Origin of the sequence: Amycolatopsis sp. NPDC051716, assembly GCF_040681595.1 — a bacterium.
GTDB lineage: Bacteria > Actinomycetota > Actinomycetes > Mycobacteriales > Pseudonocardiaceae > Amycolatopsis.
The window spans coordinates 74,130-130,309 of the sequence record NZ_JBFAZA010000029.1 but is presented as its reverse complement, the minus strand read 5'-3'; the positions used below and the strand labels follow the sequence as shown (position 1 = coordinate 130,309).

53 protein-coding genes (1 of these 53 only partly in view) are annotated in these 56,180 nt (G+C 71.7%); 33 read left to right on the top strand and 20 right to left on the bottom strand.

Translation table 11 applies throughout. The annotated features are described in order from the left end of the window. From AB0M30_RS33190 to recN, 3 genes are all read left to right on the top strand, one after another. Nucleotides 1-545: the 3' portion of a TlyA family RNA methyltransferase gene (locus tag AB0M30_RS33190; RefSeq protein WP_364591979.1), read on the top strand. 283 nt of this gene lie to the left of the window's left edge; 545 of the gene's 828 nt are visible here — the last part of the coding sequence; the start codon falls outside the window, past its left edge; the stop codon is at nt 543-545. Next, nucleotides 542-1,468, top strand: a complete 927-nt coding sequence (locus AB0M30_RS33185; protein ID WP_360179843.1) for an NAD kinase — start codon at nt 542-544, stop codon at nt 1,466-1,468. Before AB0M30_RS33190 ends, AB0M30_RS33185 begins: the two co-directional genes overlap by 4 nt. A 90-nt stretch (nt 1,469-1,558) precedes the next feature. Next, a complete protein-coding gene (gene recN, locus AB0M30_RS33180; RefSeq protein WP_364592009.1) occupies nt 1,559-3,340 on the top strand; it encodes a DNA repair protein RecN in 1,782 nt (593 codons plus the stop codon). Between the two features lie 31 nt (nt 3,341-3,371). Here the strand turns inward: recN and AB0M30_RS33175 are convergent, their stop codons facing one another. Next, nucleotides 3,372-3,815 carry a MarR family transcriptional regulator gene (locus AB0M30_RS33175; protein WP_364591975.1) on the bottom strand — a complete coding sequence of 148 codons (444 nt, stop codon included), beginning with the start codon at nt 3,813-3,815 and terminating at the stop codon, nt 3,372-3,374. Nucleotides 3,816-3,881: 66 nt separating this feature from the next. On the opposite strand from AB0M30_RS33175, the gene AB0M30_RS33170 reads away from it, so the two are divergent. The 4 genes from AB0M30_RS33170 (at nt 3,882) to AB0M30_RS33155 (ending at nt 8,260) form a co-directional block, all read left to right on the top strand. After that, nucleotides 3,882-4,868 (top strand): zinc-binding alcohol dehydrogenase family protein, encoded by a 987-nt coding sequence (locus AB0M30_RS33170; protein WP_364591972.1) that lies wholly within the window; start codon nt 3,882-3,884, stop codon nt 4,866-4,868. Next, nucleotides 4,865-6,040, top strand: coding sequence for a DUF1266 domain-containing protein (locus tag AB0M30_RS33165; RefSeq protein WP_364591969.1), 1,176 nt, complete (start codon nt 4,865-4,867; stop codon nt 6,038-6,040). The genes AB0M30_RS33170 and AB0M30_RS33165 overlap by 4 nt, the downstream gene beginning before the upstream one ends. Nucleotides 6,041-6,128: 88 nt before the next feature. Beyond that, nucleotides 6,129-7,313 (top strand): putative cytokinetic ring protein SteA, encoded by a 1,185-nt coding sequence (gene steA, locus AB0M30_RS33160; protein WP_364591966.1) that lies wholly within the window; start codon nt 6,129-6,131, stop codon nt 7,311-7,313. Then, nucleotides 7,310-8,260 carry a copper transporter gene (locus AB0M30_RS33155; RefSeq protein ID WP_364591963.1) on the top strand — a complete coding sequence of 317 codons (951 nt, stop codon included), beginning with the start codon at nt 7,310-7,312 and terminating at the stop codon, nt 8,258-8,260. Before steA ends, AB0M30_RS33155 begins: the two co-directional genes overlap by 4 nt. A 16-nt stretch (nt 8,261-8,276) precedes the next feature. On the opposite strand, the gene AB0M30_RS33150 is transcribed toward AB0M30_RS33155, so the two are convergent. The 4 genes from AB0M30_RS33150 to AB0M30_RS33135 form a co-directional block, all read right to left on the bottom strand. After that, entirely contained in the window at nt 8,277-8,450 is a 174-nt protein-coding gene (locus AB0M30_RS33150) for a hypothetical protein (RefSeq protein ID WP_364591960.1), read from the bottom strand. 137 nt (nt 8,451-8,587) lie between these two features. Then, on the bottom strand, nt 8,588-9,853 hold the full coding sequence (locus tag AB0M30_RS33145) for an alginate lyase family protein (RefSeq protein WP_364591957.1): 1,266 nt from the start codon (nt 9,851-9,853) through the stop codon (nt 8,588-8,590). Between the two features lie 91 nt (nt 9,854-9,944). Next, nucleotides 9,945-10,652, bottom strand: a complete 708-nt coding sequence (locus AB0M30_RS33140) for an aspartate/glutamate racemase family protein (RefSeq protein WP_103338594.1) — start codon at nt 10,650-10,652, stop codon at nt 9,945-9,947. Continuing rightward, nucleotides 10,649-12,070 carry an NCS1 family nucleobase:cation symporter-1 gene (locus tag AB0M30_RS33135; protein WP_364591954.1) on the bottom strand — a complete coding sequence of 474 codons (1,422 nt, stop codon included), beginning with the start codon at nt 12,068-12,070 and terminating at the stop codon, nt 10,649-10,651. Before AB0M30_RS33135 ends, AB0M30_RS33140 begins: the two co-directional genes overlap by 4 nt. Nucleotides 12,071-12,219: 149 nt before the next feature. On the opposite strand from AB0M30_RS33135, the gene AB0M30_RS33130 reads away from it, so the two are divergent. The 4 genes from AB0M30_RS33130 to AB0M30_RS33115 all read left to right on the top strand — a co-directional run bounded on the left by AB0M30_RS33130 (nt 12,220) and on the right by AB0M30_RS33115 (nt 16,655). Then, complete coding sequence (locus tag AB0M30_RS33130; protein ID WP_364591951.1) at nt 12,220-12,873, top strand: GntR family transcriptional regulator; 654 nt, start codon at nt 12,220-12,222, stop codon at nt 12,871-12,873. 205 nt (nt 12,874-13,078) lie between these two features. Continuing rightward, on the top strand, nt 13,079-14,239 hold the full coding sequence (locus AB0M30_RS33125) for an acyltransferase (protein WP_364591948.1): 1,161 nt from the start codon (nt 13,079-13,081) through the stop codon (nt 14,237-14,239). Between the two features lie 89 nt (nt 14,240-14,328). Further along, nucleotides 14,329-16,029 (top strand): CTP synthase, encoded by a 1,701-nt coding sequence (locus AB0M30_RS33120; protein WP_364591946.1) that lies wholly within the window; start codon nt 14,329-14,331, stop codon nt 16,027-16,029. Beyond that, complete coding sequence (locus AB0M30_RS33115; protein WP_364591943.1) at nt 16,026-16,655, top strand: NUDIX hydrolase; 630 nt, start codon at nt 16,026-16,028, stop codon at nt 16,653-16,655. Before AB0M30_RS33120 ends, AB0M30_RS33115 begins: the two co-directional genes overlap by 4 nt. Before the next feature lie 95 nt (nt 16,656-16,750). On the opposite strand, the gene AB0M30_RS33110 is transcribed toward AB0M30_RS33115, so the two are convergent. Further along, a complete protein-coding gene (locus tag AB0M30_RS33110; RefSeq protein WP_364591941.1) occupies nt 16,751-17,272 on the bottom strand; it encodes a DUF1707 domain-containing protein in 522 nt (173 codons plus the stop codon). 104 nt (nt 17,273-17,376) lie between these two features. Between AB0M30_RS33110 and xerD the strand changes: the two genes are divergently transcribed. The 6 genes from xerD to AB0M30_RS33080 all read left to right on the top strand — a co-directional run bounded on the left by xerD (nt 17,377) and on the right by AB0M30_RS33080 (nt 22,500). After that, nucleotides 17,377-18,279, top strand: coding sequence for a site-specific tyrosine recombinase XerD (xerD, locus tag AB0M30_RS33105; RefSeq protein WP_103338639.1), 903 nt, complete (start codon nt 17,377-17,379; stop codon nt 18,277-18,279). Nucleotides 18,280-18,479: 200 nt separating this feature from the next. After that, nucleotides 18,480-19,451: an AAA family ATPase gene (locus AB0M30_RS33100; protein ID WP_364591938.1), complete on the top strand. Its 972-nt coding sequence runs from the start codon at nt 18,480-18,482 to the stop codon at nt 19,449-19,451. Beyond that, complete coding sequence (locus AB0M30_RS33095) at nt 19,448-19,867, top strand: cobyrinic acid a,c-diamide synthase (protein WP_103338602.1); 420 nt, start codon at nt 19,448-19,450, stop codon at nt 19,865-19,867. Before AB0M30_RS33100 ends, AB0M30_RS33095 begins: the two co-directional genes overlap by 4 nt. After that, nucleotides 19,867-20,763: a segregation/condensation protein A gene (locus AB0M30_RS33090; RefSeq protein WP_364591935.1), complete on the top strand. Its 897-nt coding sequence runs from the start codon at nt 19,867-19,869 to the stop codon at nt 20,761-20,763. The genes AB0M30_RS33095 and AB0M30_RS33090 overlap by 1 nt, the downstream gene beginning before the upstream one ends. Next, nucleotides 20,760-21,761: an SMC-Scp complex subunit ScpB gene (scpB, locus tag AB0M30_RS33085; RefSeq protein ID WP_364591932.1), complete on the top strand. Its 1,002-nt coding sequence runs from the start codon at nt 20,760-20,762 to the stop codon at nt 21,759-21,761. Before AB0M30_RS33090 ends, scpB begins: the two co-directional genes overlap by 4 nt. Then, nucleotides 21,748-22,500, top strand: a complete 753-nt coding sequence (locus AB0M30_RS33080; RefSeq protein ID WP_103338605.1) for a pseudouridine synthase — start codon at nt 21,748-21,750, stop codon at nt 22,498-22,500. The genes scpB and AB0M30_RS33080 overlap by 14 nt, the downstream gene beginning before the upstream one ends. Before the next feature lie 20 nt (nt 22,501-22,520). Here AB0M30_RS33080 and AB0M30_RS33075 read toward each other — a convergent pair whose 3' ends face one another. Then, complete coding sequence (locus AB0M30_RS33075) at nt 22,521-23,333, bottom strand: SAM-dependent methyltransferase (RefSeq protein WP_364591929.1); 813 nt, start codon at nt 23,331-23,333, stop codon at nt 22,521-22,523. 67 nt (nt 23,334-23,400) lie between these two features. Between AB0M30_RS33075 and AB0M30_RS33070 the strand changes: the two genes are divergently transcribed. Together AB0M30_RS33070 and AB0M30_RS33065 are read left to right on the top strand one after the other, a co-directional pair. Then, nucleotides 23,401-25,248, top strand: coding sequence for a Xaa-Pro dipeptidyl-peptidase (locus AB0M30_RS33070; protein ID WP_364591926.1), 1,848 nt, complete (start codon nt 23,401-23,403; stop codon nt 25,246-25,248). An 82-nt stretch (nt 25,249-25,330) separates the two neighbouring features. Beyond that, a complete protein-coding gene (locus AB0M30_RS33065) occupies nt 25,331-25,690 on the top strand; it encodes a hypothetical protein (RefSeq protein WP_364591923.1) in 360 nt (119 codons plus the stop codon). Between the two features lie 11 nt (nt 25,691-25,701). Here AB0M30_RS33065 and AB0M30_RS33060 read toward each other — a convergent pair whose 3' ends face one another. Genes AB0M30_RS33060 through AB0M30_RS33050 form a run of 3 tightly spaced genes read right to left on the bottom strand, consistent with a single transcriptional unit; the run spans nt 25,702 to nt 27,792 of the window. Continuing rightward, a complete protein-coding gene (locus tag AB0M30_RS33060) occupies nt 25,702-26,895 on the bottom strand; it encodes a cation:proton antiporter (RefSeq protein WP_364591921.1) in 1,194 nt (397 codons plus the stop codon). Between the two features lie 8 nt (nt 26,896-26,903). After that, entirely contained in the window at nt 26,904-27,386 is a 483-nt protein-coding gene (locus AB0M30_RS33055) for a cation:proton antiporter regulatory subunit (protein ID WP_364591918.1), read from the bottom strand. 37 nt (nt 27,387-27,423) lie between these two features. After that, the gene (locus tag AB0M30_RS33050) at nt 27,424-27,792 is read right to left on the bottom strand and encodes a DUF4267 domain-containing protein (protein WP_364591915.1); all 369 of its coding nucleotides are present in this window, start codon (nt 27,790-27,792) and stop codon (nt 27,424-27,426) included. Nucleotides 27,793-27,883: 91 nt separating this feature from the next. Between AB0M30_RS33050 and AB0M30_RS33045 the strand changes: the two genes are divergently transcribed. The 9 genes from AB0M30_RS33045 (at nt 27,884) to AB0M30_RS33005 (ending at nt 42,810) form a co-directional block, all read left to right on the top strand. Further along, nucleotides 27,884-28,450 carry a TetR-like C-terminal domain-containing protein gene (locus tag AB0M30_RS33045; protein ID WP_364591912.1) on the top strand — a complete coding sequence of 189 codons (567 nt, stop codon included), beginning with the start codon at nt 27,884-27,886 and terminating at the stop codon, nt 28,448-28,450. 90 nt (nt 28,451-28,540) lie between these two features. Next, nucleotides 28,541-29,245, top strand: coding sequence for a (d)CMP kinase (gene cmk / locus AB0M30_RS33040; protein WP_364592006.1), 705 nt, complete (start codon nt 28,541-28,543; stop codon nt 29,243-29,245). Then, nucleotides 29,242-29,901, top strand: coding sequence for a lysophospholipid acyltransferase family protein (locus AB0M30_RS33035; RefSeq protein WP_364591909.1), 660 nt, complete (start codon nt 29,242-29,244; stop codon nt 29,899-29,901). Before cmk ends, AB0M30_RS33035 begins: the two co-directional genes overlap by 4 nt. Before the next feature lie 17 nt (nt 29,902-29,918). Continuing rightward, nucleotides 29,919-31,379, top strand: coding sequence for a ribosome biogenesis GTPase Der (gene der, locus AB0M30_RS33030; protein ID WP_364592003.1), 1,461 nt, complete (start codon nt 29,919-29,921; stop codon nt 31,377-31,379). A 335-nt stretch (nt 31,380-31,714) separates the two neighbouring features. Next, nucleotides 31,715-35,599 carry a Pls/PosA family non-ribosomal peptide synthetase gene (locus AB0M30_RS33025; protein WP_364591906.1) on the top strand — a complete coding sequence of 1,295 codons (3,885 nt, stop codon included), beginning with the start codon at nt 31,715-31,717 and terminating at the stop codon, nt 35,597-35,599. A gap of 88 nt (nt 35,600-35,687) precedes the next feature. After that, the gene (locus tag AB0M30_RS33020) at nt 35,688-37,103 is read left to right on the top strand and encodes a M1 family metallopeptidase (protein ID WP_364591903.1); all 1,416 of its coding nucleotides are present in this window, start codon (nt 35,688-35,690) and stop codon (nt 37,101-37,103) included. 125 nt (nt 37,104-37,228) lie between these two features. After that, nucleotides 37,229-39,520, top strand: a complete 2,292-nt coding sequence (locus AB0M30_RS33015) for a glycoside hydrolase family 95-like protein (RefSeq protein WP_364591900.1) — start codon at nt 37,229-37,231, stop codon at nt 39,518-39,520. 26 nt (nt 39,521-39,546) lie between these two features. Further along, nucleotides 39,547-41,829, top strand: coding sequence for a Tat pathway signal sequence domain protein (locus AB0M30_RS33010; RefSeq protein WP_364591897.1), 2,283 nt, complete (start codon nt 39,547-39,549; stop codon nt 41,827-41,829). A 66-nt stretch (nt 41,830-41,895) separates the two neighbouring features. Beyond that, nucleotides 41,896-42,810, top strand: a complete 915-nt coding sequence (locus AB0M30_RS33005) for a peptidylprolyl isomerase (protein ID WP_364591894.1) — start codon at nt 41,896-41,898, stop codon at nt 42,808-42,810. Nucleotides 42,811-42,942: 132 nt separating this feature from the next. On the opposite strand, the gene AB0M30_RS33000 is transcribed toward AB0M30_RS33005, so the two are convergent. From AB0M30_RS33000 to AB0M30_RS32990, 3 genes are all read right to left on the bottom strand, one after another. Then, nucleotides 42,943-44,688 carry an FAD-dependent monooxygenase gene (locus tag AB0M30_RS33000; protein ID WP_364591891.1) on the bottom strand — a complete coding sequence of 582 codons (1,746 nt, stop codon included), beginning with the start codon at nt 44,686-44,688 and terminating at the stop codon, nt 42,943-42,945. Then, nucleotides 44,685-46,436: a maleylacetate reductase and hydroxyquinol 1,2-dioxygenase domain-containing protein gene (locus tag AB0M30_RS32995; RefSeq protein WP_364591888.1), complete on the bottom strand. Its 1,752-nt coding sequence runs from the start codon at nt 46,434-46,436 to the stop codon at nt 44,685-44,687. Before AB0M30_RS32995 ends, AB0M30_RS33000 begins: the two co-directional genes overlap by 4 nt. Nucleotides 46,437-46,518: 82 nt before the next feature. Further along, on the bottom strand, nt 46,519-47,394 hold the full coding sequence (locus tag AB0M30_RS32990; protein ID WP_364591885.1) for an AraC family transcriptional regulator: 876 nt from the start codon (nt 47,392-47,394) through the stop codon (nt 46,519-46,521). 84 nt (nt 47,395-47,478) lie between these two features. Here AB0M30_RS32990 and AB0M30_RS32985 point away from each other — a divergent pair, with 84 nt between their 5' ends. Next, nucleotides 47,479-48,228, top strand: coding sequence for a DUF4184 family protein (locus AB0M30_RS32985; protein ID WP_364591882.1), 750 nt, complete (start codon nt 47,479-47,481; stop codon nt 48,226-48,228). On the opposite strand, the gene AB0M30_RS32980 is transcribed toward AB0M30_RS32985, so the two are convergent. Beyond that, nucleotides 48,202-49,074: a PDR/VanB family oxidoreductase gene (locus AB0M30_RS32980; RefSeq protein WP_364592000.1), complete on the bottom strand. Its 873-nt coding sequence runs from the start codon at nt 49,072-49,074 to the stop codon at nt 48,202-48,204. The two genes, AB0M30_RS32985 and AB0M30_RS32980, sit on opposite strands and share 27 nt — an antisense overlap. Nucleotides 49,075-49,143: 69 nt before the next feature. Further along, a complete protein-coding gene (locus AB0M30_RS32975) occupies nt 49,144-49,704 on the bottom strand; it encodes an MSMEG_1061 family FMN-dependent PPOX-type flavoprotein (RefSeq protein WP_364591879.1) in 561 nt (186 codons plus the stop codon). A gap of 56 nt (nt 49,705-49,760) precedes the next feature. On the opposite strand from AB0M30_RS32975, the gene AB0M30_RS32970 reads away from it, so the two are divergent. Next, a complete protein-coding gene (locus AB0M30_RS32970) occupies nt 49,761-50,378 on the top strand; it encodes a TetR/AcrR family transcriptional regulator (protein WP_364591876.1) in 618 nt (205 codons plus the stop codon). Here the strand turns inward: AB0M30_RS32970 and AB0M30_RS32965 are convergent. From AB0M30_RS32965 to AB0M30_RS32950, 4 genes are read right to left on the bottom strand one after another with little or no spacing between them, the layout of a single operon-like run. Then, nucleotides 50,368-51,639, bottom strand: a complete 1,272-nt coding sequence (locus tag AB0M30_RS32965; protein ID WP_364591873.1) for a right-handed parallel beta-helix repeat-containing protein — start codon at nt 51,637-51,639, stop codon at nt 50,368-50,370. The genes AB0M30_RS32970 and AB0M30_RS32965 overlap by 11 nt on opposite strands. A gap of 55 nt (nt 51,640-51,694) precedes the next feature. Next, nucleotides 51,695-51,856 carry a hypothetical protein gene (locus AB0M30_RS32960; protein WP_364592012.1) on the bottom strand — a complete coding sequence of 54 codons (162 nt, stop codon included), beginning with the start codon at nt 51,854-51,856 and terminating at the stop codon, nt 51,695-51,697. Between the two features lie 25 nt (nt 51,857-51,881). Then, nucleotides 51,882-52,784, bottom strand: coding sequence for a phosphotransferase (locus AB0M30_RS32955; protein WP_364591870.1), 903 nt, complete (start codon nt 52,782-52,784; stop codon nt 51,882-51,884). Then, nucleotides 52,781-53,359: a response regulator transcription factor gene (locus AB0M30_RS32950; protein WP_364591867.1), complete on the bottom strand. Its 579-nt coding sequence runs from the start codon at nt 53,357-53,359 to the stop codon at nt 52,781-52,783. The genes AB0M30_RS32955 and AB0M30_RS32950 overlap by 4 nt, the downstream gene beginning before the upstream one ends. Nucleotides 53,360-53,381: 22 nt before the next feature. On the opposite strand from AB0M30_RS32950, the gene AB0M30_RS32945 reads away from it, so the two are divergent. Continuing rightward, the gene (locus tag AB0M30_RS32945) at nt 53,382-54,371 is read left to right on the top strand and encodes a histidine kinase (protein WP_364591864.1); all 990 of its coding nucleotides are present in this window, start codon (nt 53,382-53,384) and stop codon (nt 54,369-54,371) included. Here AB0M30_RS32945 and AB0M30_RS32940 read toward each other — a convergent pair. Beyond that, nucleotides 54,313-55,044: a polysaccharide deacetylase family protein gene (locus tag AB0M30_RS32940; RefSeq protein WP_364591861.1), complete on the bottom strand. Its 732-nt coding sequence runs from the start codon at nt 55,042-55,044 to the stop codon at nt 54,313-54,315. The genes AB0M30_RS32945 and AB0M30_RS32940 overlap by 59 nt on opposite strands. Before the next feature lie 112 nt (nt 55,045-55,156). Between AB0M30_RS32940 and AB0M30_RS32935 the strand changes: the two genes are divergently transcribed. Next, the gene (locus AB0M30_RS32935; RefSeq protein WP_199191314.1) at nt 55,157-55,363 is read left to right on the top strand and encodes a helix-turn-helix domain-containing protein; all 207 of its coding nucleotides are present in this window, start codon (nt 55,157-55,159) and stop codon (nt 55,361-55,363) included. Beyond that, nucleotides 55,363-56,025, top strand: a complete 663-nt coding sequence (locus AB0M30_RS32930; protein ID WP_364591858.1) for a Clp protease N-terminal domain-containing protein — start codon at nt 55,363-55,365, stop codon at nt 56,023-56,025. Before AB0M30_RS32935 ends, AB0M30_RS32930 begins: the two co-directional genes overlap by 1 nt. Nucleotides 56,026-56,180 lie beyond the last annotated feature (155 nt).

The following is a 56,180-nucleotide window of genomic DNA, read 5'->3' as shown; positions in this document are numbered from 1 at the left end:
GCGGCTTCACCGACGTCCTGCTCCGCCACGGTGCCGCGACCGTGATCGCCGCCGACGTCGGCCGGGGGCTGCTCGACTGGCGGATCCGCACCGACGAACGGGTCGTGGTCATGGACCGCACGAACGTCCGCAACCTCACCCCCGAAGATCTCGGGGGCCAGGTGGACCTGATCGTCGGGGACCTGAGCTTCATCTCGCTCAAGCTCGTGCTGCCCGCGCTCGCCGCCTGCGCGCGCGAAGGCGCCGACCTGGTGCCGATGGTGAAGCCGCAGTTCGAGGTGGGCAAGGACCGCCTCGGCAGCGGCGGCGTCGTCCGCGACCCGGAACTGCGGGCCGAGTCCGTGCTCACCGTCATCGATGAGGCCGCGAAACTCGGGCTCGCGCTGCGCGGGGTGACCGCCAGCCCGCTGCCCGGGCCGTCCGGGAACGTCGAGTACTTCGTGTGGCTTACGAAAGCCAACGTGGCCGAGTCCACTGTGGACACGGTAGACAGGTCTGAGGCCGAGCGGCTCGTCCGGACCGCCGTCGAGGAAGGGCCCGCATGACCACCGAACGTGAAGTGCTCCTGCTGGTGCACCCCGATCGCGAAGCGACGGGCGAAGCCGCGCGCGAGGTTTCGGCGCGCTTCGCCAAGGCCGGCATCCGGATCCGGGTGACCGAGCACGACGTCTGCGCGCTGATCAGCCCCGAGGAGCACGGCCTCGGCGCGACCTGCACGGTCGTCGACCCGGACGACAACCCCGCCGACGGCGTCGAGCTGGTCTTCGTCCTCGGCGGCGACGGCACGCTGCTGCGCGCGGCCGAGCTGGCCCGGCCGGCCGGCGTGCCGGTGCTGGGCGTGAACCTCGGGCGCGTCGGCTTCCTCGCCGAAGCCGACTCCGACGCGCTGGCCGACACCGTCCAGCGGGTGGTCGACGGCGACTACCAGGTCGAAGAGCGGATGACCATCGACGTCTCGGTCACCCACGACGGCGAAGAGGTCGCCCGCACCTGGGCGCTCAACGAAGCCAGCGTCGAGAAGAGCACCCGGGAGCGGGTGCTGGACGCGCTGATCGAGGTCGACGGCCGTCCGGTGTCCGCCTTCGGCTGCGACGGTGTGCTGTGCGCCACACCGACCGGCTCGACCGCGTACGCGTTTTCGGCGGGCGGCCCGATCATCTGGCCGGACGTCCAGGCGCTGCTGGTGGTGCCGAGCAACGCGCACGCGATGTTCGCGCGCCCGCTGGTCGTCTCCCGCGACTCGGTGATCACCGTCGGGATCGACCCGGACGGCTCGTCCGCGGTGCTGACCTGCGACGGGACCCGGCCCATCGATCTGCTGCCGGGCGCCCGGGTGCGGGTGACCTGCGGCAAGACCCCGGTGCGGCTGGTCCGGCTGTGGGACGGCCCGTTCACCGACCGCCTGGTCCAGAAGTTCTCCCTGCCGGTGAAGAGCTGGCGCGAGCGGCACGCGCGTCCCTGCGACTGACTCCCGCTCGGCGCAATATTCGAACATATCGGCGACGCGCCGGGGTAGCGGGCGCGCAGAGTGTCGGTGGTGGCCGCTACCGTAGGCGGCGTGCTGGCCGAGATGCGCATCCAGGGCCTCGGAGTCATCGAGGACGCCCTGCTGGAACTGCACGCGGGCTTCACCGTCGTGACCGGTGAGACGGGTGCGGGCAAGACCATGGTCGTCACCGGACTGCACCTGCTGTCCGGGGGCCGAGCCGAGGTGTCCAAGGTCCGGACGGGAATGCTCAAAGCGTTCGTCGAAGGGCGGTTCACCTACGCCGGCGTCGAAGGCGCCGAGCGGATCGTCGTCGATTCGGGCGCGGACGTGGACGAGGACGGCAGTGTGATCGCGCTGCGCGCGGTCGCTGTCGACGGGCGGTCCCGCGCCCACCTCGGCGGCCGGTCCGTGCCGGTCGGCGTGCTCGCGGAGCTGTCGGAACAGCTGATCGCGGTGCACGGGCAGAACGACCAGCTGCGGCTGCTGCGGCCGGCCGAGCAGCGCGCGGTGATCGACCGGTTCGCCGGCGACTCGGTGGCGAAACCGCTGCGCACGTACCAGGAGATCCGGTCGGAGTGGCTGGCGGTGATCGCGGAGCTGACCGAGCGGTCGACGCGCTCGCGCGAGATGGCCCAGCAGGCCGACCTGCTCAAGCACGGGCTGACCGAGATCGACGCCGTCGCGCCGCAGCCGGGCGAGGACGTCGAGCTCACCGACCAGATCAAGCGGCTCGCCGCGGTCGACGAGCTGCGCGCGACGGCGACCGAAGCGCACGTCGCGGTGTCCGGCTCCCCGGACGGCGACCCGGACGCACCGGGCGCGATGGGCCTGGTTTCGGAGGCGCTGCGGCGCCTTTCGACGGCGGAGGACGCCGCGCTGCGGGAGCTGGCGCCGCGGCTGGAAGAGGCGTCGGTGCTGCTCACCGACGTCGGGGCCGAGCTGGGCAACTACGTCGAGACGCTGGACGCAGACCCGGCGCTGCTGGAGAAGGTGCTGGCCCGCCAGGCCGACCTCAAGCGGCTGACGCGCAAGTACGCGGCGGACGTCGACGGCGTGCTCGCCTGGGCCGACGACGCCCGGCGCCGGCTGGAAACCATGGACACGTCGGAGGAGGCGCTCGCCGAGCTGGCGCTGCGGCGCGACCAGCTCGCGATCCAGCTGGCCGCGCACGCGTCCGAAGTGTCGGCGGCGCGAGTCGACGCCGCCGCGGCGCTGGCGGCGGAAATCACCAGTGAGCTGTCCGGGCTGGCGATGGGCCAGGCGGCGATCGAGGTGACGGTCGAGCAGCGCCCGGCCGAGCACGGCGACACGCACGCGCTGACCATCGACGGCCGCGCGGTGCACGCGGGCCCGGACGGCGTCGACGACGTCGAGCTCCTGCTGCGCGCGCACGACGGCGCGCCGCCGCTGCCGGTCCACAAGGCCGCCTCGGGCGGCGAGCTGTCGCGGGTGATGCTGGCGATCGAGGTCGTGCTGGCGCACGCGGACACGGTCCAGACACTGGTGTTCGACGAGGTCGACGCGGGGGTCGGCGGCCGCGCGGCGGTCGAGATCGGCCGCCGCCTGGCCCGGCTGGCCCGCACCCACCAGGTTCTGGTGGTGACGCACCTGCCGCAGGTCGCGGCGTTCGCGGACCAGCACCTGGTGGTGGACAAGGGCCACACCGGCGGGGTGACGCGAAGCGGTGTGAAGAACCTGAGCCAGACCGAGCGGGTCAGCGAGCTGGCCCGGATGCTCGCCGGCATGGACAACGAGACGGGCCGGGCCCACGCGGAGGAACTGCTGGCCACGGCGGAGAAGGACAAGACGGAGTTCGAGCCGAAGAAGAAGCGCGCGGCGAAGAAGAAGTAGCCGCACTGGGGTTGCCGGGCTGGGCGGCCGCTCAGTCGCCGAGGCTGGTGCGGATCGCGCCGAACACCTCCGCCAGCTCGCGCGCCTGTTCACCGGTCATCCGGTCGGCGAAGTGCCGCTGCACTCCGCGCACGTGCGTGGGCCAGGCCGCCTCCAGCGCCGCCAGGCCCTCGTCGGTCAGCACCACCAGCGTGGACCGGCGATTGGCGGGGTCCGGCTCCCGGCGGGCGTAACCCGCCGACTCGAGGCCGTCGACGATTCGGGTCAGACCGCTGGGGCTGTGCACCAGGGCGTCGGCCAGGTCCTTCATGTGCAGCCGCCGTTCCGGGGCCTCCGACAGCTGCACCAGTGCGTCGTACGTGCGGTGCGACATCCCGTGCGCGGCGCGCAGCTCGGCGTCCAGCACCCGCAGCAGCAGCGCCGAAGACCGCAGGAATCCCCGCCACGCCGCGTCGTGCTCGGGGGAAAGGCTCACCCCGGAAATACTACTCGCACGAACAGTTGTTGTGCGGACTGTTCGCTTGCGAAGAAAGGACCCAGAATGCGCGCGGTGGTACTCCGGGAGCCCGGTCCCGTCGAAAACCTCGAACTCACCGAACTTCCGCTCCCCGAGGTGAAACCGGGCTGGGTCCGGATCGCCGTCAAGGCGTTCGGCCTCAACCGGTCCGAGCTGCACACCCGGCTCGGGCTGGCCGACGGCGTCACCTTCCCGCGCGTGCCCGGGATCGAGGCCGTCGGGATCGTCGACGCCGGCGGTGACTTCACGCCCGGCCAGCAGGTCGCCACCATGATGGGCGGCATGGGCCGCACCTTCGACGGCGGCTACGCCGAATACACGCTGGTGCCCGAAAACCAGGTCATCCCGTTCCGCTCGGGCCTGCCGTGGGAGGTCCTCGGCCAGGTGCCGGAGACGCTGCAGACCGCGTACGGCTCGCTCACCACCGGCCTCGACCTGCAGGAAGGCCAGACGCTGCTGATCCGCGGGGGCACGTCCGCGCTCGGGTTCGCCACCGCGACCCTGGCGAAGGACCTCGGCGCCACCGTCTTCGCGACCACCCGGCAGCCCGGACGCCTCGAAACCCTGCGTGAACACGGCGTCGACCACCCCCTGCTGGACGACGGAAATGTCGCCGAGCAGGTCCGGAAGATCGCTCCCGGAGGCGTCGACGCCGCGCTGGAACTCGTCGGCACCCCGACCCTGCCGGACACGTTGAACGCCACCCGCGTGCACGGGACCGTCTGCTTCAGCGGCATGCTGTCCAACCAGTGGACGATCTCGAACTTCTATCCGATCGGCTACCTTCCCACCGGCGTGCGGTTGACCGCTTATGGTGGTGAGGCGGACGACCTGCCGGCCTCCGTCCTCCAGCGCCACCTCGACCGGATCGCCGACGGCGAAGCGACCCTCGGCCCGGCCAAGGTGTACGCCATGGACGAAATCCGGCAGGCGCACGACGACTTGGAGCACAACCGGACGGCGGGCAAGCTCGTCGTGCTGACCGGCCGAGCGGAGGGAGCCGCCCCGTGATCCTGCCGCCGCCCGCCGATGTCGAAGCCCAGCTCGCCGCCGCGCGGCGGGACGGCGACCTCGACCGCTACCTCGGCCTGCTCGCGGGCGAGGAGCTGTTCGTGCCGATCCGGCGGGTGGACGCCCGCAGCATCCTCGACGAGCGGGCGGAGACCTTCCCGAACGTCTACTTCGAGACCGGCGGCGACGAGTTCCTGCAGGTCTTCAGCCGCGGCGCGCTGCCGGACTTCGGCTCGGACGTCGTGGCCATGAGTGGCGCGCTCGACTGGGCGGTCGACGGCGTCGGGCGGCACGAGCGCGTGGTGTTCAACCGCGGCACCCGCGCCGAGTGGCGGCTGCCGGGGGCGACGCTGCAGCCGTGGCTCGACGCGCACGCGGGCGACGTCACGCCGCTCGAGGAGCAGGTCGAGCGGCTGATCACCGCGCCGTACGGGCACCTCGAGGGGTCGATCGCGCACGCGCTGGCCTGCGGCGCCCACCTGGCCGTGCTCAACGCGGCGCCCTGGAACCTCCTCGACGGCCGCTACCACGACTACGTCGCCGAGGTGCGCAGCCTGCGGGACTGGTGGGGCGTGCCCGACCCGGCCGGCTGGCGCGCGACCATGACCGACCTGGTCGGCGACGGCTACGCGCTGACGCCCGGCAACCTGGTCCTCATGCTGCGCCTGCGGTTCGCCGCCGAGTACGGGCTGCCGGGGGCCGAGTTCGACCCGCTGACCTGGGCGCAGCTGGTGGACCGGTGGTGCGCGGAGAACGACGCCGCCGACCAGGCCGACGAGCTGCGGGACACCGTCCGCCGGGTGTCCCGGTACGAGCGGCGGCTGCGCGCCGACGGTCTGGTCGACCCGGACGGCTGCGTGACGACGGCGCTGTCCTGGGACGTCGGCCGGGCGGTCACCATCGCCCGCGGCGGCTTGGCGGCCGGGTACTGCGACGCGCTGAGCGCCGAGCTGATGGTGCTCGAAGCCGGTTCCCTCGCCCGCCGCTACCACCAGTCATGGGCCGACCTGTCGGCGGGGTACGTCATGGGCCGGGTGCTGGACGCCGGCGAGGACGAGTTCGGCGAGTGGTACCCGGCGGCCGTGCGCGTCCACCACCAGCTCCTTCAGGATCCGGCCAGCCCCTGGCTGAACCTCGATTTCGGCTCGTTGTCGGAGGAGTCCGAGGCCTGACCCGTGCGGGGGAGGTCACCACAATGAGTCACCCAGGCTACGGCGTGGCGTACCTCGTCCCACGAGCAAATTTGTCACCATCGGCCACATGAAGCTCACGGGTCTGCTCACGCGGAATCAAGAACCCCTGCCGGGGATCACCGGGGTCGCCCGGGTCGACCGCCGCACCCGGGAGCTGCTGCGCCGGATCAGTCCGGGCGACATCGTCGTGCTCGACCAGCTGGACCTCGACCGCGCGACGGCCGACGCCCTGGTCGAGGCCGAGGTCGCGGGCGTGGTCAACGCGTCACCGTCGATCTCCGGCCGGTTCCCCAACATGGGCCCGGAGATCCTCGTCGCGGCCGGCATCCCGCTCGTCGATTCGGTCGGTGGCGAGCTGCTGCGCTCGATCAAGGACGGCACGAAGCTGCGGCTGCTCGACGGCATCGTCTACATCGGCGAGCGGCAGGTCGCCTCGGGTATCGCGCAGACCGTCGAGAGCGTCGCGGACCAGATGATCGAGGCCAAGGCCGGGATGTCGACGCAGCTGGAGGCGTTCTCGGCCAACACGATCGAATTCCTGCGCCGCGAGCGCACCCTGATCCTCGACGGCGTCGGCGTCCCCGAGCTGAAGGTGCCGCTGCGGGACCGGCACGTGCTGGTCGTCGCGGGCGGCAACGGGCACGCCGAGGACCTGAAGAAGCTCAAGAAGTACATCGTCGAGCACCGCCCGGTGCTGATCGGTGTCGACGCCGGCGCCGACACCCTGCGCGTGCAGGGCTACCAGCCGGACGTCGTCGTCGGCGACCCCACCGGCATCGGCACCGCGACCCTGCGCGGCGGCGGCGAGGTCGTCGTGCCCGCCCAGCCCGACGGGCACGCCCCCGGTGTCGAGCGCATCCAGGACCTCGGCATCGGCGCGGTGACGTTCCCGGCGTCCGGCAACGCCGAAGACCTCGCCCTGCTGCTGGCCGACGCGCACGGCGCGACCCTGGTCGTCACCGTCGGCTTCCAGGCCACGCTGCGCGAATTCCTCGACCACGGCCGGTCCGGGTCGAACCCGTCGACGTTCCTGACGCGGCTGAAGCTGGGCACGAAGCTCGTCGACGGCAAGGCGGTGGCGACGCTGCACCGCAACCGGGTGTCGATCGGCGCGGTCGTCCTGCTCGTCCTCGCCGCCGTGGTGGTGGTCGCCGCGGCGCTGCTGGTGTCCGACGTGGGCTCGGTTTACCTCGACTGGCTCCGGCACACCTGGAATTCGTTCTTCGCCTGGGCCAAGGGATTGTTCACGTGATTTCGCTGCGCTACCACGTAGTTTCCATCGCCGCCTGCTTCCTCGCGCTGGCCGTCGGCGTCGTGCTCGGCTCGACGGCGCTCAACGGCTCGCTGCTGTCCGGGCTGGCGGGGGAGAAGAAGGACCTCGGCAGCCAGGTCGCCGACCTGGAGGCGCAGCGCAACGCGCTCAACGCCCGGCTGGCCGACGCCGACGCCTTCGCCGGCTCGATGGGCCCGAAGGTCGTCGCCGGCGTGCTCGACAAGCGGTCGGTCGTGCTGGTGACCACCGAAGACGCGCGCCCGGCCGACCGGGACACGATCAAGCAGCTGATCGGCCAGGCCGGGGCCGCGGTGACCGGTGAGGTGCAGCTGACGGCGGCGTTCGCCGACCCCGGGAAGGCCGACCAGCTCCGCGACGTCGTCACGCGGCTGCAGCCGGCCGGTTCGAAGTTCCCGACCGCGGGCGACTCGGGCACGCTCGCCGGCGCGCTGCTCGGGTCGGTGCTGCTGCTGGACAAGACCACGGCGAAACCGCAGTCCTCGCCGGAGGAGCTGGCGGCCGCGCTGAGCGGCCTCACCGACGGCGGGTTCGTCAAGGCGAGCCAGGACGTCAAGCCGGCGCAGCTGGCGATCGTGCTCACCGGCGCCCAGGCGACCGGCGACGGCGCGGGCGACCGCGCGGCGACGATCGCCCGGGTCGCGACGCAGCTCGACCGCAGCGGCGCGGGCGCGGTCCTGGCGGGCGACGCCGGTTCCGCGGACGGCACCGGCGCGCTGGGCGTGGTCCGGGCGGACACGTCGGCGACGTCGATCCTGTCCACAGTGGACAACGCGGACACGTCGGCGGGCCGGGTGAGCACGGTGCTGGCGCTGAAGGAACAGCTCGACGGCGGCGCGGGCCGCTACGGCGTGGCGGGCAACGCGCAGGCCCCGGCGCCGGGCGTCACCGCACCGGCCGGCAACTGACCCGGCCGGCGCTGCTTCAGCTGACGAGCTCGTATTCGTGTGAAGCGTTCTCGGCGGCGAGGCTGCCCAGATCCCCCTCGCCGCCGGGGTTGTAGGTGTGGTTCGACCCGCCGAAGTTGCTGTTGTAGTACACCTTCACCACCCAGATGCTGGTGAGGTTCTTGGCCGAGCGGCGTTGTTCTTGATGCACTCCCCGTAGCCGGCGCGACCCGGGGTCTTGAACTCGTAGCAACCCGGCTGGGTGCTGCCGTAGTTCGCGACCGGCCCGTCGAAGTCCGACACGTCACCGCGCCGGCCGGGAACTGACCCGGCCGGCGCGGGGCCGGTTCACTTCAGGGGCGGGTCGAGCGGGAAGCAGGACACCCGCACCGGCCACGTGTCGCCGCCCGCGGGCAACGGCATCTGCTTGAGTGCCCTCGCCGCGTCCGTGTCGTGGGCTTCCTCGGCCGCCGCGTGGAAGATGTCCGCCGCGATCGACTGGTCGAACACGCCGATCTGCTGGTGGGGCCAGACTTCCGCACCGTGCAACGCGGCCGGGATCAGCTGGTCGACGACCTTCCGCAGCGTCACGCCGTTCGCCGCCCGGTACTTCCAGACGTCGACGCCCAGGTTCTTGCCGACCTCCGCCAGGCGGCCCCACGCCGTCAGGTTGAAGTTGACGTAGTGCCACGACATCGTGCGCGAGAGCTCGAGCGGCTGGCTGCCGTCCGCGGCGAACTGCACCGGGAACCGCTGCCGCTCGGCGTCCAGCACGATCTTCTTCGCTTCGGACCGCTTCCCCAGGTACGCCGAGATCGTCGCGTTCTGCATGTCGAGGAACGTGCCGTGGTTGTTGGTGGCGGCCAGTTCCAGCTTGGCCTGCGGGCTGGTCTGCATCCAGCTCAGGTACTGCGTCAGCCACGCCTTGATCCCGGAGCGGTCCGTCCCGGTCCAGCCCGGCGCGCCGCCGTCGAGGAGCGCGAACGCGTCCATCAGCTGGCTGAACGACTGGGTGGAGTCGATGATCCCGGTGCCGCTCACGGTGTTGCGGCACGGCACGATCTGCGAATACGTCATGTTCGGGTTCATCCGGGTGGCCGGGTCGAGGAACCACGTCCGGATGTCCAGCGCCGCCCGCTTCGCGTACTTCGCGTCCCCGGTGTAGTACCAGGCCAGCGAGAGGTAGTACATCGCGTCCCAGGCCCACATCCGGTAGGTGTGGTCGGTGATCGCGTCGGCCTCCGGGTTGCGCTGGCCGTCCTTGCTGACGTACGGGCAGCCCTGCGGGTTCTCCGGCGTCTTCGGCTGGCTCGCCCACCAGTAGGGCGCCTGGCTCGTGTAGTCGTGCTTGTCGCCGCTCGGCGGCGCGGACGGCTTGTCCATGACCGACCACGGGCCGGCCGTGAGCGCGGTGTCCGCCTTGGCCAGCACCGCCTTCAGCGCGTCACGCTGGGCCTTGGTCGCGTGGCCACCCCGGATCGCTTGCTTGACGTTCGCGAGCTTGGCGCCGTCGGTGAGGACGGTGTGCGGCGGGGACGCGGCCACCGCCGTCCCGCTCACCGGGACCAGGACCACGCTCATCGACAACGCCAGTGCGCCCAACACCCTTCGCACTTCGACCGCCCTTTCGGGGACGTCAAAATCCCCACTCGTCACCGGGCGGCGGTACGGCTGCAGGGATTCTGACCGGGCGGAGCGGCGGGTGTCAATCAGGCCAGGTGCGGCGCTTGTCCAGCGGCTTCGCGTAGGACCCCGCGCGGCTCGTCTTGAGCCCGAGCGCCACCAGCGACTCCGCGAGCCGGACGGCGGCCGCGACGCCGTCGATGACGGGAATGTCCAGCATCGTCGCGATCTTCCGGTCCAGCCCGGTCATCCCCGCGCAGCCGAGCACCAGCACCTCCGCCCCGGCGTCCCGCGCGCGGCGGCCGGCGGTGAGCAACGCCGACTCGGTCCGGCGGCCGTCGGTCAGCTCCAGCACGCCGAGCCCGGCGCCGGTGACCGTGACGCAGTTCTGCGCCACGCCGGCGGTGTGCAGGCTGTCCTCGATCAGCCCGCACGTCCGGTCCAAAGTGGTCACCACGCCGTAGCGGCGGCCGAGCAGGCAGGCCAGGTGCGCGGCGGCCTCGGTGATGTCGACGACCGGGACGTCCAGCAGCTCGCGCGCGCCCTCGCGGCCGTGCTCGCCGAAGCCGGCGAGCACGACGGCGTCGAACGGTTCGTCCAGGCCCCGCAACAGGTCCAGCACGGCCGCGGCGGACAGGAAGCTGTCCAGCCAGCCCTCGGCCGACTCCGGGCCCCAGCGCGGCGTCCGGGCGAGGATCTCGGTGCCGGGGCTCGCGGCCGCGCGGGCCCCGGCTTCGATCTCCTTCGTCATCGCCTCGGTGGTGTTGCAGTTGGTGACGACGATCCTCATCGATGCTTCCTGGAAACCGCGAAGTACAGGGCAGCCGACGACGCCGTGCCGATGAACCACGAGTACGGCGCGGCCGGCGCGAAGTACGGCACCAGCGCGATCACCGCGGCGAGCGCGGCGGTCGGGAAGAACGTCACCAGCGCACGCGGGTTCACCCGCGGGTAGCTCCCGCCGTCGACGAACAGCTGCGCGACGTCGACCTTGCCGCGGCGGATCAGGTAGTAGTCGACGATCATGATGCCGAACAGCGGGCCGAGGAACGCGCCGAGCCCGCCGAGGAAGTAGTTGACCACCGCCGGCGAGGAGTACAGCTTCCACGGCAGCACGCACAGGGCCGCCACCGCGCTGATCATCCCGCCGACGGTGAAGCTGATCCGCTTGGGCCAGATGTTGGCCAGGTCGTAGGCGGGGGAGACGAAGTTGGCGACGATGTTGACGCCCATGGTGGCGACCGCGAACGTCAGCGCGCCGACGATGAGCACCGGCGTGTTGTGCACCTTGGACAGCAGCTCCGCCGGGTCGGTGATCGCCTCGCCGAACACCTGCATGCTGCCCGCGGTGACGACCACCGACAGCAGCGCGAACGCCGTCGAGTTGATCGGGAGGCCCCAGAAGTTGCCGCGCCGCACGGTCTTCTGGTCCGGGGCGAAGCGGGAGAAGTCGCAGAAGTTGAGCATGAGCGTGCCGTAGGTGGCCAGGATGAGCCCGGCCGCGCCGAACCACTGCCGGATCTGCTCGCCGGTGGACAGCTGCTTCGGGCTGCTGGTGAAGGAGATGTTCCAGTGCCCGGCGGCGAGGATCCAGACGGCGAGCGCGATCATCACGACCCAGATCGCCGGGCCGCACCAGTCCTGGAACTTGCGCACCGACTCCATGCCGCGGGTCAGGATCAGCGCCTGGACCGCCCACAGCGCGACGAAGCAGATCCAGCCGAGCGCGTGCAGGCCGAGGAAGCCGTGTTCGGTCAGGGGTTTCAGGCCCGGGTCGATGGCGAGCACGAGCAGCGTGATGGCGACGCTCGCGAGGTAGGTCTGGATGCCGTACCAGAAGATCGCGATGACCGCCCGGATCAGCGCGGGCAGGTTGGCGCCGAACGTGCCGAAGCTGATCCGCGCCACGACCGGGAACGGCACGCCGGTGCGCTGGCCGATCCGGCCCATCAGGTTCATGCCGGCGTAGATGATGACGAACCCGAACAGCAGCGCGGTGAACACCTGCCAGGCCGACAGGCCGAGCACGAACAGGCCGGCCGCGAAGGTGTAGTTGCCGAGGTTGTGCACGTCGGACATCCACAGCGCGAAGATGTCGTAGACCTTCCACCGGCGTTCCTTCGCGGGGCCCAGGTCTTCGTTCCAGAGGCGCGGATCGGGCGGCGGGGTGGTTTCCTGCGAGGGTTCGGTGAGCGGGGCGGCGGTCATGCTGGGCCCTCCGATCGACGTGCGGCGACGACGATTTGGGATACCAAACTTTGGAATCCCAAATATCACCCCGACGTCCGCCCGAGTCAACCCTCCGGCCGATAAACTCGGGTAACGGCCGGTTACGGCGGTGTTGAAGGAGGGGCGCGGTGAACGAGCGGCAACCCCTCGCGGCCACCCGGCAGCGGGTGCGCGAGGAGCTGCGCGAACGGATCCTGACCGGCCGGCTCCGCCCGGGTGACCGGCTGGTGGAGCGCGAGCTGGCCGAGGACCTCGGTGTCTCCCGCGTCCCGGTGCGTGAAGCCATCCGCAGCCTGGAGGCCGAAGGGTTCCTCGTCGTCCAGTCGCCGCGCCGGGTCGTCGTCCGGCAGCTGGCCCGGGTCGACGTCGAGGAGCTGTTCGACGTGCGGGAGGCCCTCGAAGGGCTGGCCGCCGGGCTGGCGGCGGCCCGCGCGGGCGCGGCGGAGCTGAAGCGGCTCGACCGCGTGCTCGCCGACGCCGCCCGCGCGACGGCCCGCGGTGACGCGGCCCGGATCACCGCGCTGAACTCGCGCTTCCACGACGAGATCGTCGCCATCGCGGGCAACGCGCTGCTGACGACCATGCTCCAGCCCCTCGAAGGCCGGCTCCGCTGGCTCACGAGCCAGAACGAGCACTGGACCGAACTGCTCGACGAACACCGGCGGCTCTACGAGGCGATCGCGTCGGGGGACGCCGAGCGCGCCAAGGCTTCCGCGGTGGAGCACGTGCGAGTCAATCGGGACGTCACGCTGACGTCGCTCTTTCCCCAGGTCACAGCTTGATGACGAAGGTCACGCTGCGTACCTGACAACTCACGCGTTAACATGGTCGCGGAGCCCTCGCTCCTCGAGCGGCAGTGGCATATCCGACAATGCGGAACTGCCCGGCCAACAGGCGCTTCCCAGCGGCTTCATGGGAAATTCACAGAATGGGTGGCAAGTCTGACAACGTGAACCACGCCGACGACGGTGCCGGATCGGCGGCACGATGACGACTGCCCAGGCCACGCTCGAGGCCCCCGCCCGCGCTACGAGACCGGGCGGCAAAGCGCCCTACCTCCACCAGATCGACCTCTTCCGGTTGGTCACGTTCGCCTGCGTCATCCTCATCCACGTGGTGGGCGCGACGAACTTCGCGCAGGACGTCGGGGCCAACGCCGTCGAGACGCCGCTGCACTTCACCCGGGAAGCCTTCTTCGCGCTCACCGGGTTCGTGCTGGTGTTCCAGAACCGCCGCCGCGAGATCACCGCGGGTGACTTCTGGCGGCGGCGGCTCCCGCTGGTCGCCACGCCCTACCTCGCGTGGTCGATGTTCTTCTGGGCGTACGGCCTGGTGACCGGGGAGCAGCAGCCGGGCTCGCTCGAGGCGTCGATGCGCCTGCTGCTCAAGGACCTCGTCACCGGCGGTGCCTGGTACCACCTGTACTTCCTGCTCGTGACGATGCAGGTCTACCTGCTGTTCCCGGCGCTGATGAAGCTGCTGCGGGCGACCGGGGGCAAGCACAAGTGGCTGCTGCTCGGCAGCGGTCTGCTGCAGGTCGGCGTGACGCTGTTCATGACCTACCAGCCGCTCGGCGTGAGCTACGAGACGATCACCCACCTGTACGGCACGATCCTGCCGTACCAGTTCTACACGCTGTTCGGCGCCGTGGTGGCCATGCACTTCGAGGCCGTGCACGCCTGGGCCGGGCGGCACCGGCTGCTGCTCGGCGGCGCGGTGGTGGCGGTGCTGGGCGGCACCGAGTGGTACTACTTCCGGACCGTCCACAGTGGAACGTTCCCGCAGGTGGCCAGCGACCCGTTCCAGCCGTACCTGATCCCGTGGTTCCTCACCGTGATCGCGGCGATCTACGCGCTGGCGACGAGGTGGGCGGCGCGCCGCCGGGAAGGCAGCCGCGGGGCCCGGGTGGTCTCGTGGGCGGCGAACCGGTCGTTCAGCATCTTCCTCGTGCACCCGCTCGCGCTCGCCCTGCTCGGCCCGGCGATCCCGCACGTCGCGGAGCGGTTCGGCGCGCCGTGGCTGAGCGTGATCATCTACGCGGGGACGATCGCCCTGACCGTCCTGATCGTGGAGGTCCTGCGGCGGCTGCCGGGGAGCCGGGCGCTCACCGGCCGGCCGCGGCTGCGTCCGGTGAAGGTTGCGGCTTAAGTCACCCGGGTGGGTGGCTCAGGTCATATCCGGGGTCCCGGGCATGTCTGAGCGCGCGGATCCGCAGCGGTGGGATATGCTGGCGGCCCGTGGGACTTCAGTCACGGGCAACCAAGTACGTTTTTGTCACCGGAGGCGTTGCCTCCTCTCTGGGTAAGGGACTCACGGCTTCCAGCCTGGGTCAGCTCCTTACCGCACGCGGGCTTCGCGTCACGATGCAGAAGCTCGACCCCTATCTCAACGTCGACCCCGGGACGATGAACCCGTTCCAGCACGGTGAGGTGTTCGTCACCGACGACGGCGCCGAGACCGACCTCGACATCGGCCACTACGAGCGGTTCCTCGACCGTGATCTCGACGGCAAGGCCAACGTCACCACCGGCCAGGTCTACTCCGAGGTGATCGCCAAGGAGCGCCGCGGCGAGTACCTCGGCGACACCGTGCAGGTCATCCCGCACATCACCGACGAGATCAAGGCGCGGATCACCGCGGCCGCCGAGCCGGACGAGAACGGCCAGTCGCCGGACGTCGTCATCACCGAGGTCGGTGGCACGGTCGGCGACATCGAGTCGCTGCCGTTCCTGGAGGCCTGCCGCCAGGTCCGCCACGACGTCGGCCGGGACCACTGCTTCTTCCTGCACGTCTCGCTGGTGCCGTACCTGGCGCCGTCGGGCGAGCTCAAGACGAAGCCGACCCAGCACTCGGTCGCCGCGCTGCGCAACATCGGCATCCAGCCCGACGCGCTGGTCTGCCGGGCCGACCGGGAGATCCCCGAGGACCTCAAGCGCAAGATCGGCCTGATGTGCGACGTCGACACCGAGGCGGTCATCGCCTGCCCGGACGCGCGGTCGATCTACGACATCCCGAAGGTGCTGCACGGCGAGGCGCTCGACGCCTACGTCGTCCGCCGCCTCGGGCTGCCGTTCCGCGACGTCGACTGGACGGTGTGGGGCGACCTGCTCGACCGGGTGCACAACCCCAACGAGATCGTGCGGATCGCGGTCGTCGGCAAGTACATCGACCTGCCGGACGCCTACCTGTCGGTCACCGAGGCCCTGCGCGCGGGCGGGTTCGCCCACCGCGCCAAGGTCGAGATCGTCTGGGTCGCCTCCGACGACGCGCAGACCGCGTCCGGGGCCGCTTCGGTGCTGTCCGATGTGGACGGTGTGCTGATCCCGGGCGGGTTCGGCATCCGCGGCATCGAGGGCAAGGTGGGCGCGATCGAGTACGCGCGCACCCGCGGCGTCCCGCTGCTCGGCCTGTGCCTCGGCCTGCAGTGCATGGTCATCGAGGCCGCCCGGCACCTGGCCGGCATCGAGGACGCCGGCTCGTCGGAGTTCGACGAGAACACCGAGCACCCGGTGATCTCGACCATGGCCGACCAGCGCGACGTCGTCGCGGGGGAGCGGGATATGGGCGGCACCATGCGGCTCGGCGCCTACCCGGCGAAGCTCAAGGCGGGTTCGCAGGTCGCGAAGGCCTACGGCACCACCGAGGTCTCCGAGCGGCACCGGCACCGCTACGAGGTGAACAACGCCTATCGCAAGCAGCTCGCGGACGCGGGCCTGGTGTTCTCCGGCACGTCGCCGGACGACCGCCTGGTCGAGTTCGTCGAGCTGCCCGCCGACAAGCACCCGTTCTTCGTCGGCACCCAGGCACACCCCGAGCTCAAGAGCCGCCCGACCCGGCCGCACCCGCTGTTCAGCGCGTTCGTCAAGGCCGTCGTCGACCGCAAGGTCGCCGAGCGGCTGCCGGTCGAGCTGCCCGAGGCCCCGGTGGCGGCCCGATGACCGCGCCGGGCGAGCACGAGTTCAGCGTCGCGGCCAGCCGGGACGTCCACATCGGACGCGTCGTCGGCCTGCGCGTCGACGACGTCGTGATGCCGGGCGGGGACACCGCGGTCCGCGAGGTGATCGAGCACCTCGGCGCGGTGGCGATCGTCGCGCTGGACGAGGACGAGCAGGTCACGCTCATCCACCAGTACCGGCACCCGATCGGGCACCGGCTGTGGGAGCTGCCCGCGGGCCTGATCGACCACCTCGGCGAGGACCCGGTCGGCACGGCCAAGCGCGAGCTGGTCGAGGAGGTCGGCCTCGCCGCGTCGGACTGGGTGACCCTGGTCGACGTCGCGGCGTCGCCGGGCTTCACCGACGAGGTCGTGCGGGTGTTCCTGGCCCGTGGGCTGTCCGATGTGGACCGCGAGGTGCTCGGCGAGGAGGAGGCGGACCTGGTCATCCGCAAGTTCCCGCTCGCCGAGGCGGTCCGGATGGCGCTGGCGGGCGAGCTGCTCAACGGCGCCACCGTCTCCGGCGTGCTGGCCACCCACGCGGTGCTGACCGGCGTGGCTCCGGCCCGCCCGGCGGACGCCCCGTGGGAGGACCGCCCGACGGCGTTCGCCAAGCGCAAGCAGTCCTGACCCGAAGCGCCCCAATGTGGCCTTGGTTGCGTCTGACGCACCCAAGGCGGCCTTCGGTGCGTCAGACGCACCGAAGGCCACATTGGGGCGCTCGGTCAGGGGCGCAGGGGGCGGCCTTCGGCGTCCGAGCCGCCGTTGACCAGGAGCACGATGCCGTCGATGATCGGCCACAGCACGCCGACGCCTGTGCAGAACGTGGCGAAGAGCTGAGCCACGCCCAGCGCGGTCTGGCCGGTGTAGAACCGGCCGACGCCGAAGGGCAACACGATCTGCAGCACGCCGGCCACCGTCTTGGACCGGGGCGAGTACGGCATGGGCATCGACGGCGCGTACGGCACCGGGACCGGTGGCGCGTACGGGTCCGGCCCGTACACCGGAAGCGGCGCGGTGTTCTGCGGGTACGGCGGTGCCGGCGGCACCCCGAAGAACCCCGGGTGCGGCTGCGGGAGGTCGCGGAACAGCGGCCGCAGGTCGCCCAGGGTGGTCGCCGCGTAGGCGTCGGTCACCCGCGTCTCGTACTCGTCCGGCGTGATGCGGCCCATGCCGAAGTGGTCGGCGAGCAGCCTCGCGGCTTCTTCGCGCTCGGCCGTCCCGATGCGGAGTTCGTCGGACCCCATGGCTCCACGGTAACCGCGTGCCGCCGGGAACGGGGTTTCTCCCGGGTCACGACCGCCGCGCGGCCTAAGGTGACGGCGTGGTAGCCGCGGGCAGCACCGACGGCGTGATCGCCGCGTACCTCGACCACCTGGTCGTCGAACGCGGGACGGCGCGCAACACCCTGGACAGCTACGCCCGCGACCTGCGCCGGTACGCCGCGCACCTGGACGGCCTGGGCGTCGCGAAGATCGCCGACGTCACGTCCGCGCACGTCACGGCCTTCGGTGCCGCCCTGCGCGAGGGCGACGACGAGCACCAGCCCCTGGCCGCGTCGTCGGCCGCCCGCGCCCTGGTCGCCGTGCGGGGCCTGCACAAGTTCGCGCACGCCGAGGGCCTCACCGAGCACAACCCGGCCCGCGAAGTCCGGCCGCCGACGCCGGCGAAGCGGCTGCCCAAGGCGCTGCCGGTCGACGACGTGCTGCGGCTGCTCGAGACCCCGCCGCCCGACGGCGAGCGCCCGCTGCGGGACCGGGCGCTGCTGGAACTGCTCTACTCCACCGGGGCACGGATCTCCGAGGCGGTCGGCCTGGACGTCGACGACGTCGACGACACCGAGCGCACCGTGCTGCTCGACGGCAAGGGCGGCAAGCAGCGGCTGGTGCCGATCGGCCGTCCGGCGCTCGCCGCGCTGAGCGCCTACACCGTCCGCGCGCGGCCGGCGCTCGCGGCTCACGGCCGGGGCACGGCGGCGCTGTTCCTCAACGCCCGCGGCAGCCGGCTGTCGCGGCAGAGCGCGTGGCAGGTCCTCAAGGACACCGCCGGGCGCGCGGGCATCACCGCCGTCGTGTCGCCGCACACCCTCCGCCACTCCTTCGCCACGCACCTGCTCGAAGGGGGCGCCGATGTCCGGGTCGTCCAAGAACTCCTCGGCCACGCCTCGGTGACGACGACCCAGGTGTACACGCTGGTCACGGTCAACACCTTGCGCGAGGTGTACGCCACGGCGCACCCGCGGGCGTTGGGCTAGACGGCCCTATATCCATCCATGCCCCCGCCACCACCCTCAACGGAGGCGCTGCGCGCCGCTGTGTTTTCCCCGAAGGGCCTTGCCGGCCTGCACCGACGGTCGAGTGACATTGACCCGTCGAGTCCGGCGCGTTGCTTTGCCGGGGCTCCGACTCCGGACATAGGCTGCGGCGACGCTGACGAACAAGGAGCTTTCGCGCCATGTCGACACCGAACCAGCCGGCCGTACCGGCCGAGTCCGCCGGGTCGGCGGCGGCGAACCTCAGCCAGGTCACCATCGCCACGCCCGCGATCCACGACGGCGACGAGCAGCCGGAGCGCAACGGCAAGAAGGTGAAGCTCGAGGGCATCGGCCCGACCGGCCGCCCGATCCGCGAGCACCCCGATCCGGCGCCGCTCGACAGGCACGGCCCGGCCAAGATCATGGCGATGTGCAACCAGAAGGGCGGCGTCGGCAAGACGACGTCGACCATCAACCTGGGTGCCGCCCTCGCCGAGTACGGCCGCAAGGTGCTGCTCGTCGACTTCGACCCGCAGGGCGCGCTCGCCGTCGGCCTCGGCATCCAGCCGCACGAGCTGGACCAGACGGTCTACAACGCCATCATGGAGCGCTCGGTCAGCGCCACCGACGTGCTGATGAAAACCCGCGTCGACGGCGTTGACCTGCTGCCGAGCAACATCGACCTGTCCGCGGCGGAGGTCCAGCTCGTCGCGGAGGTAGGGCGCGAGCACACGTTGTTACGGGTCCTGCGTCCGGTCATGAACGACTACGACTATGTTCTTGTCGACTGCCAGCCCTCGCTCGGCTTGCTCACGGTGAACGCGCTGACCGCCGCGGACGGCGTGATCATCCCGCTGGAGTGCGAGTTCTTCAGTCTGCGAGGCGTCGCCCTCCTGATCGACACCATCGAGAAGGTCCAGGAACGCCTCAACCCCAAACTGGACATAGTCGGGATTCTCGCCACCATGTACGACCCGAGAACCCTGCATTCGAAGGAGGTCATGGCTCGCGTGGTGGAGGCATTCGGCGAGACCGTGTTCGACACGGTCATCAACCGCACTGTGCGGTTCCCCGAGACGACGGTCGCGGGTGAGCCGATCACGACCTGGGCGCCCAAGTCGGCCGGCGCGGCGGCGTACCGCCAACTGGCCCGCGAGGTGATCGCTCGGTGAGCAGGCGCGCTTCCCTGCCCGGAGCGTCGGAACTCTTCAGGATTACGACCAGCACCGCCAGCCCCGCCCTCGATCTCCCTCCCCAGGCACCGCCCGAGCCCGTCGAGAAGCCCCAGCCGAAGCCCGCGGGCAACGGCCGGCCCGACCAGCTCGCGCGCAGCGCGGCCCCGCACGGATCGGGCCGGACCAAGCACGACGCGAAGATCACCGTGTACGTCTCCGGCGACGAACTCGTCGCCATGGAGCAGGCCCGGCTGACGCTGCGCGCGAAGCACGACCTGGTCGTCGACCGCGGCCGGCTGGTGCGTGAGGCCGTGGCGGTGCTGCTGGCCGACTTCGACCAGAACGGCGAGGAATCGGTGCTGGTGCAGCGGCTGCGGGTGGTCGGCTCAGACGGCGGCGAAACCGAGGACTGATGGACGAGCCGGCACCGGCTCCGGAGGTCCCCGAAGAGCACCAGACAGTGCACGGCGGGATGATCCCCGAAGGCGTCGACACCGAAGAACTGAGCACGTCGAAGTTCAAGGTGCGGCTGGCCAACTTCGAAGGACCGTTCGACCTGCTGCTGCAGCTGATCTCGCAGCACCAGCTCGACGTCACCGAAGTGGCGTTGCACCGGGTCACCGACGACTTCATCGCGTACACGCGCGCGCTGGGCACCGACTGGAACCTCGACGAGACCACGGAGTTCCTGGTCATCGCGGCGACCCTGCTCGACCTCAAGGCCGCGCGGCTGCTGCCGTCGGCCGAGGTGGAGAACGAGGACGACCTCGCCCTGCTCGAAGCCCGCGACCTGCTGTTCGCGCGGATCCTGCAGTACCGCGCGTACAAGCAGGTGGCAGCCCTGTTCGGCGAGCTGGAACAGAACGCGCTGCGGCGCTACCCGCGGTCGGTGGCGCTGGAGGAGCGGTTCATCGGGCTGCTGCCCGAGGTGATGCTGGGCGTGACGCCGCAGAAGTTCGCCGACATCGCGGTGGCGGTGTTCCGGCCGAAGCCGCCGCCGACGGTGTCGATCGCCCACATCCACATGGGCCGCATTTCGGTGCGCGAGCACGCGGCGATCCTGCGGGTGATGCTGGCCGAACGCGGCCAGGCGACGTTCGGCGAGCTCGTCGACGACTGCGAGCACACGGTGGAGATCGTGGCGCGCTTCCTGGCGCTGCTGGAGCTGTACCGCGAGGCGACGGTGCAGTTCGAGCAGAGCGAGGCACTGGCCGAGCTGCACGTCCGCTGGACGGGCGGCTCGAAGGAAGAAGCCTCCGCGGCGGCCGAGCTGGACCGCACCGCCGGAGACGAAGAGGAGTACGGGTGAACCCCGAGAACGACGAGCAGGTTTCCCCGCCCGAGCCGCCCACCGGCGAGCCGGCGGAGGCCGCGGCGGAGCTGGCCCTGGACGAGGCCCTCTCCGGCGAGCCGGTGACCGAGGACGGCGACCCGGTGGAGCCGCTGGCCGAGGACGAAGCTGCCGCCGAGCCTGAAGCTGCTGCTGGGCAGGGCGAGGATGCGCCGGCTGAGCCGGAAGCCGCTGCCGAGCCGGAGGTGCCTGCCGAGGAGGCCGCTGCCGAGCCGGAGGTGCCTGCCGCGGAGGCCGCTGCCGAGCCGGAGGTGCCTGCCGCGGAGGCCGCTGCCGAGCCGGAGGTGCCTGCCGCGGAAGCCGCTGCCGAGCCGGAGGTGCCTGCCGCGGAAGCCGCGGCCGAGCCCGCCGAAGCGGCCGATCCCGAGTCCGGCCTGGTCGCCGCCGGGGACGCCGACTCCATGCCCGACGTCACCTCCGACGAGGCCCTCGAAGCCGCCCTCGAAGCGCTGCTCCTCATCGTCGACTCGCCCGCCGGGGAAGAACTCCTGGCCGACACCCTCGGCCAGCCGAAGTCGCGGATCGTCGTCGCGCTGCGGACCATGGCGCAGAAGTTCACCGACCGGGCGTCCGGGATCGACCTGCGGCGAGTCGGCGAAGGGTGGCGGTTCTACACTAGGGACGTCTATGCCCCGTTCGTGGAGAAGCTCCTGCTGGACGGCCAGCGGTCGAAGCTGACCCGGGCCGCGCTGGAGAGCCTCGCCGTGATCGCGTACCGGCAGCCGGTGACCCGCGCCAGGGTCGCCGCGGTGCGCGGCGTGAACGTGGACGGCGTGATCCGGACGCTGCTCGCGCGCGGCCTCATCGAAGAGATGGGGACCGATCCCGAGACGACCGGCACGCTGTACGTGACGACCGAGCTGTTCCTGGAGCGACTGGGGCTGTCGTCACTGAACGACTTGCCCGCCATCGCTCCGTTGCTACCCGAAGTGGACACCATCGATGACATCCAGTGAACACCCCGACGGCGTCCGGCTGCAGAAGGTGCTGTCGCAGGCCGGGGTCGCCTCCCGGCGCGCGGCGGAGGACCTGATCGTCGCCGGCCGGGTCGAGGTGGACGGCGAGGTCGTCACCGAGCTGGGCCGCCGCGTCGACCCGGACGCCGCGATCATCCACGTCGACGGCACCCGCGTGAACCTGCGCGACGACCTGATCTACCTCGCCCTCAACAAGCCCAAGGGCGTGCACTCGACGATGTCGGACGACCGGGGCCGCCCGTGCGTCGGCGACTACCTGCGCGGCCGCTACGAGGAGACGCCCGGTGTCGTGCACGTCGGCCGGCTCGACGAGAACACCGAGGGCCTGCTGCTGCTGACCAACGACGGCGACCTCGGGCACCGGCTGATGCACCCGTCGTACCGCGTGCTCAAGACCTACCTCGCCGAGGTCGACGGCCTCGTCCCGCGCGGGCTCGGCAAGGAGCTGCGCAAGGGCTGGGAGCTGCCGGACGGCATCGTCAAGGTCGACCAGTTCCGCGTCAAGGACATGCACTCCGGCAAGTCGCTGGTGGAGCTGGTGATCCACGAGGGCAAGAAGCACATCGTGCGCCGCCTGCTCAAGGACACCGGCCACCCGGTGCTCAAGCTGGTCCGCACCGCGGTCGGCGACGTCCAGCTCGGCAACCAGCGCGTCGGCTCGATCCGGCGGCTGACGAAGGGCGAGGTCGGCGCGCTCTACCGCAACGTCGAGCTCTGACGACCGGGCAAGCCCGGTGGTCACCGCACGGCGGTGATGAAGCCGTCGAGTGCGTCGTCGCCCGGGCGGGCGTACTTCGCGGCCAGTCCGGCGTGGGAGACGATCGCCGGTTCCCAGCCGTGGCCGCGCAGCCACTCCGGCGCCCGGTCGCCGAGGCCGCCCTGCCACAGGCGGGTGACCCGCTCGGCGCCCGGTGTCGCCTCGGCCCGGGCGAGCAGGCGGTCCCGTGATTCGGCCGTCCGGTGCTCGAACGCCACCTGACTGCCGGGCGCGGAGAGCTCGCCCACGGTCGTGAGCATCGCTTCGGCGTCTTCGCGGGACAGGTAGACCAGCAAGCCTTCGGCCAGCCACGCGGCCGGGACGCCGGGGTCGAACCCGGCCCCTCGCAGCGCACCCGCCCAGTCGTCGCGCAGATCGGCCGGGATCACGACGCGCTCGCACGCCGGCACGGCGCCCTGGGCGGCCAGCACCTCGTCCTTGAAGGCGAGGACCTCGGGCAGGTCGAGTTCGAACAACCGCACGCCGGGCGGCCAGCCGAGCCGGAAGGCGCGCGCGTCGAGCCCCGCGGCGAGCACCACGACCTGCGAGCAGCCGGCGGCCAGCAGGTAGTCGTCGTAGAACCGGGTGCGGATCGCCACTTGCCGGGCGAAGAGCGCGCCGAGGCCGCCCTGCGGGGTTTCGCCCGGCGCGATGGGCAGCACGGCGCTCCCCGCCGCGTGGAACGCGGCGGCGTACGGGTCGTCGAACAGGCGGTCCGGGCGGCGGCTTTCGTAGGCGCGCAGGGCGGCGACACCGACGGCGGTGACGCTCACCGCGGGCAAGGACTCGGTCACGATTTCCAACGTACGCCCGACTTTCCGCCGTAGCAGGCTCCGGCCCCGGCTCGCTAGCGTGACCGGTATGCGACTCGGTGTGGTCTGCGGCGTCCTCGCGGTGCTCCTGTCCGGCGCGGTGGCCCCGGCCGCCGCGGCCCCCGCGGGGAGCGAACCGGTCTACGACTACGCGAAGGCGGTCCGCGAAACCGTCTGGGTCGACATCGGCCGCGACGGCGACGGCGACGGCCGCCCGGACCGCGTCGCCGCCGACATCGTCCGGCCGGGTGAAGCGGCGGCGTCACGCGTTCCGGTGATCATGGACGCCAGCCCGTACTACTCGTGCTGCGGGCGCGGCAACGAGAGCGAGCTGAAGTCCTACGACAGCGCCGGGAAACCGGTGAAGTTCCCGCTGTTCTACGACAACTACTTCGTGCCGCGGGGTTACGCCGTGGTGCTGGTCGACCTGGCCGGGACGAACCGGTCGGCCGGCTGCACGGACGTCGGCGGCGCCTCGGACGTCGACTCGGCCCGCAAGGTCGTCGACTGGCTGAACGGCCGCGCGACCGGCTACACCGCGAAGACCGGCGGCAGCGCGGTGACCGCGGGCTGGAGCACCGGGAACGTCGGGATGATCGGCAAGTCCTACGACGGCACCATCGCCAACGGCGTCGCGGCGACCGGCGTCGCCGGGCTGAAGACCATCGTCCCGATTTCGGCGATCAGCTCCTGGTACGACTACTACCGCTCCGACGGCGCCACCTTCGGCTCCAGCCCGGTGGGGCTCGCGCAGACCGTCGAGGACCGCAACAGCGGGCAGGACTGCTCGGCGCAGAACCAGCTCCTCCGGCAGGGCGCGACGGCGAACGGCGACTACGGGCCGCTGTGGGCGGCGCGGGACTACGTGACGAACGCGCGGAACGTGCGCGCCAGCGTGCTGCTGTCCCACGGCGTCAACGACCTCAACGTCAAGACCATCCACTTCGGACAGTGGTGGGCCGGGCTGAACGTGGAGAAGAAGATCTGGTTGTCGCAGACCGGGCACGTCGACCCGTTCGACTACCGGCGCGCGGACTGGGTCGACCTGCTGCACCGGTGGTTCGACCACTACCTGCTCGGGATCGACAACGGCGTCCAGAACGGCCCGCAGGCCAGCGTCGAGCGGCAGCCGGACCAGTGGGCGGACCAGAGCGCGTACCCGGCGGCCGGTGCGGTGGCGACGACCCTGCGGCCACACGCGTCCGGCACGCTCGGCACGGGAGCGGCGTCCGGCACGGCGTCGTTCACCGACAACCCGGGCCTCGGCGAGGACACCTGGGTGACCAATCCGGGCACGGCCGCGCTGACCTACTCGACCGGGACGCTCGCGTCCGACCTGCAGGTCTCGGGAACTTCGTCGGTGACCGTGACGGCGACGCCGAGCACGTCGTCGGCGCGGCTGTCGGCCCTGCTCGTGGACCTCGGCCCGGCGACGATCCGCAACTTCGCGGGCAGCGGCGAGGGGATCAAGACGGGAACGTCGGAGACCTGCTGGGGCTCGTCGACGTCCGGGGACGACGCTTGCTACCGCGTCGCGACGGCGGACGCGAGGAAGGTGAACTACACGATCCTCAGCCGCGGCTGGGCGGACCTGGCGAACTACGCGTCCCTGTCCCAGGAACGACCGCTGACGCCGGGAACGGCGTACACGATGACGTTCCGGCTGGCGTCCACGGACCACGTCGTGCCGCGCGGCCACGCACTGGCGCTGATCGTCGGCGGCACGGACGGCAGCTTCATCCGCGGGCCGGCCCAGCCGGGCCGGGTGACCCTGGACCTGGCGCGGACGTCAGTGTCGGTCCCGCTGCTGGGCATCCCGCCCGCCGCGACGACCCACCCGGCCCCGGCCGGCGGCGGCGCGTTCGTGCCGTCGGCGGGCCGGGCTGACCTGCGCTAGTCGGTTGCCCCGGAAGGCCGATTTCGCTCGGGAAATCCGGTGCTAGGCTCGAATTTCCCTTGCCGCGCAACGAGGAGCCGCCATGCCGGACCGGATGAAGCCGAGCACCACGTGGGCCGCTGCTGTCGTCGTGGCGGCGGCCGGTGTGCTGTCACTGGCTTCCGCACCGGCCGCTTCGGCGGCGACCACGACGTCCTGCGCGGGGGGATACTCGATCGGCCCTCCCGGCTGGCCCTTCCCGTTGTCCCCGATCCACCTGGGGACGTCGTGCACGGGATTCTCCGACGCGGGTTCGCCGTACGTCTTCAAGATCGCCACCTTCAACGCCATCTCGACCCAGCAGCCGTACAACCATTACTTTTACAACATCACGGCGACGTGCACCGCGTACTCCAACAGCGGGACGGACCTGGTCGCGACGGGCTGTACCTTCACCTTCTGATCCGGCAGCCGTCAGTTCGCCTCGGCGGTGGCTGCCTTCGTGGCCGATTTGCGTTGCAGGGTGCGGACGATCGGCTCGACGACCCGGGCGGCCGTCGGGCCGAGGATCGCCATCAGCAGCACGTACGCCGTCGCCAGGGCGGCCAGCTCGCCGTCCACCGCGCCCGCCGTCACCGCCAACCCCGCTATGACGATCGAGAACTCGCCCCTCGCGACCAGGGCCGCGCCGGCCCGCGCGCGGCCCAGGCGGCCGATGCCCTGGCGCCGCGCCGCCCACCAGCCGGTGCCGACCTTCGTCAGCGTCGTCACCACCGCCAGCACGATCGCCCAGCCGAGCACCGGCGGGATCGACGCCGGGTTCGTGTTCAGCCCGAAGACGACGAAGAACACCGCGGCGAACAGGTCGCGCAGGGGTTCCAGCATGCGCGTCGCGTTCTCCGCCGTGGAGCCGGAGATCGCGATGCCGAGCAGGAACGCCCCGACCGCCGCCGACACCTGCATCGCCGACGCCAGCCCGGCCACCAGCAGCGCCGCGCCGAGGACCTTGAGCAGGAACACCTCGCGGTCCGGGCTGTCGACGGCCGCCGAGACGTACCGGCCGAACTTGAGCGCCACGACCAGCACCACGGTGATCACCAGCAGCGAGATGCCGACGGCCTCCAGGCCGCCGAGCAGGGAGACGCCGCCCAGCACCGCGGTGAGGATCGGCAGGTAGAGCGCCATCGCGAGGTCCTCGAACACGAGGATCGAGAGCACCACCGGCGTCTCGCGGTTGCCGAGCCGGCCGAGGTCGCCGAGCACCTTGGCGACGATCCCGGACGACGAGATGTACGTGACGCCCGCCATCACCATCGCGCCGACCGGGCCCCAGCCCAGCAGCAGCGCGACGGCCGCGCCGGGGGCGGCGTTGAGGACGATGTCGAGCAGGCCCGCCGTCCACGAGCGGCGCAGCCCGGTGAACAGCTCGGCCGCGGAGTACTCGAGGCCGAGCAGCAGGAGCAGCAGCACGACGCCGATTTCGCCGGCCAGGTGCGTGAAGCCGCCGATGTCGGTCAGCGGGATCAGCCCGCCTTGCCCGAAGCAGAGGCCGCCGAGCAGGTAGAGCGGGATGGGGGAGAGGCCGATCTTGCCGGCCAGGCGGCCGAGGACGCCCAGCACGAAGAAGACCGCCCCCAGTTCGATCAGGGACAGCGCGGTGTGGTTCATCGCACCGCTCAGCCGTACTTGAGGATCTTGGCGGCGGCTTCGAGGCCTTCGCTCGTGCCGACCGCGACCAGCAGATCGCCGCCGGTGAACGTGAAGTCCGGCGTCGGCGACGGGTGCACCTGCCCGGCCCGCGCCACCGCGACCACCGAGACGCCGGTGCGGGTGCGCATCGCGGTGTCGCCGAGCGTCCGGCCGTCGAACGGTCCGGACGGCTGGATCGGCAGCTGTCGCGTGCTGATCCCCGGCAGGTCCCGGTGCTCCTCCGTCAGCTGGGCGACCAGCTGCGGCGCGCCGAGCAGGTTGGCCAGCGCGCCGGCCTCGTCCGCGGTGAGCGGGATCGAGGCGGCGCAGGCATCGGGATCGTCCGATTTGGACACGATCAGCTCGATGTGGCCGTCCCGCTGGGTGACGACGCCGATGCGGCGGCCGGTACGGGTGGCGAAGTCCTTGCGGACCCCGATGCCGGGCAGGGGAGTTACTTCGACGTTCACCCAACCACCGTAACCCAGGTGTCCGATTCGCGGGATTTCAGCCGAGCAGCAGAAGCAGGCCCGCGACGGCCATCACGGCGGCGGTCCCGCCGTGGACGCCGAAGGCGATGGCCTTCTTCCCGCGGTGGCGCAGGACGATCAGCATGTCGAAGACGGGCCAGAGGGCCGCGACGAGGATGACCCAGCCCAGCGCGCGCGGGTCGCCGTAGATCATCAGGGTCAGCGGGACCAGGCCGGCCCCGATGTCGCGGCCACCCTTGACGTTCAAGAACGTGTCGGCGTTCTCGGGGACCTCGGTGAAGCCGAAGCCGGCGGCGATCTTCTTCGGCGCGAAGACGTAGTTGAGGCCGACGTAGATGATCCCGAGCGAGACGATCCCGACGAGGATGTAGCCGGTGACGAGCATGGTGTTCCCTCCAGTTTTCTAGCGTTGCTAGGATTGCTAGCAACGCTAATCTAGCGGCGCTAGTTTGTCTAGCAGTGCTAGCATGTGACGTATGACCCAGCGACAACGGCGTGTGCGCGACCGGACCGAGCGGGGGCAGCGGATCGTCGCCGCGGCCCGGGAGCTCGCCGAGGCGGAAGGCTGGGACGCGGTCACCACCCGGCGGCTCGCGGGCCTGATCGAGTACAGCCAGCCGGTGCTCTACAGCCACTTCCCGGGCGGCAAGGACGCGATCATGACCGCGGCCGCGTTGGAGGGCTTCGCCGAGCTGGCCGCGGCACTGGCCGGAGCGCGCGAGGGTGGGCTGGCCGGAATCGCGGGCGCGTACATCGGGTACGCCGAGGCGAAACCGGCGCTCTACGACGCGATGTTCACGCTCGCGTCCGAGCTGCGGTTCGCCCGGGACGACACCCCGGAGGTGATGAAGGCGAACTTCGCGGAGCTGCTCGCGGTCATCGAGCCGGTGGCGGGGGAGCAGGACGCCGGTGTGCTGACCGAGGTGTTCTGGAGCACGCTGCACGGCCTCGTGACGCTGGATCGCGGCCGCCGGCTGTCCCCGGAGAACCGTGACGAGCGCCTCGCACTGGTGGTGGCGCGCTTCGGCGCGCGGGGCGACTGATCTCCTCCGGGGCCCGACCGGCAGAATGGACGCCGAGCCGACCGAGACGAGAACGCGAGGAGAGTGCTGGTGACGGGAGCCCTACGTGGTGTGGTCGCGCTGGACGGCCCGTCGGGGACCGGGAAGACCACCGTCGCCCGCAAGCTCGCCCAGCGCCTCGGGGCCGGCTACCTCGACACCGGCGCGATGTACCGGATGGTCACCCTCGCCGTGCTGCGCGCCGGCGTCGACCCGGCCGATGCGAACGCCGTCGCCGCGCTGGCCGACCGGACCGAGTTCACCATCGGCACCAGCCCCGACCGGCCCGAGATCCGCCTGGCCGGCGCCGACGTCGCCGCGGACATCCGCGGGCCCGAGGTCACCAAGGCCGTCTCGCCCGTGTCCGCCGTCCCGCACGTGCGGGAACTGCTGGTCGCGCGGCAGCGCCAGATCATCGAGGACGTCGTGGCGCACCGCGGCGGGATCGTCGTCGAGGGCCGGGACATCGGCACCGTCGTCGCGCCGGACTCGCCGCTCAAGGTCTTCCTGACCGCCTCGGCCGACGTCCGCGCGTCGCGCCGCAGCACCCAGGACACCGCGGCCGGGCGCCAGTCGTCGGTCGCCGACGCCCGGGCGAGCGTCGAGCGCCGCGACCACCTCGACTCGACCCGTGCCGCCTCGCCGCTGCGCGCGGCCGACGACGCCGTGCCGGTCGACACCTCCGAGCTGTCGATCGACCAGGTGATCGTCGCTCTCAGTGAGCTGGCCAGCCACCGCGGTCTGCTGGCGGGGTGCAACGCCGAGGTAGTGCGATGACCGCTGACGGACTCCCCCAGGGATCCGTCGGCAGGCTCCACGACGCCGGGCGGGTCTTCGCCCGGTACTATCTGCGCTCGGCCTTCCGCATCCGGGTGCACGGCCGCGAGCGCGTCCCCGCCACCGGGTCGCTGCTCGTGATCGCCAACCACAGCTCCATGATCGAGCCGCAGCTGATCTTCGGAATGCTTCCGCGGCGTTCGGCGTTCCTGGTCAAGGCCGAGATGTTCGGTGGGATCGTCGGCAAGTTCATGCTGGCGATCGGGCAGATCCCGCTCAAGCGCGGCGAGATCGACCGCAAGCCGCTGCTGACCGCGGTCGGCGTCCTGAAGGACGGCGGAGTCGTCGGGATCTTCCCCGAAGGCACCCGCGGTACCGGGGACGTCGGCGCGGCCGAACGCGGCGCGGCCTGGCTGGTCCGGGCCTCCGGCGCGACCGTGCTCCCGGTCGCGACGCGGGGCACGCTCAAGCCGGCCGACGGCAGACGGCGGTTCCGGCCGCGGGTGGACATCCTCGTGGGCGAGCCGTTCTCGCTCAAGGTCGGTCCCGGGAAGACCGGGCTCGACCAGGGCACCGAAGAGCTGCGCGGTGAGCTCGCGGCGCTCGTGAAGACTTTGGACGACTGGCGTGCCGAACACGGATTCGGTGCGGTATAAGGGAAATTGGGTCAGTGATGGAAGAGTTGGACAGCGTCGGCGAAGTCGACGGCACCTGGTCGGAAGAGACCGAGTTCGCCGCGCTCGACGCGCAGATCGAGGCCGCCGAGCTGGCCGAGGAGGCCGCGCTCGCGCAGCCGGTGCTCGCCGTCGTCGGCCGCCCGAACGTGGGCAAGTCGACGCTGGTCAACCGCATTCTCGGCCGGCGCGAAGCCGTCGTGCAGGACGTGCCGGGCGTGACCCGCGACCGCGTCGCCTACGACGCCTACTGGGGTGGCCGCAAGTTCACCCTGGTCGACACGGGCGGCTGGGAACCGGACGCGACCGGGCTGCAGGCCTCCGTCGCCGCCCAGGCCGAGCTGGCCATGCAGACCGCGGACGCGGTCCTGCTGGTCATCGACGCCTCGGTCGGCGCCACGGCCACCGACGAGGCCGTCTCCCGGGTGCTGCGCCGCTCGAAGAAGCCGGTGCTGCTGGCCGCCAACAAGGTCGACGACGACCGGCTGCTCGCGGACACCGCGTCGCTGTGGTCGCTCGGCCTCGGCGAGCCGCACCCGGTCAGCGCGTTGCACGGCCGCAGCTCCGGCGACCTGCTCGACGCCATCCTCAAGGCCCTGCCCGAGTCGCCCCGCGAGGGTGGCGCCGCGACGTCGGGGCCGCGGCGCGTCGCGCTGGTCGGCAAGCCGAACGTCGGCAAGTCGAGCCTGCTCAACAAGCTCTCCGGCGAGGAGCGCTCGGTCGTCGACTCGGTGGCCGGCACCACCGTCGACCCGGTCGACTCGCTGGTCGAGCTGGACGGTGACACCTGGCGGTTCGTCGACACGGCGGGCCTGCGCAAGCGCGTCAACTTCGCCGCCGGTGCCGAGTACTACGCCTCGCTGCGCACCAAGACCGCGATCGACGCGGCCGAGGTCGCGATCGTGCTGCTGGACGCGGCCGAGCCGCTGTCCGAGCAGGACCTGCGGGTGCTGACCATGGTCGTCGAGGCCGGCCGGGCCTGCGTGCTGGCGTTCAACAAGTGGGACCTGGTCGACGAGGACCGCCGCTACGCGATGGTCCGCGAGCTGGACCGCGGCCTGGTCCGCGTGCCGTGGGCGGAGAAGGTCAACATCTCGGCGCTGACCGGCCGTTCGGTGCGCAAGCTGGCGCCGGCGCTGCGCACGGCGCTGGCCTCCTGGGACAAGCGGGTGCCGACCGGCCAGCTCAACGCGTGGCTGTCCGACCTGATCGCGGCCACCCCGCCGCCGGTCCGGTCCGGCAAGCAGCCGAAGGTGCTGTTCGCGACGCAGGCCGGCATCCGCCCGCCGACGCTGGTGCTCTTCACCACCGGCTTCCTCGAGGCGGGCTACCGCCGGTTCATCGAGCGCAAGTTCCGCGAGCAGTTCGGCTTCACCGGCAGCCCCGTCCGGGTGAATGTGCGGGTCCGGGAAAAGAAGGCGAAGCCGAAGGTCGGCGGAAAAGCCGCCCGAACCCGGTGATTTCCTGACCCGTTTCGGACGACACGCGTGATTGGGGAGTCGACACGCGTGATCAGCGGGTCGACACGGCGGATGTCCGGCCGGATGCCGTGTCGACCTTCCAATCACGCGTGTCGACCCTTCCGTCACGGCTGTTCGTCCGGTCCGGGGTGAGGTCCGACACGCTAGCGTGATCCGGGAGATATCTTTCCTTCACCTTGCGTTACAGTTGAAGGTCGTTGCGGGCGCCTCAATCGGAGAGCAAGCCCGGTGGAGGCTCCCGAAAGGTGAGTGGTGGGCTTGCGCGCCCGTGGTTCGTCCCTGCACGTCTTCAGCACGGTCGAGGTGCACACCCGATGACCGTCACCATCGAACCCGCCGAGTCCGCCCCCGAAGTGACGCTGGCCCCGGTCGCCGACCGGGCCCTGTTCTGGTCCGGCCTGGGCGCCGGCGAGCGCACCCTCCTCGACGTCCTCGCCGCCACCGCCGAGCGGCACCCGAACGCCGCCGCGATCGACGACGGCACCACCACGCTGACCTACCGGCGGCTCCTCGAGGAGATCGACGTCTACGGGCGGCGCCTCCAGAGCTACGGCGTCGGCCTCGGCGACCGCGTCGGCATCCGGATCTCCTCCGGCACCGCCGAGCTGTACATCGCCATCCTCGCCACCCTGTCCGTCGGGGCCGCGTACGTGCCGGTCGACGCCGACGACCCGGACGAGCGCGCCGAGCTGGTCTTCGAAGAAGCCCAGGTCGCGGCGGTCGCCACCGACGGCGCCATCAACGTGCACAGCACGCCCGGTGGCCGCGAAGGCAAACCCGGCCCGGCCGACGACGCGTGGATCATCTTCACCTCCGGCTCCACCGGCAAGCCCAAGGGCGTCGCGGTCACCCACGCGAGTGCCGCGGCCTTCGTCGACGCCGAGGCCGAGCTCTTCCTCACCGACGAGCCGATCGGCCCCGGCGACCGCGTCCTGGCCGGGCTGAGCGTCGCCTTCGACGCCTCTTGCGAAGAGATGTGGCTGGCCTGGCGGCACGGCGCCTGCCTGGTCCCGGCGCCCCGCGCGCTGGTCCGCACCGGCGTCGACCTCGGCCCGTGGCTGGTCGCGCAGCAGATCACCGTCGTCTCCACCGTGCCGACGCTGGCCGCGCTGTGGCCCGCCGACGCGCTCGAAGACGTCCGCCTGCTCATCTTCGGCGGCGAGGCGTGCCCGCCGGAGCTGGCCGAGCGCGTTGCCGTCGAAGGCCGCGAAGTCTGGAACACCTACGGCCCGACCGAGGCCACCGTCGTCGCCTGCGCCGCGCAGCTGACCGGCGAGGGCCCGGTCCGCATCGGCCTGCCCCTGGCCGGCTGGCAGCTCGCCGTGGTCAACGACGAGGGTGAGCCGGTCGCCATGGGCAAGACCGGTGAGCTCGTCATCGGCGGTGTCGGCCTGGCCCGCTACCTCGACGCGGCCAAGGACGCCGAGAAGTTCGCGCCGCTGCCGTCGCTGGGCTGGCAGCGCGCCTACCGCTCGGGCGACATGGTCCGCGCCGAAGAAGACGGCCTGCTGTTCCTCGGCCGGCTCGACGAGCAGGTCAAGCTCGGCGGCCGCCGCATCGAGCTGGGCGAGGTCGACGCCGCGCTGCAGGCCCTGCCGGGCGTGCAGGGCGCGGCCGCCGCGGTCCGCCGCACCAAGGCGGGCAACCAGGTCCTGGTCGGGTACGTCGTCCCGGGTGCCGAACCTTTCGACCTCGACCAGGCCGCGACGCGCCTGCGTGAGCACCTGCCCGCCGCGCTCGTCCCGCTGCTCGCCGTCGTCGAGGACCTGCCGACCCGCACCTCGGGCAAGGTCGACCGCGCCGCGCTCCCGTGGCCGCTGTCCACAGTGGAGGCTTCCGGGCTGACCCCGACCGAGACGTGGCTCGCCGAAGGCTGGGCCGAGATCCTCGGGGTCTCGGTCGACAGCCCGAAGGCGGACTTCTTCACCCACGGCGGCGGCAGCCTGACCGCCGCCCAGGTGGTCGCCCGCATCCGCACCCGGCACCCGCAGGTGTCGGTGGCCGACATCTACGCCCACCCCAAGCTGGGCGCGCTGGCCGCGATGCTGGACGCGCTGAGCGGCCAGGCCACCGAACGCCGGGAGATCGCGCCGACGAAGCGCCGCGCCGGGGTGATCCAGACGCTGCTGATGGTCCCGCTGATGGGGCTCGTCGGCCTGCGCTGGGCCACGCTCGCCGCCGCGCTGTCGAACGTCCTGTCGCTGCTCGGGTTCGCCTGGGCGCCGACGCTGAGCTGGGCGTGGATCGGCCTCGCCTGGGTGGTGCTGTTCAGCCCGGCGGGCCGGATCGCCATCGCCGCGGGCGGCGCGCGCGTGCTGCTCTCGGGCGTGCGCCCCGGCACGTACCCGCGTGGCGGCAGTGTCCACTTGCGACTCTGGACGGCCGAGAAGCTCGCCGAGTTCTCCGGTGCGGACAGCGTCGCGGGCGCGTCCTGGATGACGACGTACGCGAAGGCGCTCGGCGCGCGGATCGGCAAGGACGTCGACCTGCACTCGCCGCCGCCGGTCACCGGCTTCCTCAAGCTGGGCCGCGGTGCCGCGATCGAGCCCGAGGTCGACCTGACCGGCCACTGGGTCGACGGCGACGTCGTGCACATCGGCAAGGTCCACGTGGGCGCCGAAGCCCGTGTCGGCGCGCGCAGCACGCTGTTCCCGGGTGTCCGCGTCGGCAAGGGCGCGGAGATCGCGGCCGGGTCGACCGTCCGCGGCGCCGTCCCGGCCGGGCAGCGCTGGGCCGGTTCGCCCGCCGCGCGCGTGGCCAAGGACGAGCGCGACGCGCTGAAGTGGCCGTCGAGCCGCCCGCCGCGGTCGCACTTCTGGGCCACCGTCTACGGCGTGACTTCGCTGGCTCTCGGCTTCCTGCCCGGCGTGGCCGCGCTCGCCGGTGTCGCCGTGCTCGGTTACGGGATGGCCGGTGCCCCGACGCTGCTGGACGCGTTCACCCGCGCGCTGGTCTTCGTGCCGGTGGCGACCGCCGCGTACTTCCTGGCGTACATGCTGCTCGTGCTCGCCGGCGTCCGGTCGCTGAGCATCGGCATGGTCGAGGGCTACCACCCGGTGCACGGCCGCGTCGCGTGGCAGGTCTGGGCGACCGAACGGCTGATGAGCATGGCCCGCGAAGGCCTGTTCCCGCTGTACGCCAGCCTGTTCACGCCGGTCTGGCTGCGGCTGCTGGGCGCGAAGGTCGGCCGCAACGTCGAGGCGTCGACCGTGCTGGCCCTGCCGAAGATGACCAAGGTCGACAGCGGCGCGTTCCTGGCCGACGACACCATGGTCGCCACCTACGAACTCAACCACGGCTGGCTGCACGTCGCCCCGGCCCGGATCGGCAAGCAGGCCTTCCTCGGCAACTCGGGGATGACCGCGCCCGGCCGTTCGGTGCCGAAGCGCGGCCTGGTCGGCGTCCTGTCCTCGACGCCGCTGAAGGCGAAGAAGGGCTCGTCGTACCTCGGGATGCCGCCGCTGCCGGTCCGCCGCGCGATCGGCGACGCCGACACCAGCCGCACCTACACCCCCGCGCTGCACCTCAAGGCGGCGCGGGCGCTGGTCGAGCTGTGCCGGATCGTCCCGGTCATGTGCGGCGTCGCGCTGACCGTCGTGGTCGCCTTCGGCCTGCTGTGGACGGCGACGACGTTCGGGTTCGGCGTCGCCGCGCTGCTGGCCGGGCCCGCCCTGCTGGCCGCCGGGATCGTCGCGGCGCTGACCGCGACCGTCATGAAGTGGCTGCTGGTCGGCAAGTTCCGCGAGGTCGACCACCCGTTGTGGAGCTCCTTCGTCTGGCGCAACGAGCTGGCCGACACCTTCGTCGAGGCCCTCGCGGTGCCGTGGCTGATCGGCTCGATCGGCGGCACGCCGCTGCTGAGCGCCTGGCTGCGCACGATGGGCGTCAAGATCGGCCGCGGGGTTTGGCTCGAGACGTATTGGCTGCCCGAGGCCGACCTCGTGTCGCTGGGCGACGGCGCGACGATCAACCGCGGCTGCGTCGTGCAGACGCACCTGTTCCACGACCGGATCATGAGCATGTCCCGGGTGACCCTCGGCGAAGGTGCGACGCTCGGCCCGCACGGCATCGTGCTGCCGGGCGCGGGCATCGGCGCCCGGACGACGGTCGGCCCGGGCTCGCTGGTGACCCGCGGCGACGAGGTGCCGGCCGACACCCGCTGGCTGGGCAACCCGATCTCCGCGTGGCCGGGCAAGTAGAAAGTCACGAAGTACCCACCAGGCTCGCCGGACTCACCCGTCCGTGCGAGCCTGGTTTCAGTACGGCTCGAGGAAAGGTTCGGCACGGGTGATTTCGAAGGCTCCTGCTCCCGCACCCGGCGCGGACACCTCCGGCGACCCCTACCTGCCCGCCCACGGCAACGGCGGCTACCGGACCCGGCACTACGACCTGAACCTCGACTACAAGGTCGCGCCCAACCGGCTGTCGGCGTCGGCGGTGATCACCGCGGAGGCGACGCAGGCGCTGTCCCGCGTCAGCCTCGACTTCGGCGAGTTCCGGATCAACCGCGTGCTGGTCGACGGCAAGCCCGCGAAGTACCTCAAGCGCGCCGCGAAGCTGCACGTCAAGCCGGCGAAGTCGATCCCGGCGGGTGCCTTGTTCACCGTCGAGGTCCACTACGTCGGCAACCCGCGCCCGGTCGGGAGCCGCTGGGGTGACGTCGGCTGGGACGAGCTGACCGACGGCGCACTGGTGGCGAGCCAGCCGGTCGGCGCGCCGTCGTGGTTCCCGTGCAACGACCACCCGTCGGACAAGGCGGCCTACCGGGTGAGCGTGACGACGGCGTCGCCGTACCTGGTCGCGGTCACCGGCACGCTGGTCGAGCGCACGACGTCGGCCAGCACGACGAAGTGGGTCTATGAGCGGCGCGAGCCGACGGCGACGTACCTGATGAGCGTGCAGATCGGCCGTTACGACGAGGTCGAGCTGACCGGCCGCGGCTGGTTCCCGCACACGGGCGTGGGGCTGCGCCGGCTGAGCCTCGGCATCGGGCGCGCGACCGGCCAGGTCGAGTCGATCTTCGAAACGGTGCCGCAGCGGGCCGCCGTCCCGCCGCGCCTGCAGCGGGCGTTCGACCGCGACTTCGGCCGGCAGGGCCGGATGATGGAGTTCCTGCAGCGGCTGTTCGGCCCGTACCCGTTCGCCGAGTACGTCATCGTGATCACCGACGACGCCCTCGACGACCCGATCGAGGCCCAGGGCATGGCGATCTTCGGCGCCAACCACGTCGACGGCCGCCGCACCCACGAGCGGCTCGTGCTGCACGAGCTGGCCCACCAGTGGTTCGGCAACAGCCTGACGGTGGCCGACTGGCGCCACATCTGGCTGAACGAGGGCTTCGCGACGTACGCCGAGTGGCTGTGGTCGGAGGAGTCGGGCGGCATGTCCGCCGCGGCGCTGGCCCGCAGCTGGTACACCCGCATCAAGGCCAGGCCGGCGGACGTCCGGATCGCCGACCCCGGGGTGGCCCGGATGTTCGACGAGCGCGTCTACAAGCGCGGCGGCCTGACGCTGCACGCGCTGCGGGCCGAGATCGGGGACCCGGCGTTCTTCGCGTTGCTGAAGTCGTGGGCCGAGGAGCACCGGCACGGGCTGGTCACGACCGAGCTGTTCGTGGCCGCGGCGGAAGCGCACGCGGAGCGGTCGCTGAGCGCGTTCTTCACCCGGTGGCTGTACACGCCGGCGCTACCCCCACTTCCCTGATTCATCGGATGTCTCTGCCGCTTTCCGAGTGAACTCCTCTGGTCTTTTGGGCACCCCTCTGCAAGTATGACCGGACGCCGCCGCGTGATCTCGCCGAAACGTAGTATGAATTCGGAGGATGCTTCATGGACGCAGTGTCCCGGCGGACGGTGCTTCGCTCTGCCTCGGTCCTCGCCGGGGCGGCGGCCTTCGGGGGTCTGTGGGCCCGAGCGGCCCCGCCGGTGCTCGCCGGAACCAACCCCCACCGGGACGTCGCCGAAGATGCGCGGATGATCTGGCGGCGGTTGCCGAAGAACTGGCAGGAAGGCCCGTTCCTCGCCAACGGCTACCTCGGCGCCCAGGTCTACGCCGGCAGGACTCCGCAAGAGCTCAAGGTCATGCTGAGCCACACCCAGGTGCAGGACCAGCGGATCCAGTGGGAAGCCGGGATCGGGCTCTCCCGCCTGCCCATCGGCTATCTCACGCTCACCCTCGCCGGCGCGATCACCGCCGTCGACTGGACTCTCGACCTCTACAACGCCGAACTCGGCGGCACCATCACCACCACCCAGGGCTCGGTCGCCTTCTCCGCCGTCGTGCACAACGACCTCGGTGTGCTGCTCGTCTCGCTGACACCGAGCGCGGGGGAAGCGAAAGCCGCCTGGGCGTTCCAGCCCCTCGAATCCGCGACCACCCGGACCGTCCGCAAGCCGCCCGAGTACGTCGCCAACCCGGCGCCCGAGACCGGTGACGGCTACTGCGCGCAGCCCCTGCTCGCCGGCGGCGGGTACACCACCGCGTGGCAGGAGCGCACGATCGGCACGAGACGGCTGCTCGCCGCTGCTGTCGCCTACAGCTTCCCGGGCACCACACACACTGCCGACGCGAAAGCGGCCGTCCGGAAAGCGCTTGCCGCCCCGCCGGACGCGCTGCTCGCCCGCCACCGCCGCTGGTGGAACGACTACCACCGGCGCAGCTTCGTTTCGGTGCCGGACAAGCAGGTGCAGCGGTTCTACTGGATCCAGCTGTACAAGATCGCGGCCGCCACCCGTGCGGACGGGCCGGTCGTCTCCGAATGGGGGCCGTGGTTCCCCGAGGTCGGCAACAGCTGGACCGCGGTCTGGTGGAACCTCAACGTCCAGGTCACCTACCCGATCGTCAACAGCAGCAACCACCCCGAACTCGACGCCGTCACCGAGACCTTCCGGCGCGACCACGCGAACCTCGAGGTGTCCGTCCCGCCCGCGTACCGCGACGGCGACACCTACGCCCTCTCGCACCCGGGCGACTGGCGGCTGCGCCCCGGCGGCACGCGCTCGGTGGGCGTCCCCGGGACGACGTCCAAGACCGACCAGACCGGGAACCTGCTGTGGGGCCTGCACAACGTGTGGCTGTCCTACCGGCACCACCTGGACGAGCACGTGCTGCGCGATGTCCTGTACCCGACGCTGGCGAAGGCGCTGAACTTCTACCGCCACTTCCTGTTCACCGGCCCGGACGGCTCGCTGCACCTGCCGCTGACCCGGTCGCCGGAGTACGCCGACGCGCCCGACTGCACCTACGACCTGTCGCTGATCCGGTGGGCGGCCCGCACGCTCGTCGAGTCCGCCCGCATCCTGTGCCTCGACGAGCCGCGCGTGCCGATCTGGCGCGAAATCGGCGCGAAACTCGTGCCCTACCACGAGGATCCCGCGAACGGCGTGCTGATCGGCGACGGCGTCCCCCTCGCTGCCTCGCACCGGCACTTCTCACACCTGCTCTGGCTGTACCCGCTGCGGGAGAAGATCTGGGACCGCTCGGGCGACCGCGACCTCATGACGCGCACCTTCACCCACTGGGCTGCCGACCAGACGGCGTGGCACGGCTACAGCTACGCGGCGGCGTCGTCGATGAACTCGGTGATGGACGCGCCCGAAGAAGCGTTGCGCTACTTGAAGTTCTTCCTCGACCGGAACGTCGTGGCCGACACCGAGCTGACGGCCAACACGATGTACCGCGAAGGCGCCAACTTCGCCATCGAGAGCCCGATCACCGCCGCGCAGTCCCTGGTGGACATGCTGATGCAGGGGTCCGGCGGGGTGCTCAAGGTCTTCCCGTCGGTCTCGGCGACCTGGCGCGACGCCTCGATCGCCGGGCTGCGCGCGGAAGGCGCGTTCCTCGTGGACGCCTCCCGCCGAGACGGCAAGACCGAGTTCGTCCGCGTGCACAGCGAAGCCGGTGAGCCGCTGGTGCTCCAGCCCGGCGTTGCCGGGGACGTCGACGTCCGCGACGAGCACGGCCGCCGCCTGCCGTGGCGGCCGGCCGGTCCCGGCCGGATCGCGATCGCGCTGCGCCGCGGCCGCACCGCCGTCGTCACCCCGCGGGGCGGACGGCCGGACTTCGCGCCACGGGACGTTCCCGCGCTCGGCCCCGCGCCGGCGTGGGGCCTGCCGAACTGAACCCCGCTTTCGACAAGGAGGTCGGAATGTACATCACCCGCAGGACCGCGCTCGGCGGAGCGCTCGCCGGGCTGGCCGCCGCCGGCGTGACCCCCGCGTTCACGTTCGAAGCGGCCGCGGCGCCCGGGAGCGACGACTTCGGCTGGGCCGGGTTCCTGGGCACCGCGGACCTGTACTGGCGGCGGCTGCCGAAGACCTGGTACGAGGGCCCGTTCCTGGGCAACGGGTTCCTCGGCTCCGGCATCTACGCCGAACCCGGGCAGAACGCGCTCCGGTTCAACGTCCAGCACAGCCAGGTCCAGGACCACCGCCCGGAGTTCGGCTCGCTGTTCGGCCTGGCCCGGCTGCCGATCGGGTACTTCACGCTCGAGCCGGTCGGGGCGATCACCGCGATCGACTGGCGGATGGACCTGTGGAACGCCGAGCTGACCGGCACGATCACGACCGCGGCGGGCAGCCTGAGCCTGCGCGCGATCGTCCACACCGGACAGTCGCTGCTCGCCGTCGAAATCCGCCCGTCCGAAGGCGAACGCGGGTTCAAGTGGGTGTTCCACCCGGCGGTCGCGGTCAGCCCGCGGGCCGACCCGGTGTGGAACAAGCCGCCGCCGGCGGGGTACACCGCGAACCCGCCGGTGCAGCTGTCGGCGAGCGGTGACGCGCGGCTGGCCGTCCAGCCGCTGCTGGCCGGCGGCGAGCACGTGACGGCGTGGCGTGAAGTCACCCGCGGCGGCGCCCGCACCTTGTACACGTCGGTGGCTTGGTCGCACCCCGAGAAGACGTCGGTGACGCGGGCACTGGGCACGGTCCGCCGGGCGCCGGAGTTCGGCGCGCTCACCCAGGACCACCGGCGCTGGTGGCACGACTACTACCGGCGGAGCTTCCTGTCCATTCCGGACACCCGGTTGCAGAGCTTCTACTGGATCCAGCTGTACAAGGTGGCTTCGGCGGCCCGGCGCGAGGCGCCGGTGATGGCGACCTCGGGGCCGTGGCTGGAGAACACGCCGTGGCCGGCGACGTGGTGGAACCTCAACGTCCAGCTCGAGTACTGGCTCATCCAGGGCTCGAACCACCTCGAGCTCGACGCGGTCAGCTACGCGCTGGACAAGTACCGCGCCAACCTGACCAGCCAGGTGGCGCAGCCGTACCAGGCCGATTCGGCGGGGATCCCGCGGACGACCGACATGACGCTGCTCAACGGCCTTTCGAACGCCACGAGCGGGTTCCCGGTCGGGATCCCGGGGCAGGACACGCCGACGCCGGAGGTCGGCAACCTGACCTGGGCGCTGCACAACGTGTGGCTGTCCTACCGGCACTCGATGGACCGCAAGCTCCTGCACGGCACGCTGTTCCCGTTGCTGCGCAAGGCGATCAACTACTACCTGCACTTCCTCGCGCCCGGGCCGGACGGGAAGCTGCACCTGCCGCCGACGTTCTCGCCCGAGTACGGCGTCAACGCCCCGGACTGCAACTACGACCTCTCGCTGATCCGCTGGGGCTGCAAGACGCTGCTGCAGACGGCACCCGGCGATCCGCTGGCGCCTCGCTGGCAGAACGTGCTGGCGAACCTCGTCGACTACCCGGCCGACGTCAACGGCTACATGATCGGCGCCGGGGTGCCGTTCGCGAAGTCGCACCGGCACTACTCGCACCTGCTGCAGATCTACCCGCTCTACGACGTCACCTGGGAGCAGCCGGAGCACCGGGCGATCATCGAGACGTCGCTGAACCACTGGGTCGGCTTCGAAGGGGCGCTGCAGGGCTACACGTTCACCGGGGCCGCGTCGATCTCGGCGCAGATGCTGCGCGGCGACCAGGCCGCGTTCTACCTCGGCGAGCTGCAGCGGCGGTACATCCAGCCGAACACGATGTACAAGGAGTCCGGGCCGGTCATCGAGACGCCGCTTTCGGCGGCCAAGTCCCTGCAGGACATGCTGGTCCAGAGCTGGGGCGGGGTGGTCCGGCTGTTCCCGGCGGTGCCCGCGGCCTGGGGCGACGTCGCACTGCGGGACTTCCGCACCGAAGGCGCGTTCCTGCTCAGCGCGTCCCGCACCGGCGGGAAGACGCGCTGGCTGAAGGTGCACAGCGAGGCTGGGGCGCCGTGCGTGCTGCGGCCGGGCATCGACGGCGAACTCGCGGTGACGGACGCGCGGGGCCGGGCCCGGCGCTGGCGGCGGCTGGCCACCGGGGACGTCCAGGTCGAACTCGGCTGCGGTGAAGACGCGTTCGTCTACCGGAAGGGGGATCGGCCGGACTTCGGCGTCCGGCCGGTCGCGCCCGGCGGGGCGAGTGCGCCGTGGGGTCTGCCGTGATCGGCGTTTTCGCCCGGAGCGGCGGCCCGCACGGCAGAATGGTGCTCTCCGACGACGGGAGCGTGGATGAGCGAGCCGGACGGCAGACCCGGGCAGGGCCAGCCGCCGTACCAGTACCCGCAGTGGCGGCCGCCGGTGCCGCCGAAGCGGACGTCCCCGGCCGCCGTGGTGCTGATCGCCGGGTCGGCCGGGGTCGTCGTCCTGATGGTGCTGGCCTTCCTGGCCTGGGGGTATCCCGGGTTCCTGCGTGAGCTGGACGGGCAGGCGGAGGTCGCGCCGGGGCACCGGCCCGCCCCGCCGGCGACGGTCGTGACCCCGCCGCCCACGGGGCCGGGCACCCCGGTGACGCTGCCGGGCGGCCGGGCCCCGATGCCGAAGCGGGCGAAGCCGCTGGCCGACCCGGTGACGTGCGCGTTCACTCCCGACTCGGTCTCGCCGGCGCCGAAGAAGGCCGCGCTGCCGCCCGACGGGCCGGCGCCGTCGACGGGGACGGTCGAGGTGCGGCTGGCGACGACCGCGGGCGACCTCGGGCTCACCCTGGACCGCGCGCTGGCGCCGTGCACCGTGGTGAACTTCCTGAGCCTGGCGAAGCAGGGCTTCTACGACGGCACGTCGTGCCACCGGCTGTCGGTGACCGCGGGATTCCAGATGCTCCAGTGCGGCGACCCGGTCGGCGACGGCACCGGCGGCCCGGGCTACACGATCCGCGACGAGCTGTTCCCCGAGCTGACCTACGGCCGCGGCGTCGTCGCGATGGCGAAGACGTCCGCCCCGGACTCCGGCGGTTCCCAGTTCTTCCTGGTCTTCGGCGAGATCGGCATCCCGCCCGAGTACACGGTGTTCGGCAGCATCGACGACCCCGGCCTGGCCACCCTGGACCGGGTCGCCCGCGGCGGAATCGACCAGTCCAAACCCGGCATCGGCGACGGCAGCGGCCCCCCGAAGACACCCGTCACCCTCACCCACGTCACCACCTCGTGATGGAACAGCCGACACGCGTGATTGCGAGGTCGACACGCGTGATTGAAGGGTCGACACGGGCTACCGCGGCCGGTTCGCCGTGTCGTCGCTCCAATCACGCGAGTTGACCCTCTGATCACGCGTGATGCCCCTTCAATCACGGTCCAGGAGGTGGTGGAGGGCCTTGAGGAGGTCTGGTGCGGGGGTGGGGGACTGCGTGGGGTGGCGGTAGGCGACGTAGCCGTCGGGGCGGATCAGGAGGCAGCCGTCCTCGTCGATGCCGCTGAGGCGGGACCAGTCGCCGTAGGCGTCGCGGACGCCCGGGTCGCCGATGCGGACCGTCCGCAGGTCCAGGCCCAGCTCGGCGCCGGCCTTGGCCGCCGCGTCGCGCCACGGTGTGCCGGTGAGCCCGGTCAGGACCGTCCAGCGGCCGCCGCCCACGAGGTCCAAAGTGGACACGCGACGCCCGTGCGGTCCGACCAGCCACGCGTGCGGCAGCTTCGCCCCCGGCTCGGTGCTCGGCCGGTGGAACAGCTCGGGGTCCCGGTCGGGAACAGGAGCGGGGACGCCGTCGGGCAGCACGGCCCCGGACACGTACCGCTGGTCCAGCTCGACGCCGTGCGCGTTGAACTCGTAGTGCTTGAGCTCGATCGCCTGTTCCAGCTCACGCCGTTTCCGCGCCCCCGCGGCCGTGGGCGCGAGGCAGGTCTCGAGCCCGGCCGTGATGCCGTCGGCGTCGGTGTCGCCGGCGATCCCGAGCGCGGCGAAGATCGGCCCGAACTGGTCGCGGCTGAGGTTCGCCCGGTCGACGATCTGCTTGCCCACCGGCGCTCGTTCGGCGGTGTAGCTGTCCAGCAGCCCCTCGCCCGCCTCGCCGCGCAGGACCATCGCGAGCTTCCACGCCAGGTTGTAGGAGTCCTGGACGGACGTGTTCGAGCCCAGCCCGTTGGACGGCGGGTGCCGGTGCACGGCGTCCCCGGCGCAGAACACCCGGCCGGCGCGGTACTCGGTCGCGTAGTTGTGGTTGACCGTCCACAGGGACGTCGAGGTGATCTCGACGTCCAGCGCAGGATCGCCGACCAGGTCGCGCACCAGCCGCGTCGCTTCGCCGGCGTCGACCTCGGGCGGCGGCTGGGCGATGTCGTAGCCCCAGGTCAGCAGCCATTCGTTCCACGGCCGCACCATCCGGACCAGGCCCATCCCGATCCCGCCTAGGTGCGCGCCCGGCCGCATCACCCAGTACAGGACGCTCGGCCGGTGCGCCACGTACCGCGCGAGGTCGGCGGTGAACGTGATGTTCATGCTGCCCGCCTTGCCGGTCTGCCCGGCGATGGGCAGCCCGGCCTGCTCGGCGACGCGGCTGCGGGCGCCGTCCGCGCCGATGAGGTACTTGGCGCGCAACGTGAACTCGTCGCCGCGCAAGCGATCGCGGAACCGCGCGGTGACCCCGGAGTCGTCCTGGGTGAAGGACAGGAACTCCGTGTCCAGCCGCAGTTTCGCGCCGCGTGCGGCGGCTTCGCTCACCAGGATGGGTTCCAGGTAGGTCTGCGGCAGGTCGATCATGTGACACGGGCTGGCGGCGGTGTACTCCGACGCCGACCGGTCGCCGGTGCCCCAGCTGGCGATCCGGCCGATCTCCGGCCCGGTCAGCGACGTGCAGAGCACGGTGTCGCCCATCAGCTCGGGCGGTGTCCCGGCGGCCAGGGCCTTGTCCTCGACGCCGAGGTCGCGCAGCACCTCCATGGTCCGCTGGTTGGTGATGTGGGCGCGGGGCGTGTTGGCCGTCCAGCCGTACTTGGTGGCCAGCACCGTGGGCACGCCGTAGGTGGCGAGCAGCAGCGCCGCGGCGCCGCCGGCCGGGCCACTGCCGACCACGATGACGTCGGTGTCGTAGCTCATGCGTCGCTCCCCGAGATGCGGAAGGTGAAGTCGAGCCGGCCTTCGGAGAAGTCGACGATCAGGCCGTCCTTGACGCCGAACACGGTGTCCGAGTCGAGGTATTCGCCGCCCGCGACGAACAGCTGCGTGATCAGCGTGCGGTAGCCGGGTTTGGCGATCATGAAGTGCACGTGCGGCGCCCGGTAGGGGTGCCGCCCGACGGCGTCGAGCAGCTGCCCGACCGGGCCGTCGGCCGGGATCGGGTACGCGCTCGGCACGATCGTCCGGAAGCGGAGCCGTCCTCCGGCGTCGGTGCGGAAGCGGGCGCGCAGCACCGGACCGTCCACTTCGGGCAGCTGGACGTCGTAGAAACCGTCCTCATTGGACTGCCAGACGTCGACGATCGCGTCCGCGACCGGCGCGTCCGCGGTGTCGACCACGCGGATGTCCGCCGACAGCGGAGTGCCGGGCAGACCCTCCGCGAGGTCGGCGCCCTGCGGGGTCTCCGGCGGGCCGTCGACGTAGAACGGGCCGAGGACGGCCGACGGCGTGGTGTCCGGCGTCCGCGAGTTGGTCAGGACGTCGACCACGCTCGACACGCCGAGGGTGTCCGACAGCAGGATGAACTCCTGCCGCGTGTCGGTGGTGATGTGCCCGGCGCGGGTCAGGAAGCCGATCGCGTACTCCCACTCGTCCTGGGTGAGGCCGGTGCGGATCGCGTAGCCGTGCAAGGTCTCGACGAGGTCGGTCAGGAGCAGGCGGACCCGGTCCGGCGCCCCGGCGAAGCTGTCGACCACCTGTTTCGTGAGTGCCTCGAGGCTCGGCGGCATCGCGGGGCGGACGCCGTGCAACGCGGCGCGCAGCAGGTCCGCTTCCGGCTCGCCCTCGATGTCCGCTTCGGTGAGCCCCAGTTCGGCCAGCGAATGCGGGATCGGGAGCGACGCGGCCAGCTCGAACACCTCCGCGGCGTCGTCGAGGCCTTTGTGCGCCATGACGTACGGGAGGAGGACGGCGTGCGTCTCGGCGTGCGGCAGCCCGAACTTGCCGCCGAGGTGGTGGCAGAGCCGGTGGTGCGGGCCCATCGACACGGCGTCGAGGCACGTCCCCGCGAGCCACGCGCCGCGCAGCGCGTCGGTCCGGGCGTCCACATCGGACGGATCGGCCGCGATCCGCGGCAGGGCGTCCATGAGCAGCTTCGTCGCTTCCGCGGCGAGCAGGTCGGTCATCGGGTTGGCGTCCGGGGCGTAGCGCGCTTCGACGGCGTGGGCGAGCGCGTTGAGCCCGCTCGCCGCCGACACGGGAACCGGCAACGAAAGGGTGAGCCCGACGTCGTAGAGGACGGTTTCCGGCCGGACCGCCGGGGTTCGCTGGGTGGTCTTGCGGCCGTCGGCCGTCTCGCCCAGGACGGAGGTCAGCTCGGAACCCGCGTACGTCGTCGGGACGATCAGCTGCGGCAGGCCCGTCCGCAGCGCGATGGCCTTGGCCAAGCCGGTCGCCGAGCCGCCGCCGATCGCGACGACGCCGTCGACGTCGTTCTCCGCGGCGACCTTGAGCGCGCGTTCGGTGACGTCGACCGGCGTGTGCATGGTGGCGTCTTCGAAACGCGCGGCCAGCCGGGGACCGAGCGCCGCCGCGGCCCGGTCGCCGTGGCGCGGGCGGCCGATCAGCAGGACCCGGCCGAGCCCGAGGCGGTCCGCCTCGGCGCCGAGCGTGTCGAGCGAGCCGAAGACCACCCGGACGGGGTTCGCGGCGTAGCTGAACGAGGTCATGCGAGGCAGTATTCAAGCCGCAAAGGGCCCCGGTCCTGCACGTTCGTGCTGCGCGACGGCACGAAACGCGCGTTGTTCAGCGTCAGCGGGAACGGCGCAGCGCCGCCGGTGTGGTGCCGAGCTGGGCCCGCAGCACCCGCGTGAGGTGCTCCTGGTGGGAAAACCCGCAGCGGACGGCGATCTCGGCGATCGGGTCGTCGCCCGTGCGCAGCAGCAGCCCGGCCTGTTCGACGCGCAGCCGCAGCAGGTAGCGGTGCGGTGGCAAGCCGGTGCGGGCCTTGAACCGGCGGGAGAACCGGCTGACGCTCAGCCCGGTGAGCGCGGCCAGGTCGGCCAGCGGCACCGGCTCGGCCAGCCGTTCGGCCATCAGGTCGCGGACCCGCGCGAACTGGCGGTCGGAGAGACCGCGCGCCGGCTCGGGCTCGGGCACCGGCCCCGCTCGGTGCCGGCGCACGAGCTGCGCGGCGACGAGGGCGCCGAGCTGGTCGGCGTAGGTGCGGGCGCCCGGCTCCCAGTCGCGGACGACGCCGTCGAGACCGAGCACGAGCTGTTCGAGCAGCGGATCGTGGCTGCCGAGCTCCTCGGCGAGCCGCACCGGCGCGTGCTCCCCGGCGGCGTCCTGCACGGCGTCGTCGGAAAGGTAGACGTGCACGGTGTCGAGCGCTCCGCCCAGCTCGACGGACAGCTCGGCGTGCGACGGCTGCAGGAAGAGCCCGCCGGCGGGCATCCGCCGGCTCTGTTCGCGCGCGGTCCCGACCCCGCGGCGGACGGTGACCGGGCCGTCGACGTGCAGGATCAGCTGGTGGCTGCGGGCGGCCCCGAACTCGGCGCGGTAGGGACGTTCCCGCTGGCGCGAGACGTAGACCCGGTCCCAGCCGAGGCCGGCGCTGGTCCGGTCGGGGCGGACCCAGGGCAGCGCGAGGATGCCGTTGGTGTCGGCCAGCCCGAGTTCGCCCACGCTGCCTCCTCGACGTCGAGGCTGAGCGCGATGGTACCCGCCCTAAGCTGGTCGGCCGGAGAGCCAGACACCTGGGGGAGTCCGTTGCCGTTCACCTTCGCGCACCCGGCGGCCGTGGTGCCGCTGGCCCGGTGGCTGTGGCTGCCCGGCCTGGTCGCCGGTTCGCTCGCGCCCGACGTCGCCTACTACCTGCCCATTCCGGGTGGCGCCCTGACCCACGAGCCCGTCGGCCTGGTGAGTGTGGACCTGCTGCTCGGGCTGGCGCTGGTGGCGGCCGGGTACGCGGTCCTCGCGCCGGTCCTGGCGTTCGGGCCGGCCGGCTGGCGGGAGCGGGTGCCGCGCCCGGCCGGGCGGGTCCCGTGGCTCGGCTCGGTGGTCTCGGTCGTGGTGGGGGCGGCGACCCACCTGCTCTGGGACGCCTTCACCCACACCGGCGGCTTCGCCGTGCGGCACTGGGCGTGGCTGCGGGTCTCGGTCGTCGGCCCGCACCGGCTGTACAACGTCGTCGGCTATGTGTCGTCGGCCGGTGGCCTGGTCCTGCTCGCGGTGCTGGTCGGACGCTGGTACCGCCGGGCGCCGCGGGCCGAACGGGCGTGGCGAGCGCTGCCCCGCACCGGCCGGGCGGTGGTGGCGGCCGGGCTCGGTGCGGGGCTGGTGGTGGGCGCGCTGCTCGGGCTGACGGACCCGGTGAGCCGGGTCAGCGGCTACGACTGGGTCCGGTGCTTGCTGATCGGCGCGGTCCGCGGCGGTCTGGTCGCGGCGGCCGGTTACGTCGTCGCGTGGCCGCTGATCGGCCCGCGGGTCCGGTCAGAGGTCCAGCACGAGCCGCGGTGACAGCGAGCGGGACACGCACGGGTACATCCGGCCCGGCGCGGCGCCGATGTCGTCGCGGTGCTCGGGTTCCCCCTCGAGAACCGTGATCTCGCAGCTGCCGCAGACCCCTTCCCGGCACGCCGACGCCACCGGCCGTCCGGCGTGGTTCAGCGCGTCGAGCAGCGACTCGTCCGCCGGGACCCGGATCGTGCCCCCGGACCGGGCGCATCCCACCTCGAACGCGGTGTCCGGCCCGAACGTCCGCCGGGTGGGCTCGAACCGCTCGGTGTGCACCCCGGGGAACACCGCCTCGGCCGCGTCCACCATCGACGCCGGGCCGCAGCAGTACACCTCCGCAGCCGGGAACTCTTCGGCCAGGGCCGGGAAATCGGGGCGCGCGAGCCGCACGCGGTCTCCGTAAAGCGAAGAGAGTTCCGCGGCGAACGGCCGGGACCGGCCCGCGTACACGAGCGTCACCGCGGCACCGGACGCGACGGCGGACCGCAGCATCGGCACGATCGGCGTGATCCCGATCCCGCCCGCCACGAACAGGTACTCCGCCGCCGGGAGCAGCGGGAAGTGGTTGCGGGGCACCGAAACCGACAGCGTCCGGCCCGGCCGCAGGAAGAGGTGGACGTACTCGGAGCCACCGCGGCTCAGCGGGTCGTGGCGGACCGCGATGCGGTAGGCCGACAGGTCAGCGGGGTCGCCGCACAGCGAGTACTGGCGCGTCAGCCAGTTCGGCAGCTCCAGGTCGATGTGCGCGCCCGGCTCCCACGGCGCCAAGGGACCTTCGTCGCCGCGCAGGACCAGCGTGACGACGTCGTCGGTGACGTGCTCGACGCGGTCCAGGATCGTCTTCTGCATGTCGGGCACGTCAGTACAGCTTCCGGTAGCCGTCTTCGAGGAGCTGTTCGAACAGCACCGGGTCGACGTTCATCTTCTCGGCGGCCATCTCGGCGGCCGAGGGCAGTTCCGCGGCCAGCGCCTGGCTCGCCTGGTCCCACAGGCGCGCCGGATCAGCGCGCGGCCGCAGTGGAAGTACACCTCGGCGACGTCGACCACGATCGCGAGCATCGGCGCCTTCGCCTCGGTGCGCATCCGGGCGAGCACGTCCGGGTCGTCGGTGACGTACGCGCTTCCGTTGACCCGCAGGGTTTCCCGCATGCCGGGGACGAAGAACAGCAGGCCGACGCCGTCGTTCTCGGCGATGTTGCGGAAGGAGTCGGCGATCTTGTTGCCGACCCGGTCGGGCAGCGCGACCGTGCGCTCGTCGAGGACCTTGACGAAGCCGGGGTAGTCGCCGCGGGGCGAGCAGTCGGCGCGGCCCGCGGCGTCGGCGGTGGCCAGCGTCAGGAACGGCGAGTGCGCGATGAAGCGGCGGGCGTGGGAGTCGATGCGGTCGCCGATCTTGGCCTTGATCATCGCCTCCGGCTCGCCCAGCTGGGCCCGGACGTCGGCCGGGGAGACGCGATGCAGCATATTTGTGCTGGTCATGACACAATTATGAGCAAACATTCAGATCTTGACTACTCGCTTTCCCGGAGGCTTCGGTGACGTCGGACCAGCGCCGCATCCAGCCACGTAAACAGCCGCGTCAGGTGCGCGCCGAGCTGACCCGGCAGCGGATCCTGACCGCGGCTGCTCACGTTTTCGCCGACCACGGCTACCCGGCCGGCACCACCAACCGCATCGCCGAGCGCGCCGGCATCTCGATCGGCTCGCTGTACCAGTACTTCCCGAACAAGGACGCGATCCTCGCCGAGCTGCTGACCCGGCACCTCGACGACGGCACGGCGGCCCTGGCGAAGCTCCTGGCCGGCCCGCTGCCCGGCCCGATCGAGGAGGTCTTCCGCGTCTTCGTCCGGCTGGCGGTCGAAGCCCACCTCGACGACCCCCACCTGCTGCGGATGCTGCGGGAGCAGGCCCCGCGGTCGGACGAGCTGATCGAGCGGCTCGACGGGATGAAGCGGACCATGGTCGACCACACCCGCGTCCTCCTGGAGGGCCATCCCGAGGTCCGCGTCGCCGACACCGCCACCGCGGCCCGCCTGATCTTCGCGACGGTCGAGCTGGCCGTCCACGACCTGCTGGCCGAGCCCGACCCGATCGACGCCCGGCGGCTCGAGGACGAGATGGTCGCGATGCTGACGCGGTACGTCAAGGGGTGAACTGGTAGGCGCCGGCGTCGATCCGGGGGCCGACGGTGTTGCCGTCGACGTCGATGCCGGCGTACTTCTCGACGCCGAGCCCGATGGCTGGGCTGCCGCTCTTGAGCACGAGGTTCGTCGCGGAGGTGAACTTCGGGTCGGCGACCTTGTCCGTGGCGCCCGGCGTGAACTGCCGCTGGCCGCCGGAGAAGACGTTGTGGTCGGTCGCGGTCCAGCCGGGGTCGGCGTACCCGATCTTCATCGCGGCCTGGATGACGTTCTGGGTCAGCTCGAGCGTCTGGTCGGTACAGCCGCCGTAGCAGACGAACCCTTCGGATTCGGCGTTGCCGAGCCGGACGGAGTTGTTGCGGAAGACGGTGCCGGTCACCGGGCCGTTGCCGTCCTGGGCGCCGCGCGTCACGATGCCGCCGCGGGTCTTGGCGCCGAAGACCGCGTTGTACTCGTAGACGTTGTCGCGCGACACGCCGTCCGGGTCCTCGGCGTCGGTGCCGAGCTCGGTGAAGGACTCGTTGTCCTCGGAAATGTTGTGGTGGATGACGTTGTCGGAACCGTAGAAGATCTCGACCGCGGCCCCGTCGAGCCCGCCGAAGTCCTCGCTCACGGCGATCGATCCGCTGATCCGGTTCCAGCCGATGTCGGAGCCGTTGCCCTGCACCAGGATCGCGAAGGCGCCGGAGTCGTCGTTGCCGCCCGGTGTCACGACGGTCATGTGGTTGTTGTCGACGAGGTCGTTCTGGGTGACTTCGGTCCCGTCGGCGCTCGGCGCGATGTAGACGCCGGCGCCGGCGCCGGTGATGTAGTTCGAGAGGACCTTGTCGTGGTCCCCGCCGACCTCGACGCCGGCCCAGGAGCAGCGCCCGGCATCGGCCGCGACGCCGATCTGCAGGTCCCGCACGGTGAGGTGGTCGCTGGGCAGGTTGACGCAGGCTTCCTTGTCGCCTTGGACGATCGGGCGGGCGCCGTCACCGTAGGCGCCGATGGTCACGGGCGCGGAGTCCGAACCCTGGCCCAAGACGCTGAGCCCGCCGGTCCAGGTCCGGCCGCGGCGAAGCAGCACGGTTTCGCCGGGTTTCAGTTCCGTCGCGGCGACCTTGGCGAGCGACTTCCAGGGCGCGGCCGCGGTCCCGGCCGCGTTGTCGTTGCCGAGGGCTTGATCGACGTAGTAGGTGTTCGGCGCGGCGGCAGCCCCGGGGGCGGTGACGGTGGCGGCCACGAGGGTGGCGAACACGCCGAGCGAGAGCAGTTTCCACTGGTTCGACATGGCCCGCGACGGTAAGCCGGGCCGGTACACGGGACGTACAAGGCATGGCTCCGCATCACTTCACCGCTTGTGTGACCAGCGCGGCGATCCTCTTCTCGGCCGCGGGCGTCACTTCGGTCAGCGCGAAGCCGGCCGCCCACATGGTCCCGTCGTCCAGGTTCGCTTGGTCACTGAACCCGAGCACCTTCTCGATCCTCCGGGACGACCTGCTGGACATGTTCATGGTCGCGTACGGCCGATAGTCAGGCGTTCGCCCGGCGCAGGCGGTCGGCTGCTTGGGCGCGGATGGCGTCCGAGCACACCGGGCGGTCGCCGTGCAGGGCCTCCCAGCGGGCGTTGTGCAGCGCGGGCCACAGGCTCGCCGCCCACGCGATTTCCCGCTCCTCCTCGGTGAACCGGCGTCCCCGGAGGTCCTGGTAGGCCGCCAGGAAGGCGGCCGAACTCCCGATCGGCGCCAGGGTCGGCGGCGATACGCTGGCGAACGCGCCGCACGCCGCTCCCGCCAGTGCCGCTTCCGGTTGCCACGCCAGGCTGTCCCAGTCGTGCACGGCCCCGATACCGCCGTCGTGCCAGCGGAGGTTCTGCGCTTCGAAGTCGGCGTGGCCCAGCACGCAGGGCAGGTCCGCGGCCAGCAAACGCTTGCGCGCTCGCGTCGCCGTCTCGACGACGTACGCGGGCACGACGCTCTGGTCCTGTTCGTCGAGGAACCCGATCGCGGGCCAGAGCCCGGGATCGCGGTGGTCCCACCGCACCCAGCGCGGGTTCGGCAGGGGTGGCGTGACGACCAGGGTCGCCAGTTCGGCCTGCAACCGGGCGAAGACCTCGGCGTATCGCCCGGCGACGTCCGGCGAGTCGCCGGGCAGCACCTCGCCGCCGGGCCGGAACTCCTCGGCGTGCACAGCCAGCCCGTCGACGATCGTCACGGGCGTGAGTGGCCGCGGACACGGGAACCCGCGCTCCGCCAGCCAGGCCTGCGCGGCGACGCACGACTCGGCCCGGCCGTCGTCCTCACGAGCCTTGACGACGACGTCCTGTCCGTCGGCCAGCCGCAGCCCGGACACCGTCGAAAGGGACCGCCGCTCGAACAGCACTTCGACCGGTTCCGCGCCCAGGTGCGCCGTGCACCAGGGCGAAAGCCGGATCACCGGTCCTTGGCCACGAGGGCCGCCTGCGTGCGGCTGGTCACCCCCAGCTTGGCCAGCACGTTGCCGACGTGCACCTTCACCGTCCGCTCGGCCAGCCGGAGCCGGGCCGCTATGTCCTTATTGGACAATCCTTCGCCCAGCAGCTCCAGCACGTCCCGCTCCCGAGGCGTCAGCACACCGCCGCCGCTCAGGGCGGCTGCCGCCGCCGGGCTCAGGGCCGTCACGCCCTGGTGGGCCGCCCGGACGGCGGCCGCGAGCTCGTCGCCCGAGGCGTCCTTCAGCACGAACCCGGCCGCGCCCGCGCCGAGGGCTTCGCGGATCTCCCGGGGGCGGCCGACCGTTGTCAGCATCAGCACGCGTGGCGCCGAGGGGCCCAGCCGGCGCAGGACCTCGAGGCCGTCCATCCCGGGCAGGTACAGATCGAGGAGCACGACGTCGGCTTCCACGGCCGAAGCGAGCAGCTCCGGGCCGCTCGCGTACTGCGCGACGACGTCGAGGTCCGGTTGCGCGCCCAGGATCAGCGCGATGCCCTCGCGCACCAGCGCGTGGTCGTCGACGACCTGAACCCGGATCATGTCCGCACTCTACTGTCGGCGCATGCGCCAGTCTTTCGTCACGACGACGGCCGTCGCCGCGGTGTTCTTCGCCAGCGGGGCGTGGACGCCGCAGCAGGGGTGGCTCGCCGCCGGGCTCAGTGCGGCCCAGCTCGTCCCGCTGCTGTGGTCACGCCGCGCCCCGGCCGTCGTGCTCGTCGTGGTGACCCTCGCGACGGCCGGGCACCTGCTGCTCGACCAGCCGCGCAACACGATGTACGTGCCGGTGCTGCTGGCCCTCCACAGCACGCCGCAGCGGTGGCTCGCGGCGGCCTCGGCGCTGGTCGTCGGCGCCGCCGTGTTCCCGGCGAAGGGGCCACTCGACGGCACGGTCCTCGCGATCACGATCGCCGTGGTGGCCTGGCTGCTCGGCGCCGAACGCCGCCGCGCGCTCGCCGACCGGGCCGAGCGCGCGGCCCGGCGGCTGCACGACACGCTCGCCCAGACCACGGCCGTCATGCTGGTGCAGGCCGAGACGCTGCGCGCGGTCGGCGACCTGACCGACGCCGACCGCGAACGCCTCGACACCCTCCTGGCCGCCGGCCGGGGCGCGCTGACCCTCGTCCGCCGCACGCTGGACGACCTGCGTGCCGACGCCGAACGCGCCCCGGACCTCGCCGAGGTGCTGGCCCGGCTCCGCACCGCGGGGCTGGTCCTCGACCGCGATCCGGTGCTGCCCGCGCTGCCGCGCCCGGTGCGGGAGCTGGCCGAGCGGTTCGTCGCGGAAACGGCGGTGAACGCCCTGCGCCACAACGGTCCCGGCGTCCGGCTACGGCTCGACGTCGAAGCCGGCGAGCGGCTGACGATCACCGCGCGGAACACGCTCAAGGGAACGTCGCACGAAGGCGACGGCTACGGGCTGGCCGGGCTCGCGGAGCAGGCCGCGGCGGCCGGGGGAGCGCTGACCCGCGGCCCGCGGGACGGCGAGTGGGTGGTCAGCGTCGAGCTGCCAGCAGCTGCGACACGGTCACGAACCGGTAGCCGCGCTGCTTGAGCCCGTCGAGGACCGGCCCGATCGCCTGCCGGGTCTGCTCGCGGGAGCCGTACATCGCGTGCAGCAGCACGATCGAGCCGGGCCGGACCTGGCCGAGGACAGCGCTTTCGACGGTGGCCGCGTCCGGGGTGCCGTCGGAATCCGGGGCGACGTCCCAGGTGATCGTCGTGCGGTGGTGTTCGGCCAGGTAGTGCGGGAGGCCGAAGAGCTTCTTGCCGTTCGGTGGCCGGAAGAGGATTTCGCCGTGGTACCCGGCCGCGCGGATGAGGGCGTCGGTGGCTTCGACCTCGTCGGCGACCCACGACGGCGTCACGCCGATCATCCGGGCGTGGCTGAAGCTGTGGTTGCCGAGCTCGTGCCCGGCGGCGGCGATGTCGCGGGCGAGGTCCGGGTGCGCGGCCATCTCCCGGCCGATGAGGAAGAAGGTCGCGGGCACCTGACGGCTCTTCAGCGTGTCCAGGATCGCGTGGGTGCCCGCCGGATCGGGTCCGTCGTCGAAGGTGAGGGCGACGAGCTTTTCGGTGGTGTCGACGCGGTCCACCAGGGTGCCGAAGAACTGGAAGGTCCGCGACTTCGACACCTCGAACAGCACGACCGCACCGGTGAGCACGACGACCAGCACGCTCGCCACGACGATCGTCCACTTCCGGGCGCGGCGGGATTTCAAGATCATGGCCGTCACCCTGACGGTGGTCCCGGGCCGCGGGAAGCCGCAAAGGTACTAGTACCCGTCAGCATATGTTGACGCCTCGATCGAGTCAGCATATGCTGACGACGTGAGCCTGATGACCGATTTCGAGCACACCGTGCGCAGCTCCGACCCGGACATCGCGTTGCGGGCCGTCGCGCGGTTGCGGCGCTTGGCCGAGCAGCTGGAGACCGAGCAGGTGGCGGCGGCCCGGCGAGCCGGCTGGTCGTGGCAGGACATCGCCGACCGGCTCGGCGTCACCAAGCAGACCGTGCACCGCAAGCACCGTGGCCGGGAGGGCTGATGTTCCGAGGTGACGATCCGGCGGTCGGCCGGGTGTTCCGCCGCGCCGGTGAGCTGGCGCGGGAGTACGGGCACGTCCGGGTCGGCAGCGAACACCTGCTGCTCGCTCTCACGGAAGGACCGCTGACCGGACTTGTCGGGATCGAGCGGGCGGTCCTGCGGGCGGCGCCGGACGGCGCCGGGGTGGCCGCCGACCGCGAGGTGCTGACGGTGCTGGGTATCGATCTGGGGCCGCTGCCTGCGGAACTGGCGGACCGGCCGCCGGTCAAGGAGCCTCTGTTGCCGCTTGGCGTCGCTCGGGTCCGGCGGTTGTGTGCCCGCGCGAAACCGCCGATCGGCCTGGACGTTCAGGCCGCCTACGCGGCGTCGCTGCGCCTCGCTCTTGCCCGGCGGGAACGCGAGCACCGGATCGAGCATGTCGCGTTGACGCTGTTCGCGCTCGATCCTGGCGCCGACTGGGCGGTGCGTACGGCTGGTGCTGACCGGCGGGAACTGCTTGCCGGGCTGGCTTCGGACTACCCGCCGCCTCGGCGTAACCGGCTGCTGCGGGTTGAGCGCCGGCTGGGGCGGCAGGCTCGATGCCGTGACATCGTGCGTGGTTATCAGCGGACGACGGGTCGGGCACCGGTTGCTCCGTCGGCGCTGGCCGCTTTGGTGCACTGAAGGCGGTCCACTCCACTCCGGCCTCTCGGTGGTGGAATCGCGCGATCCGGCGTTAATAGGCGGGTCCGCCACCCCGAAGCCTGATTGTGACTACGGCCGGGGGGGAGGGGGTGAGGTGGGTGTGGGAGGACTGGGTCAGAGGGGCCGCACGAGGA

Excerpts from the sequence above, each read along its gene's own strand:
- AB0M30_RS33185 (WP_360179843.1), top strand. The coding sequence starts at position 542 with ATGACCACCGAACGTGAAGTGCTCCTGCTGGTGCACCCCGATCGCGAA.
- AB0M30_RS33170 (WP_364591972.1), top strand. The coding sequence starts at position 3,882 with ATGCGCGCGGTGGTACTCCGGGAGCCCGGTCCCGTCGAAAACCTCGAA.
- steA (WP_364591966.1), top strand. The coding sequence starts at position 6,129 with ATGAAGCTCACGGGTCTGCTCACGCGGAATCAAGAACCCCTGCCGGGG.
- AB0M30_RS33140 (WP_103338594.1), bottom strand. The coding sequence starts at position 10,652 with ATGAGGATCGTCGTCACCAACTGCAACACCACCGAGGCGATGACGAAG.
- AB0M30_RS33135 (WP_364591954.1), bottom strand. The coding sequence starts at position 12,070 with ATGACCGCCGCCCCGCTCACCGAACCCTCGCAGGAAACCACCCCGCCG.
- AB0M30_RS33125 (WP_364591948.1), top strand. The coding sequence starts at position 13,079 with ATGACGACTGCCCAGGCCACGCTCGAGGCCCCCGCCCGCGCTACGAGA.
- AB0M30_RS33115 (WP_364591943.1), top strand. The coding sequence starts at position 16,026 with ATGACCGCGCCGGGCGAGCACGAGTTCAGCGTCGCGGCCAGCCGGGAC.
- AB0M30_RS33110 (WP_364591941.1), bottom strand. The coding sequence starts at position 17,272 with ATGGGGTCCGACGAACTCCGCATCGGGACGGCCGAGCGCGAAGAAGCC.
- AB0M30_RS33100 (WP_364591938.1), top strand. The coding sequence starts at position 18,480 with ATGTCGACACCGAACCAGCCGGCCGTACCGGCCGAGTCCGCCGGGTCG.
- AB0M30_RS33090 (WP_364591935.1), top strand. The coding sequence starts at position 19,867 with ATGGACGAGCCGGCACCGGCTCCGGAGGTCCCCGAAGAGCACCAGACA.
- AB0M30_RS33080 (WP_103338605.1), top strand. The coding sequence starts at position 21,748 with ATGACATCCAGTGAACACCCCGACGGCGTCCGGCTGCAGAAGGTGCTG.
- AB0M30_RS33070 (WP_364591926.1), top strand. The coding sequence starts at position 23,401 with ATGCGACTCGGTGTGGTCTGCGGCGTCCTCGCGGTGCTCCTGTCCGGC.
- AB0M30_RS33065 (WP_364591923.1), top strand. The coding sequence starts at position 25,331 with ATGCCGGACCGGATGAAGCCGAGCACCACGTGGGCCGCTGCTGTCGTC.
- AB0M30_RS33060 (WP_364591921.1), bottom strand. The coding sequence starts at position 26,895 with ATGAACCACACCGCGCTGTCCCTGATCGAACTGGGGGCGGTCTTCTTC.
- AB0M30_RS33050 (WP_364591915.1), bottom strand. The coding sequence starts at position 27,792 with ATGCTCGTCACCGGCTACATCCTCGTCGGGATCGTCTCGCTCGGGATC.
- AB0M30_RS33045 (WP_364591912.1), top strand. The coding sequence starts at position 27,884 with ATGACCCAGCGACAACGGCGTGTGCGCGACCGGACCGAGCGGGGGCAG.
- AB0M30_RS33035 (WP_364591909.1), top strand. The coding sequence starts at position 29,242 with ATGACCGCTGACGGACTCCCCCAGGGATCCGTCGGCAGGCTCCACGAC.
- der (WP_364592003.1), top strand. The coding sequence starts at position 29,919 with ATGGAAGAGTTGGACAGCGTCGGCGAAGTCGACGGCACCTGGTCGGAA.
- AB0M30_RS33025 (WP_364591906.1), top strand. The coding sequence starts at position 31,715 with ATGACCGTCACCATCGAACCCGCCGAGTCCGCCCCCGAAGTGACGCTG.
- AB0M30_RS33015 (WP_364591900.1), top strand. The coding sequence starts at position 37,229 with ATGGACGCAGTGTCCCGGCGGACGGTGCTTCGCTCTGCCTCGGTCCTC.
- AB0M30_RS33010 (WP_364591897.1), top strand. The coding sequence starts at position 39,547 with ATGTACATCACCCGCAGGACCGCGCTCGGCGGAGCGCTCGCCGGGCTG.
- AB0M30_RS33005 (WP_364591894.1), top strand. The coding sequence starts at position 41,896 with ATGAGCGAGCCGGACGGCAGACCCGGGCAGGGCCAGCCGCCGTACCAG.
- AB0M30_RS33000 (WP_364591891.1), bottom strand. The coding sequence starts at position 44,688 with ATGAGCTACGACACCGACGTCATCGTGGTCGGCAGTGGCCCGGCCGGC.
- AB0M30_RS32995 (WP_364591888.1), bottom strand. The coding sequence starts at position 46,436 with ATGACCTCGTTCAGCTACGCCGCGAACCCCGTCCGGGTGGTCTTCGGC.
- AB0M30_RS32980 (WP_364592000.1), bottom strand. The coding sequence starts at position 49,074 with ATGCAGAAGACGATCCTGGACCGCGTCGAGCACGTCACCGACGACGTC.
- AB0M30_RS32975 (WP_364591879.1), bottom strand. The coding sequence starts at position 49,704 with ATGACCAGCACAAATATGCTGCATCGCGTCTCCCCGGCCGACGTCCGG.
- AB0M30_RS32965 (WP_364591873.1), bottom strand. The coding sequence starts at position 51,639 with ATGTCGAACCAGTGGAAACTGCTCTCGCTCGGCGTGTTCGCCACCCTC.
- AB0M30_RS32960 (WP_364592012.1), bottom strand. The coding sequence starts at position 51,856 with ATGTCCAGCAGGTCGTCCCGGAGGATCGAGAAGGTGCTCGGGTTCAGT.
- AB0M30_RS32950 (WP_364591867.1), bottom strand. The coding sequence starts at position 53,359 with ATGATCCGGGTTCAGGTCGTCGACGACCACGCGCTGGTGCGCGAGGGC.
- AB0M30_RS32945 (WP_364591864.1), top strand. The coding sequence starts at position 53,382 with ATGCGCCAGTCTTTCGTCACGACGACGGCCGTCGCCGCGGTGTTCTTC.
- AB0M30_RS32940 (WP_364591861.1), bottom strand. The coding sequence starts at position 55,044 with ATGATCTTGAAATCCCGCCGCGCCCGGAAGTGGACGATCGTCGTGGCG.
- AB0M30_RS32935 (WP_199191314.1), top strand. The coding sequence starts at position 55,157 with ATGACCGATTTCGAGCACACCGTGCGCAGCTCCGACCCGGACATCGCG.
- AB0M30_RS32930 (WP_364591858.1), top strand. The coding sequence starts at position 55,363 with ATGTTCCGAGGTGACGATCCGGCGGTCGGCCGGGTGTTCCGCCGCGCC.